The 55,832-nt window shown below is 64.3% G+C and carries 55 protein-coding genes (1 of these 55 only partly in view); 23 read left to right on the top strand and 32 right to left on the bottom strand.

The genetic code is table 11. From position 1 onward, the window contains the following. A protein-coding gene (locus DRF71_RS25810) for an ABC transporter ATP-binding protein (protein ID WP_112313319.1) crosses the window boundary here: on the top strand, positions 1-1,743 show its 3' portion. Its footprint begins 15 nt before the window's first position; 1,743 of the gene's 1,758 nt are visible here — the last part of the coding sequence; its start codon lies off the left edge, out of view; the stop codon is at positions 1,741-1,743. Here the strand turns inward: DRF71_RS25810 and DRF71_RS25805 are convergent. From DRF71_RS25805 to DRF71_RS25785, 5 genes are all read right to left on the bottom strand, one after another. Then, a complete protein-coding gene (locus DRF71_RS25805; RefSeq protein WP_112313318.1) occupies positions 1,740-3,347 on the bottom strand; it encodes an FGGY-family carbohydrate kinase in 1,608 nt (535 codons plus the stop codon). The genes DRF71_RS25810 and DRF71_RS25805 overlap by 4 nt on opposite strands. A 9-nt stretch (positions 3,348-3,356) precedes the next feature. After that, positions 3,357-4,085: an SDR family oxidoreductase gene (locus tag DRF71_RS25800; protein WP_112313317.1), complete on the bottom strand. Its 729-nt coding sequence runs from the start codon at positions 4,083-4,085 to the stop codon at positions 3,357-3,359. A gap of 30 nt (positions 4,086-4,115) precedes the next feature. Next, positions 4,116-5,366: a sugar ABC transporter permease gene (locus tag DRF71_RS25795; RefSeq protein ID WP_198672390.1), complete on the bottom strand. Its 1,251-nt coding sequence runs from the start codon at positions 5,364-5,366 to the stop codon at positions 4,116-4,118. Further along, entirely contained in the window at positions 5,356-6,156 is an 801-nt protein-coding gene (locus DRF71_RS25790) for an ATP-binding cassette domain-containing protein (protein ID WP_112313315.1), read from the bottom strand. Before DRF71_RS25790 ends, DRF71_RS25795 begins: the two co-directional genes overlap by 11 nt. Before the next feature lie 68 nt (positions 6,157-6,224). Further along, complete coding sequence (locus DRF71_RS25785; RefSeq protein WP_112313314.1) at positions 6,225-7,271, bottom strand: ABC transporter substrate-binding protein; 1,047 nt, start codon at positions 7,269-7,271, stop codon at positions 6,225-6,227. Positions 7,272-7,547: 276 nt separating this feature from the next. On the opposite strand from DRF71_RS25785, the gene DRF71_RS25780 reads away from it, so the two are divergent. From DRF71_RS25780 to DRF71_RS25760, 5 genes are all read left to right on the top strand, one after another. Then, positions 7,548-8,609 (top strand): LacI family DNA-binding transcriptional regulator, encoded by a 1,062-nt coding sequence (locus DRF71_RS25780; RefSeq protein ID WP_112313313.1) that lies wholly within the window; start codon positions 7,548-7,550, stop codon positions 8,607-8,609. Positions 8,610-8,645: 36 nt separating this feature from the next. Continuing rightward, positions 8,646-8,861 (top strand): hypothetical protein, encoded by a 216-nt coding sequence (locus DRF71_RS25775; RefSeq protein WP_112313312.1) that lies wholly within the window; start codon positions 8,646-8,648, stop codon positions 8,859-8,861. A gap of 134 nt (positions 8,862-8,995) precedes the next feature. After that, positions 8,996-9,391 (top strand): VOC family protein, encoded by a 396-nt coding sequence (locus DRF71_RS25770; RefSeq protein WP_112313311.1) that lies wholly within the window; start codon positions 8,996-8,998, stop codon positions 9,389-9,391. A 79-nt stretch (positions 9,392-9,470) separates the two neighbouring features. Further along, positions 9,471-10,010 carry a Twin-arginine translocation pathway signal gene (locus tag DRF71_RS25765; RefSeq protein ID WP_112313310.1) on the top strand — a complete coding sequence of 180 codons (540 nt, stop codon included), beginning with the start codon at positions 9,471-9,473 and terminating at the stop codon, positions 10,008-10,010. A 13-nt stretch (positions 10,011-10,023) separates the two neighbouring features. Beyond that, positions 10,024-11,595, top strand: coding sequence for a GMC family oxidoreductase (locus DRF71_RS25760; RefSeq protein ID WP_112313309.1), 1,572 nt, complete (start codon positions 10,024-10,026; stop codon positions 11,593-11,595). Between the two features lie 37 nt (positions 11,596-11,632). On the opposite strand, the gene DRF71_RS25755 is transcribed toward DRF71_RS25760, so the two are convergent. From DRF71_RS25755 to DRF71_RS25720, 8 genes are all read right to left on the bottom strand, one after another. Beyond that, positions 11,633-12,013 carry a c-type cytochrome gene (locus tag DRF71_RS25755; RefSeq protein ID WP_232831690.1) on the bottom strand — a complete coding sequence of 127 codons (381 nt, stop codon included), beginning with the start codon at positions 12,011-12,013 and terminating at the stop codon, positions 11,633-11,635. Positions 12,014-12,048: 35 nt separating this feature from the next. Next, positions 12,049-13,758, bottom strand: coding sequence for a D-lactate dehydrogenase (dld, locus tag DRF71_RS25750; RefSeq protein ID WP_112313308.1), 1,710 nt, complete (start codon positions 13,756-13,758; stop codon positions 12,049-12,051). 85 nt (positions 13,759-13,843) lie between these two features. Beyond that, entirely contained in the window at positions 13,844-14,140 is a 297-nt protein-coding gene (locus DRF71_RS25745; RefSeq protein WP_112313307.1) for a ribbon-helix-helix domain-containing protein, read from the bottom strand. A 60-nt stretch (positions 14,141-14,200) separates the two neighbouring features. Further along, a complete protein-coding gene (locus DRF71_RS25740; protein ID WP_112313306.1) occupies positions 14,201-15,313 on the bottom strand; it encodes an ABC transporter permease in 1,113 nt (370 codons plus the stop codon). Positions 15,314-15,317: 4 nt separating this feature from the next. Beyond that, positions 15,318-18,050, bottom strand: coding sequence for a ribosome-associated ATPase/putative transporter RbbA (gene rbbA / locus DRF71_RS25735; protein WP_112313305.1), 2,733 nt, complete (start codon positions 18,048-18,050; stop codon positions 15,318-15,320). After that, positions 18,047-19,114 (bottom strand): HlyD family secretion protein, encoded by a 1,068-nt coding sequence (locus DRF71_RS25730; RefSeq protein ID WP_198672389.1) that lies wholly within the window; start codon positions 19,112-19,114, stop codon positions 18,047-18,049. Before DRF71_RS25730 ends, rbbA begins: the two co-directional genes overlap by 4 nt. 201 nt (positions 19,115-19,315) lie before the next feature. After that, on the bottom strand, positions 19,316-20,005 hold the full coding sequence (locus DRF71_RS25725; protein ID WP_112313304.1) for a response regulator transcription factor: 690 nt from the start codon (positions 20,003-20,005) through the stop codon (positions 19,316-19,318). Continuing rightward, the gene (locus tag DRF71_RS25720; protein WP_198672388.1) at positions 20,002-21,465 is read right to left on the bottom strand and encodes a sensor histidine kinase; all 1,464 of its coding nucleotides are present in this window, start codon (positions 21,463-21,465) and stop codon (positions 20,002-20,004) included. Before DRF71_RS25720 ends, DRF71_RS25725 begins: the two co-directional genes overlap by 4 nt. Before the next feature lie 217 nt (positions 21,466-21,682). Here DRF71_RS25720 and DRF71_RS25715 point away from each other — a divergent pair, with 217 nt between their 5' ends. The 3 genes from DRF71_RS25715 (at position 21,683) to DRF71_RS25705 (ending at position 25,747) form a co-directional block, all read left to right on the top strand. Next, the gene (locus tag DRF71_RS25715) at positions 21,683-23,617 is read left to right on the top strand and encodes a potassium transporter Kup (RefSeq protein WP_198672387.1); all 1,935 of its coding nucleotides are present in this window, start codon (positions 21,683-21,685) and stop codon (positions 23,615-23,617) included. 79 nt (positions 23,618-23,696) lie between these two features. Next, positions 23,697-24,377, top strand: coding sequence for a response regulator (locus tag DRF71_RS25710; RefSeq protein WP_112313301.1), 681 nt, complete (start codon positions 23,697-23,699; stop codon positions 24,375-24,377). After that, positions 24,377-25,747, top strand: a complete 1,371-nt coding sequence (locus DRF71_RS25705; RefSeq protein WP_112313300.1) for an ATP-binding protein — start codon at positions 24,377-24,379, stop codon at positions 25,745-25,747. The genes DRF71_RS25710 and DRF71_RS25705 overlap by 1 nt, the downstream gene beginning before the upstream one ends. Positions 25,748-25,752: 5 nt before the next feature. On the opposite strand, the gene DRF71_RS25700 is transcribed toward DRF71_RS25705, so the two are convergent. The 5 genes from DRF71_RS25700 to DRF71_RS25680 all read right to left on the bottom strand — a co-directional run bounded on the left by DRF71_RS25700 (position 25,753) and on the right by DRF71_RS25680 (position 28,751). After that, entirely contained in the window at positions 25,753-26,328 is a 576-nt protein-coding gene (locus tag DRF71_RS25700; protein ID WP_112313299.1) for a L,D-transpeptidase, read from the bottom strand. Between the two features lie 87 nt (positions 26,329-26,415). Beyond that, a complete protein-coding gene (locus DRF71_RS25695) occupies positions 26,416-27,135 on the bottom strand; it encodes a L,D-transpeptidase (protein WP_198672386.1) in 720 nt (239 codons plus the stop codon). 63 nt (positions 27,136-27,198) lie between these two features. Then, positions 27,199-28,089, bottom strand: coding sequence for a DMT family transporter (locus DRF71_RS25690; RefSeq protein WP_112313298.1), 891 nt, complete (start codon positions 28,087-28,089; stop codon positions 27,199-27,201). 81 nt (positions 28,090-28,170) lie between these two features. Then, the gene (locus DRF71_RS25685; protein WP_112313297.1) at positions 28,171-28,572 is read right to left on the bottom strand and encodes an SDR family oxidoreductase; all 402 of its coding nucleotides are present in this window, start codon (positions 28,570-28,572) and stop codon (positions 28,171-28,173) included. Beyond that, a complete protein-coding gene (locus DRF71_RS25680; RefSeq protein ID WP_157971288.1) occupies positions 28,569-28,751 on the bottom strand; it encodes a hypothetical protein in 183 nt (60 codons plus the stop codon). The genes DRF71_RS25685 and DRF71_RS25680 overlap by 4 nt, the downstream gene beginning before the upstream one ends. 976 nt (positions 28,752-29,727) lie before the next feature. Here DRF71_RS25680 and DRF71_RS25675 point away from each other — a divergent pair. The 5 genes from DRF71_RS25675 (at position 29,728) to DRF71_RS25655 (ending at position 34,964) form a co-directional block, all read left to right on the top strand. Beyond that, complete coding sequence (locus DRF71_RS25675; protein ID WP_112313367.1) at positions 29,728-31,023, top strand: extracellular solute-binding protein; 1,296 nt, start codon at positions 29,728-29,730, stop codon at positions 31,021-31,023. Positions 31,024-31,131: 108 nt separating this feature from the next. Beyond that, positions 31,132-32,055, top strand: a complete 924-nt coding sequence (locus tag DRF71_RS25670; RefSeq protein WP_198672384.1) for a carbohydrate ABC transporter permease — start codon at positions 31,132-31,134, stop codon at positions 32,053-32,055. A 4-nt stretch (positions 32,056-32,059) separates the two neighbouring features. Further along, positions 32,060-32,902, top strand: a complete 843-nt coding sequence (locus DRF71_RS25665) for an ABC transporter permease subunit (protein ID WP_112313294.1) — start codon at positions 32,060-32,062, stop codon at positions 32,900-32,902. Then, entirely contained in the window at positions 32,902-33,987 is a 1,086-nt protein-coding gene (locus DRF71_RS25660) for a sn-glycerol-3-phosphate import ATP-binding protein UgpC (RefSeq protein ID WP_112313293.1), read from the top strand. The genes DRF71_RS25665 and DRF71_RS25660 overlap by 1 nt, the downstream gene beginning before the upstream one ends. Next, positions 33,984-34,964: an endonuclease/exonuclease/phosphatase family protein gene (locus tag DRF71_RS25655; protein ID WP_198672383.1), complete on the top strand. Its 981-nt coding sequence runs from the start codon at positions 33,984-33,986 to the stop codon at positions 34,962-34,964. Before DRF71_RS25660 ends, DRF71_RS25655 begins: the two co-directional genes overlap by 4 nt. Before the next feature lie 26 nt (positions 34,965-34,990). Here DRF71_RS25655 and DRF71_RS25650 read toward each other — a convergent pair whose 3' ends face one another. Further along, positions 34,991-35,581, bottom strand: coding sequence for a TetR family transcriptional regulator (locus DRF71_RS25650; protein ID WP_232831696.1), 591 nt, complete (start codon positions 35,579-35,581; stop codon positions 34,991-34,993). Between the two features lie 141 nt (positions 35,582-35,722). Between DRF71_RS25650 and DRF71_RS25645 the strand changes: the two genes are divergently transcribed. The 4 genes from DRF71_RS25645 (at position 35,723) to DRF71_RS25630 (ending at position 42,756) form a co-directional block, all read left to right on the top strand. Beyond that, entirely contained in the window at positions 35,723-36,919 is a 1,197-nt protein-coding gene (locus tag DRF71_RS25645; RefSeq protein ID WP_112313291.1) for an efflux RND transporter periplasmic adaptor subunit, read from the top strand. Between the two features lie 10 nt (positions 36,920-36,929). Further along, on the top strand, positions 36,930-40,088 hold the full coding sequence (locus DRF71_RS25640; RefSeq protein WP_112313290.1) for a multidrug efflux RND transporter permease subunit: 3,159 nt from the start codon (positions 36,930-36,932) through the stop codon (positions 40,086-40,088). Positions 40,089-40,166: 78 nt separating this feature from the next. Then, positions 40,167-41,585, top strand: coding sequence for an efflux transporter outer membrane subunit (locus DRF71_RS25635; protein WP_112313289.1), 1,419 nt, complete (start codon positions 40,167-40,169; stop codon positions 41,583-41,585). A 109-nt stretch (positions 41,586-41,694) separates the two neighbouring features. Continuing rightward, complete coding sequence (locus DRF71_RS25630; protein ID WP_112313288.1) at positions 41,695-42,756, top strand: alpha/beta hydrolase; 1,062 nt, start codon at positions 41,695-41,697, stop codon at positions 42,754-42,756. On the opposite strand, the gene DRF71_RS25625 is transcribed toward DRF71_RS25630, so the two are convergent. Both DRF71_RS25625 and DRF71_RS25620 read right to left on the bottom strand, forming a co-directional pair. After that, the gene (locus DRF71_RS25625) at positions 42,741-44,006 is read right to left on the bottom strand and encodes a sensor histidine kinase (protein WP_112313287.1); all 1,266 of its coding nucleotides are present in this window, start codon (positions 44,004-44,006) and stop codon (positions 42,741-42,743) included. The genes DRF71_RS25630 and DRF71_RS25625 overlap by 16 nt on opposite strands. Continuing rightward, complete coding sequence (locus tag DRF71_RS25620; protein ID WP_112313365.1) at positions 44,003-44,656, bottom strand: response regulator; 654 nt, start codon at positions 44,654-44,656, stop codon at positions 44,003-44,005. The genes DRF71_RS25625 and DRF71_RS25620 overlap by 4 nt, the downstream gene beginning before the upstream one ends. A gap of 198 nt (positions 44,657-44,854) precedes the next feature. On the opposite strand from DRF71_RS25620, the gene DRF71_RS25615 reads away from it, so the two are divergent. After that, positions 44,855-46,492 (top strand): phosphoethanolamine transferase, encoded by a 1,638-nt coding sequence (locus DRF71_RS25615; RefSeq protein ID WP_198672382.1) that lies wholly within the window; start codon positions 44,855-44,857, stop codon positions 46,490-46,492. Here DRF71_RS25615 and DRF71_RS25610 read toward each other — a convergent pair. The 5 genes from DRF71_RS25610 to DRF71_RS25585 all read right to left on the bottom strand — a co-directional run bounded on the left by DRF71_RS25610 (position 46,485) and on the right by DRF71_RS25585 (position 49,429). Further along, complete coding sequence (locus DRF71_RS25610) at positions 46,485-47,276, bottom strand: P-loop NTPase family protein (RefSeq protein ID WP_112313285.1); 792 nt, start codon at positions 47,274-47,276, stop codon at positions 46,485-46,487. The genes DRF71_RS25615 and DRF71_RS25610 overlap by 8 nt on opposite strands. Before the next feature lie 80 nt (positions 47,277-47,356). After that, positions 47,357-47,596, bottom strand: coding sequence for a hypothetical protein (locus DRF71_RS27785; protein WP_157971286.1), 240 nt, complete (start codon positions 47,594-47,596; stop codon positions 47,357-47,359). A 106-nt stretch (positions 47,597-47,702) separates the two neighbouring features. After that, entirely contained in the window at positions 47,703-48,005 is a 303-nt protein-coding gene (locus tag DRF71_RS25600) for an energy-coupling factor transporter transmembrane component T (protein ID WP_112313283.1), read from the bottom strand. 352 nt (positions 48,006-48,357) lie between these two features. Next, on the bottom strand, positions 48,358-48,900 hold the full coding sequence (locus tag DRF71_RS25590; RefSeq protein ID WP_332872085.1) for an ECF transporter S component: 543 nt from the start codon (positions 48,898-48,900) through the stop codon (positions 48,358-48,360). Beyond that, the gene (locus DRF71_RS25585; RefSeq protein ID WP_157971285.1) at positions 48,827-49,429 is read right to left on the bottom strand and encodes a PPC domain-containing DNA-binding protein; all 603 of its coding nucleotides are present in this window, start codon (positions 49,427-49,429) and stop codon (positions 48,827-48,829) included. The genes DRF71_RS25590 and DRF71_RS25585 overlap by 74 nt, the downstream gene beginning before the upstream one ends. 270 nt (positions 49,430-49,699) lie before the next feature. Here DRF71_RS25585 and DRF71_RS25580 point away from each other — a divergent pair, with 270 nt between their 5' ends. After that, positions 49,700-51,199, top strand: a complete 1,500-nt coding sequence (locus DRF71_RS25580; protein WP_112313279.1) for a leucyl aminopeptidase — start codon at positions 49,700-49,702, stop codon at positions 51,197-51,199. Positions 51,200-51,254: 55 nt separating this feature from the next. Here DRF71_RS25580 and DRF71_RS25575 read toward each other — a convergent pair whose 3' ends face one another. The 6 genes from DRF71_RS25575 to DRF71_RS25555 form a co-directional block, all read right to left on the bottom strand. Continuing rightward, positions 51,255-52,376, bottom strand: coding sequence for a tyrosine-type recombinase/integrase (locus DRF71_RS25575; protein ID WP_112313278.1), 1,122 nt, complete (start codon positions 52,374-52,376; stop codon positions 51,255-51,257). Next, positions 52,352-52,600, bottom strand: a complete 249-nt coding sequence (locus DRF71_RS25570) for a helix-turn-helix transcriptional regulator (RefSeq protein WP_198672381.1) — start codon at positions 52,598-52,600, stop codon at positions 52,352-52,354. The genes DRF71_RS25575 and DRF71_RS25570 overlap by 25 nt, the downstream gene beginning before the upstream one ends. Before the next feature lie 145 nt (positions 52,601-52,745). Beyond that, positions 52,746-52,970: a hypothetical protein gene (locus DRF71_RS27780; protein ID WP_157971284.1), complete on the bottom strand. Its 225-nt coding sequence runs from the start codon at positions 52,968-52,970 to the stop codon at positions 52,746-52,748. 3 nt (positions 52,971-52,973) lie between these two features. Then, complete coding sequence (locus DRF71_RS25565) at positions 52,974-53,504, bottom strand: hypothetical protein (protein WP_112313276.1); 531 nt, start codon at positions 53,502-53,504, stop codon at positions 52,974-52,976. Positions 53,505-53,560: 56 nt separating this feature from the next. Further along, a complete protein-coding gene (locus DRF71_RS25560) occupies positions 53,561-54,313 on the bottom strand; it encodes a hypothetical protein (protein WP_112313275.1) in 753 nt (250 codons plus the stop codon). After that, complete coding sequence (locus DRF71_RS25555; protein ID WP_112313274.1) at positions 54,310-54,498, bottom strand: hypothetical protein; 189 nt, start codon at positions 54,496-54,498, stop codon at positions 54,310-54,312. The genes DRF71_RS25560 and DRF71_RS25555 overlap by 4 nt, the downstream gene beginning before the upstream one ends. 283 nt (positions 54,499-54,781) lie before the next feature. Here DRF71_RS25555 and DRF71_RS25545 point away from each other — a divergent pair, with 283 nt between their 5' ends. From DRF71_RS25545 to DRF71_RS28300, 3 genes are all read left to right on the top strand, one after another. Continuing rightward, a complete protein-coding gene (locus DRF71_RS25545) occupies positions 54,782-55,108 on the top strand; it encodes a hypothetical protein (protein WP_112313272.1) in 327 nt (108 codons plus the stop codon). Continuing rightward, complete coding sequence (locus DRF71_RS25540; protein WP_112313271.1) at positions 55,105-55,332, top strand: hypothetical protein; 228 nt, start codon at positions 55,105-55,107, stop codon at positions 55,330-55,332. The genes DRF71_RS25545 and DRF71_RS25540 overlap by 4 nt, the downstream gene beginning before the upstream one ends. A 38-nt stretch (positions 55,333-55,370) precedes the next feature. Beyond that, on the top strand, positions 55,371-55,832 hold a 462-nt coding region (locus DRF71_RS28300; protein WP_198672380.1), incomplete at its 3' end, for a hypothetical protein.

The raw sequence follows: 55,832 nt of genomic DNA, 5'->3' as shown, positions 1-55,832 counted from the left end.
CTTTCTTCGGCCCCGGAAGGGGTGCTTTCGGTCCGGGACCTGACGGTCTCGGCACGCTCTGACCAGGGGCTGGTTCCCCTGGTCGAAGGGCTGAGCTTTGATCTTGCCCGCGGCGAGACCCTGGCGATTGCGGGAGAGAGCGGTTCGGGGAAATCCATCACCTCGCTTGCGATCATGGGGCTGCTGCCGGTTCCGGCGGTACGGGTCACCGGCGGCACCATCCATCTGGGCCAGACCGAGCTGACCAGCCTGCCCGAGGCCAGGATGCAGGGCCTGCGCGGCGCCCGTATCGCGATGATCTTTCAGGAGCCGATGACCGCGCTGAACCCGGTCATGTCGATCGGCCGCCAGCTGACCGAGGCGATCCGGGCGCATGATCCCGTGCCGATGCGCGAGGCCCGCGCCCGCGCGCTGGAGGCGCTGAAGGCGGTGCGGTTGTCGCAGCCCGAGCGCCGGCTGGAACAATACCCGCATGAGCTTTCGGGCGGTATGCGGCAGCGGGTGATGATCGCGATGGCGATTGCGCTGAAACCCGATGTGCTGATCGCCGATGAGCCGACCACGGCGCTGGATGTGACCGTGCAGCGCGAGGTGCTGGATCTGATCCGCGATCTGCAACGGGATCTGGGGACGGCGGTGATCCTGATAACGCATGATATGGGCGTGGTTGCGGAAATGGCCGACCGGGTGATCGTGATGCAGCGGGGCCGTGTGGTGGAAAGCGCCGCGACGGTCGATCTGTTTGAGGCGCCGCGCGAGGCCTATACACGCGAATTGCTGGCCGCCGTGCCCCGGATCGGTGGCGGCCCCGTACGGCCCCCGCTTGCCGCACAAGAGGTGCTGATGCGTTACCAGGATGTCTCGGTCCGCTTTCCGATCCGCCAGGGGTTCATGGGGCGCGTCTCGGCCCAGGTTCATGCGGTCGAACATGTCTCGCTGGAGATCTTCCGGGGCGAGACCCTGTCGCTGGTCGGGGAATCCGGTTGCGGCAAATCCACCATGGCGCGGGCGCTGGTGGGGCTGGTGCCGCATGAGGGACGGATCGAGGTCGGGGGCCGGGCGCTGGCTGATCTCGACAGTGCCGGTCGCAAGGCGCTGCGCCGCGATTTGCAGATCGTCTTTCAGGATCCGATGGCGGCGCTTGATGCCCGGATGACAGTGGGCGAGCTGATCCGCGAGCCGCTGGTGATCCATGGCATAGGCTCGCCCGACGAGCAAAAGGCCCGGGTGCGCGATCTGCTGGAGCGCGTCGGGCTGCAGGTCGCGGCTTTCAACCGCTATCCGCATCAGTTCTCGGGCGGGCAGCGGCAGCGGATCTGCATCGCCCGCGCCCTGGCGCTGAAGCCAAAGCTGATCGTCTGCGATGAAAGCGTGGCGGCGCTGGATGTGTCTATTCAGGCGAAGGTGCTGGATCTCTTGCGCGATTTGCAGCGCGAGATGGGGGTGAGCTTTCTGTTCATCAGCCATGACATGGCAGTGGTCGAGAATATCTCAGACCGGGTGGCGGTGATGTATCTGGGGCAGATCGTCGAGATGGGCAGTCACGAACAATTGTTCGGAAACCCGCAGCATCCCTATACGCAGCGGCTGCTGGCTGCGGTGCCGGTGCCCGACCCAACGCGCCCGCGCCTGGCTGCGGCGCGGATGGCGGGCGATATTCCCAGCCCGGTCTGGCCCATTGGCCAGGGTCCGGAACCGGTGCGTCTGACGGATATCGGCGGCGGCCACCTCGTCGCGGGTTAGGCGTTGCGTGCCGCCCTTGCGGCCTCTTGCAACAGGGTAAAGGCGCGGAAGCGGCGTTCATGGCGCAAAGCCACCGCGCCGCCTGCGGGCTGATGCGCCTCGCCCGGTGCCGAGAGCCCGGCCATGGCGGCGCGCATCCCGGGGAAAAGGCCGCCCGCCACCGCGCCCAGCGTGGCCGCGCCCAGAAGCACCGGCTCATCCGAGGCCGAGCCCATCACCACCCGCCCCGTCGCATCGGCGAGGATCTGGCGGATCAGCCGCGATTCCCCTGCCCCGCCCGAGATCACGATCTTTTCCACCTTTGCGCCCGCCGCATGCTGCACATCAAGGATCTGTCGCAGCCCATAGGCCACGCCACAGATCCCGGCGAGGTAGAGCGCCTCGAGGCTTTCAATATCGCGCTCCATCCCCAGTCCGGCGATCACGGCGCGGGCATGCGGATCGGCATGGGGCGCGCGGTTGCCAAGGAATTCCGGCACCACAAGCACCTCTCCCGCCAGCGCGACAGTCTTTGAGAGGTCAGGTTCACGCGCCAGGATCCGCCCGGTCAGCCAGAGCGCCAGCGATTGCCCTGCACCGCGCGCCTGTACCATTGCGCCCGCGCTTGCCGGGTGGAAATCAAGCAGCTGATCAATCGCCGCACCCGCCGCAGACTGGCCGCCCTCATTCAGCCACATCCCCGGCACCATGGCCGAGAAATACGGCCCCCAGACCCCGGGCACGAAAACCGGAGCTTCGGTCGAGGTCATGGTGCAGGAGGACGTTCCGAAGACATAGGCCATATGCGTCGCGGGCGAGCCCTCGATACCCACCGTGCCGATGCCGCCGGCATGGGCGTCGATCATCCCGGCACCCACCGGGGTTCCGGGCGCAAGGCCCAGATCCGCCGCTGCCGCCGCGCTCAGCCCCTGGCCAAGCGCGGTTCCCGGTGGCACCACGCGGGTGCCGATGCGGGCGAACTGTTCATCCGCCAGCGCCTCCAGCCCGATCTGACGGAAGTAAGACGGATCCCAGCGGTTTTCATGCGCCAGATAGGTCCATTTGCAGGTGACGGTGCAGGTGGAGCGCGCCTCGTCCCCGGTTGCCTTCCAGGTCAGGAAATCGGCCAGATCAAAGAAATGCCGGGCTTCGGCAAAGACCAGCGGCCGGTTCTCTTTCAACCATAGCAGTTTCGGCGTCTCCATCTCGGGCGAGATGCGACCGCCGACATAATCCAGCACCTTATGGCCCTGTTTATTGATCCGTTCCGCCTGGTCGACCGCGCGGTGATCCATCCAGACGATCACATCGCGGCCCGGGTCTTCTGAGGGGCCCACCGGCAGCGAGACGCCGCCCTCTCCCAGCACCACCAGCGAGCAGGTGGCATCAAAACCGATCCCCGCCACCAAAGCAGGGTCGATCCCCGCCATCGCCTCGCGCACCGAGGCCGCCACCGCCTCCCAGATCTGCGCGGAGGATTGTTCGACCATGGCGCCCGGCCCGCGCCAGATGGTGATCTCGCGCTTTGCAGAGGCCAGCAGGCGACCGCTTTGATCGAATACCCCGGCGCGGGCGCTGCCGGTGCCGACATCGACGCCGATCAGATATTGGGGGGCAGGGGTCATGGCATGGCCTCAGAGATCGACGGAATTCGGCAGGATCACCAGGTCGCGGATCGTCACATTGCGGGGCCTTGTCAGCATGAAGAGCACCGCTTCTGCCACCTCGACCGGCTGCATCAGGCTGCCATTCGCGAGCGCCTCGTCCATCTTGGCCTTCGGCCAGTCGTCAAGCAGCGCGGTGACCACCGGGCCGGGCAGCACCGCGCCAACGCGGACGCCATGCGGCGCCACCTGGCGGCGGGTGGAATGGACGAAGGCCTGCACTGCGAATTTCGACGCGGTATAGATCGGCTCCCACACCACCGGGACCATGCCGGCGATCGAGGAGGTGAAGAGGATATCGCCGGATTTCTGCGCGATCAGATGCGGCAGCACCGCATGGACCGAGCGGAAGGCCGCGTTGATATTGAGGTTCAGCATCCGGTCCCAGGCGTCGGGGTCGCCCTCGGCCACCGGGCCACCGATATAGGCGCCCGCATTGGCGTGGAAGACATCAAGCCGCCCGGCCAGATCAAGGATCTTCGGCAGCATGGCCGAGACCTGCCTGCCATCCATCAGATCGACCACCAGCGGCAGCGCCTTCGGCCCGATCTCGGCGCAAAGTGCTTTCAGCCGGTCTTCGGCGCGGTCGATCAGCACCACTTTCGCGCCCGCTTCCACCAGGATGCGCGCGCAGGCCAGCCCGATCCCCGAGGCGGCGCCGGTGATCGCGACCACCTTGCCTTCCATTGATTCAGCCATATCTCACTCCTTCAGGTCAGCCCCGTATACTCAACCACGTCCATGCGTCGCGCGCGACTGGCGGGCAAGGGAATCGACGATCACCGCAATGGCGAGCACGCCGCCGGTGATCATGTAGCGCAGGCTCGACGACAGGTTCAGCAGCGTCAGCCCGTTGGAGATTGCCTGGATCACGATGATGCCCAAAAGCGCCGCCCAGGCCGAACCACGCCCGCCAAAGAGGCTGGTGCCGCCGATCACCGCCGCCGCGATGGCATTGAGGTTCACATCGCCCGTGCCCGCCTGCTGGCTTGAGGATGCCAGCCGCCCCGCCGCCAGAACCCCGCCCAGAGCGGCGAGCGTTGAGCAAAGCATAAAGGCCGAGTAATAGATCCGCCGCACATTGATGCCCGAACGCCGCGCCGCCTCGCGATTGCCGCCGACGGCAAAGAGGGAGCGTCCCCATTTGGTACGCGTCAGTGCGTATTGCATCGCGACTACAAGGCCGACGAACAGCCCGAACATCCAGGGAACGCCCCGGCCAAGGTTCAGATACCAGACCGCGAATTGCAGCGCGGCGGTCAGCACGCCGGCCTTGATCAGCAAGAGGCTCATCGGCAGCGCGGTCAATCCGGCCTCGCGGCGGCGCCTGGCGGTGTTCAGCCCGCCGATCAGCACCACCAGCCCCGGGATCAGCGCCAGCCCATGCGAGAGCCATGCCGGCATCACCAAAAGCTGGCCAAAGGCCACCAGCGGCGACGAGAATGGCAGGTTGATCGAGCCGGTCGGCCCGAGAATGTAAAGCTGCATCCCCAGGATCGCCAACAGCCCCGCCAGGGTTGCAACAAAGCTGGGCATGCCAAGCCGCGTGTAAAGCGTCGCATAGACAAAGCCGATCACCAGCCCGGCCAGCAGCGCCGCCCCGATGGCAATGGGCAAAGGCAGCCCCATATTCACCCAGACCACGCCCACCATTGCCGAGGCCAGCCCGCTCATCGAGCCCACGGAAAGGTCAATCTCGCCCAGCATCAGCACGCAGACGATCCCGAGCGAAATCACCCCCACCGTGGCGCAGTCAAACAGCAGGTTCACAAGGTTGTTCGGCAAGAGGAACACCGGGTTCAGGCTGGAGAAGACCACCGAGATCACCACCAGCCCCACTGCGACCGGCAGAATGCCCAGATCGCCCGAGCGCACCCGGTCAACGAATTGCCGCACAGCACCCGAGAGGCTGTCATCATTCCTGACCCGCTCATCCGCGCGATCCAGGGGTTGGGTTGCCGGTTTCACATCACTCATCATGCACCTCCGCCGCCTTGCGGCTTGCGCGGCGCGAGACCGCATTTTCCGACGCGCCGGTGATGGCGGCGACCAGCTCCTGGTTGCTGGAGTCCGGGGTGAAGACACCGCCGTTCTTGCCCAACCGCAGCACGACGATGCGGTCGGCGACCGCGCGGACATCTTCCATATTATGGCTGATGATGATCACGCCCAGACCCCGCGCGCGCACGCGGTCAATCAGGTTCAGCACCTCGGCCGTCTGCGCCACGCCAAGCGCGGCGGTCGGCTCATCCAGCATGATGATCTTCGGATCGGTCAGCAGCGAGCGCGCAATCGCCACCGTCTGCCGCTGCCCGCCCGAAAGCGAGGCGACGGGTTCGCGCACCGAAGGAATCCGTGCCGCCAGCTCGCGCAAAAGCGTCCAGGCCCGGACCTCCATCTGCACCTCGTCAAGGCGCCAGGGTGAAATCTCATGGCCCAGAAACAGGTTAGAAACCACATCGAGGTTTTCGCACAGCGCCAGGTCCTGGAAGACTGTCGCTATCCCCAGATCCAGCGCCTTTGCCGGGCTGTCGAGCGTCACGGGTTTCCCCATGAAGCGCACCACCCCGGCCGAGGGCTGATGCACCCCGGCCAGCACCTTCACCAGTGTCGATTTGCCGGCGCCATTGTCACCGACCAGGGCCACAACCTCGCCGGCGTGAACCTCCAGTTCGATATCGCTCAGGGCCGAGACGGCCCCGAAATTCTTTGAAACACCTTCCAGCTGCAAAAGCAGCTCCCCTTTCGGGGGCGTATTCGCATCCGTCATATCTGCACCTTGCGCTGAAAACAGGACCCGACCGACGGGGAGCGCACCGGTCGGGCCAGCCAGAAAGCTTACTGGGTGATCCCGAGCGCCTTGCAGCCCTCGGCATATTCGCCGGTGCAGATCTGCTCGGGCGTCTGGATCCCCTTGTCGAAGATCTCGGCCTTGATGTTTTCCTTGGTCACCACGGCCGGCACGAACAACTCTGAGGGGGTGTCATACAGGCTCGTCTTCGCCTCGGGCGTCTCGCCATTGAGGAAGGTGACCGCGATATTCGCTGCCGCTGCCGCCACGATCTCGGAGGGTTTCGAGATGGTGTTATACTGGTCGCCCGAAATGATCAGCTGCAGCGCCGCGATGGTCGCGTCATTGCCGGTGACCGGTGGAACCGGGTTCACGCCCGCCGCCTTGAAGGCCGCAACCGCGCCGCCGCCGGTGCCATCATTCGCCGCCACAACGCCGGTGATCTCGGCCCCGAAACGGGTGATCTGGCCTGCCGCCCATTCCTGGGCCTTCGGCGGCGCCCAGTCCGGCGTGTCGAACTCGGCCAGTGTCTTATAGGGCGATTCCTTCAGCGCGCGGTGGATGCCGTCACGGATCAGGCCGGCGGCTGCATCGGTGGGCGAGCCGTTGATCTGCAAGACCCCTGCCCCATCCGGCACGCCCGAGGCCTTCAGATGTTCGACCAGCGATTTCGCGATGGCATAGCCGATGCCCTCATTGTCGAAAGACACATAGTAATCGGCCGGGGTCGCCGGGATCGGGCGGTCATAGGCGATGACTTTGACGCCCTGGGCCTGGGCCAGCGTCACCAGACCCGCCGCCGCCGCCGAGTCCACCGGATCAAGCACGATGACCTTTGCGTCCTGGGTCAGCAGCGCGTTGAACTGCTGCTGTTGCAGCGCCACATCGGCATTGGCGTTCTGGTAGATCACCTCGCAGGACGGGCAGAGCTTGTCCATCTCGGCTTTAAAGCCCGGGAAGTCATGCTCTTCATAGCGGGTCGAAGCCTGGTCGGGCATCAGGAAGCCCACGACGCCCGAAGGCTCGGCGAGCGCCGCAGAGCCCAGAAGCACGGCCATCGCCGATGCCGCTGCGGGCAGGGTGAAAAATTTCATCTCGTCTCTCCTCCACAAAGCACGGGCGACCCTGGGTCCCCGCTGAACAGAACCGCGACCGACACGGTCAGAGAGACGAAGACCGCGCAGCAGGACGAAGCCGGAAAACCGGCGGGTCGAAGCTGTGCAGTGATCCTCCCTCAGGCCCGGCATCCGGTCCGGCGGCGTGAATTATCCGTGTTCCATCGGTGTAGCCCTCCTGCTCAACCGATGTAGCATGAGGTTGCGTCAGCCCGTTGAAACTGTCAAGCTGCATTTCCAGGGAATGAGGAAACCGTGACAGCACCCCGCCCCAACCCGGCGCCGACCCGTGCGCGGCGCACCACGATTTACGATCTGGCGGTGCTGGTCGGGGCCTCGCCAACGGCGGTCAGCGCGGTGCTGAACGGCACCTGGAAAAAGCGCCGCATAAGCGCCTCGCTGGCGGAACGCATCACCCGCACCGCCGAGGAACAGGGCTATGCGCTGAACCTCCAGGCCAGCGGGCTCAGGCGTGAGAAATCGCGGCTGATCGGGATGATCGTGCCGAAATACGACAACCGCTATTTCGGCTCGATCGTCGAGCGGTTCGAGGCAATGGCCCGGTCGCGCGACCTTTTTCCGATCATCACCTGCACGATGCGCGACCCCGCGCTTGAGATCCAGGCCGCGCGCGAGATGATCTCGCATCAGGTGGATTGCCTGATTGCGACCGGCGCCACCGATCCCGACCGCATCACCGCGATCTGCGAGGGCGCCGGGGTGCGCTCGCTCAACCTTGACCTGCCGGGCAGTCTGGCGCCCTCGGTGATCTCGGATAATTTCGGCGGCGCGCTGGCGCTGACGCGGCGGATTCTCGCGGCCTCGGCCAGCCAGCGCCACCGGGGCGAGCCGATCCCCTTCATTGGCGGCCGCGCCAGCGATCACAATACCTCCGAGCGGATCCGGGGCTTTCGCGCCGCCCATGACGAGGCGGGGATCGCGGTGGACGAGGCGATGATTCTTGCCACCGGCTATGCGCCGGAGCGCGCCATCACCGCGCTGGCCGATCTGGCGGCGCGGCGCGGCGCGCTGCCACGCGCGATCTTCGTCAACTCCACCATCGCGCTGGAGGGGGTGCTGCACTGGACCCGCTCGACCGGTCATTTTGGTGCCATGGCGCCCCATGTCGGCTGTTTCGACTGGGATCCGCTGGCGGCTATCCTCACCGAGAATATCGTTATGGTGCAGCAGGATGTTCCGGCGATGCTGGAGGCGTTGTTCGGGTTGATCGACGCCGGCACCCCACCGCCCGGCGTCAGCGAAATCCCCACCCATTTCGCCGCGCCGCCCTTTCCGCCGGTGGCGGAGGGGCCGTAAACCCGGCCCGCGCCTTCGGACACCGGCGGTCTCAAAGTGGTCAATACGAAAGACTATACCGTGACCCGCGATCTGGCGGTGAAGACCTTCCCCAGCAACCTTTCTCTGGACGAGTCGGGCCAGGTTCTGTTCGCCTCCGTCTCGGAACCTTCCAGCGATACGCATCCCGACTATGCCGCCGGCACCATGGGCTCGGTGATCCGGCTGGATCTGACGATCCTCGGCGCGTTGCCGCAGACAAAGGCGCCCTGACCGGAGCTATGGCCCGCGCGCCGGTGCGGGCCATTTCATTTCAGGGATTTACCGGAACAATTTCCCGGTCAGTAGCATAATACTACCCCTTCCGTGCCGATCTGCCGTTTCCTGCCAGAAAGCAAGGAGACACTATGGCCCGTATGATTCACACCATGATCCGCGTGCTGGACGAAGCCCGTTCGCTCGCATTCTATGACCAGGCTTTCGGCCTGAAAGTGGTGGACCGCCTCGATTTCGAGAGCTTCACGCTGATCTATCTCGCCAATGCCGAGACCGGGTTCGAGCTGGAACTGACCGTCAACAAAGGCCGCGTTGAGCCCTATAATCTTGGCGATGGTTACGGCCATCTGGCGTTTTCGGTCTCTGACGTGAATGCCGAGCATGCGCGGCTGGAAGCCGCCGGCCTTACCCCCCGCAAACTGGTCGATTTCGCCCCTGGCGGCGAAGTCATCGCGCGGTTTTTCTTCATAGCCGATCCCGACGGTTACCAGATCGAAGTGCTGCAGCGCGCGGGGCGCTACCAATAATCTGAAACGGCCTTTCCTGCGCGGAAGAGGAGCCGCACCGGGAACTCCCAGCCGAACTACGATAAGCAAGGAGGAGACTATGACGACCCTGACCGCAAGCCGCGGGCTGAGGGGGCAAACCCTCACCCGTCGCCAGCTGATCTCGCGAAGCTTTGCCGCAAGCGCGGGAATGATCATCGGCGCGGGCTTTATCGCCGCCCCCGACGCCGCCTGGGCTTACGCGCCCACCACGCTGAAGCCAGAGACCATGGCCACGCTGGTTCGCATGGCGCGCGATATCTACCCCCATGACCGTATCGCCGATGAGTTCTATGTCATCGCCGTCAAAGGCTATGACACGGCCGATGCCGCGCCCGGGATCGAAGCCGGGATTGCGTCGCTGAACGCTGCGGCCCAGGGCGCAGGACACGCCGATTACCTCTCCATCGGGTGGGAGGATGACCGGGTGGCTTTGCTGCGCGCGATGGAGACTTCCGCCTTCTTCCAGCAGATCCGTGGCGGTCTCGTGACGGGACTTTATAACCAGAAGGCCGTCTGGCCGATCTTTGGCTATGAGGGAGAATCCTTCAGCCAGGGCGGTTATCTGCATCGCGGTTTCGACGATATCAACTGGCTCTGAGGGGGGCGGATCAATGGTTGCGAAATTTGAACTGGACGACGATTCCGTCGTTCTGATCATCGGCACGGGCTCGGGTGGCGGCGTGCTGGCGAATGAACTGGCGCAAAAGGGTGTCAAGGTCGTCTCGCTTGAGGCCGGCGGGCGCTATATGCCCGAGGATTACATCAATGACGAATGGGACAGCTTTGCCCAGCTGGCCTGGCTGGATAACCGCACCACCTCGGGTGACTGGCGGGTGGCGAAGGACTTTTCGGGTCTTCCGGCCTGGATCGTGAAGGCGGTTGGCGGCACTTCGATCCATTGGGCGGGGGCGTCGTTGCGCTTCCAGGACCATGAATGGAAGGCGCGCACCAATTATGGCCATGTCACCGGGGCGAACCTCCTTGACTGGCCCATTGACGGGGCGGAAATGGCGCCCTGGTATGAAAAGGCCGAGACCAAGCTGGGCGTGACCCGCACCGGTGACCGCCCCGGCCTGCCCGGCAACAACAATTACAAGGTGCTGGAAAAGGGCGCTTTGGCAGTTGGCTATAAAGAGGTCCATACTGGTCGCATGGCGATCAATTCGGTCGATTACGATGACCGTCTCGCCTGCCAGCAGACCGGCTTTTGCTTTCAGGGCTGTAAATGGGGCGCCAAATGGTCCTCGGCCTATACCGATATCCCGAAAGGAGAGGCGACCGGCAATCTGGAAGTCCGCGACCGCTGCCATGCGCTGAAGATCGAGCATGACGACAAGGGTAAGGTGACCGGCGTGCTTTATGCCGACAAGGATGGCAACCAGCATTTCCAGAAGGCGCGCGTGGTCTGCGTTGCCGGGAACTCGATCGAAAGCCCCCGGATCCTGCTGAACTCGGCCTCTTCGATGTTCCCGGACGGGCTGGCGAATTCGTCGGGCCAGGTCGGGCGCAACTATCTCCGCCATGTCACCGGCTCGGTTTACGGCGTGTTTGAAAAGCCGGTGAAGATGTGGCGCGGCACCACCATGGCCGGGATCGTGCAGGACGAGGCGAGGCTTGACCCGTCGCGCGGTTTCGTCGGCGGCTATGAGCTGGAAACGCTGGCGCTTGGCGTTCCCTTCATGGCGGCCTTCCTTGATCCGGGCGGATGGGGGCGCAGCTTCACCTCGGCAATGGATGGCTATGAGAACATGGCCGGCATGTGGATCGTCGGCGAGGATATGCCGCAGGAGACCAACCGCATCACCCTTCATGCCACGGTGGTCGACCAGTTCGGCCTGCCGGCGCCGAATGTGCATTTCGACGATCACCCCAATGATATTGCGATGCGCAACCATGCCTATGCAGCGGGCGAGGCGATCTACCGCGCCGCAGGGGCCACCCGCACCTTCCCGACGCCGCCCTATCCGTCGACGCATAACCTCGGCACCAACCGGATGTCAGAAAACCCGCGTGACGGTGTGGTGAACAAACACGGGCAAAGCCATGATATACCGAACCTTTTTGTCTCGGATGGCAGTCAGTTCACCACCGGCGCGGCCGAGAACCCGACTTTGACCATCGTGGCGCTCGCGATCCGTCAGGCCGAGTTCATCGCAGGTGAGCTGTCGAAACAGAACCTCTGAAACGGAGAGGGGCGGACCTTTCGGTTCCGCCCCTTTCTCATTCCGTCAGCGTTGCAAGATATGCAATCAGATCGGCACGTTCCTCGGGCTTTTTGATCCCGGCAAAGGGCATCTTGTTACCCGGCCGCACCGCTCTTGGCGCTTCGAGAAAGGCGTCGAGTTCCTCGGGCGTCCAGACATGCCCCTCTTCGCCCCAGGCCTTCATAACATTCGAATAGGCATAGCCCTCGACCGAACCGGTCTTGCGACCGATGATCCCGAACAGGGTCGGGCCGGTTTTATTGGGCGCATCGGTGGTGAAGGTATGGCAGGCCATGCATTTCTTCGCGGATTTTTCGCCCTTTTCCACATCGCCTTCGGCATGGGCGGCAGAGGCGAGGGCGAGCATAAGGGTCAGCGACAAAGCGGGGATCTTCACGGTGGTTACTCCTGGCGGGAAAGCTGGGATAGGGGTCAATGCGTCTTGCCGCAGCCGCAGCCGGTCTGCCAGTTGCGGGCGGTGGGGGTCTGGCCGATGCCGGGGTTCAGGCTGTTGGTCGGGTCGAGTGACTGGTAGAAGCCAGCCAGCTGCGGCGGCGCCTTGTAGAGATGGCCGACATTGTGTTCCGCCGGATATTGCGCGCCGCGCTGATCCAGCAGATGCCACATTGCATGTTCCAGACCGAGGCAATCCACCCCCTTTTTCGCCACATAATCCTGGTGGAAGACATGGCAGAAGAAATGCCCGTAATAAAGCTTATGGGCGATCTGGGCGTCGAGGTCCGGCGGCAGATGCTCGACCCAGGCGCGGTCATTGCGCCTGAGCGCGATGTCCAGCGCGACGATATCCTCGACCTCGCGCTTATGCACGGCGCGGTAACGGTTGGCCGCCCCCGCCACGGCGAAACGGTGCAGGAAGGCGGCGGCACCCTCCTCGGTCGTAGCCTCGAACATATCGCCGCTGGCGGTGGGGAACATGCGGGTCAGGTATGCGCGGGCCTCGCTGATCCCCGCGCCGCCCATGCGCAGAAAGAGGTGATGCTGATAACGCTCGCGGAACGCCCGCAGCCGGGGCGGCAGGTGGCGGGGAAACAGGCGAGACAGCGCCTGCGCGATGCGGTCGGTCAGCGTGGTCCCCAGCCCCAGCCGTTCGGTCCAGCCGTCGAGCTTTGATTTCAGCGCGAAAACGCCGGAAATCCGCTGCGTGCCAAGCTTGCGGATCAGGAGGTAAGTATCCTTGCCATAACGCTCGGCAATATCCCAGGCGGTGCCGTGGATATATTCGCCCGCAATCGGCAGGGTTGTGAACCCCGAGAGCATATCGCGGCGGATCTGCGTCAGCTCGGCCGGGTCATTGGTGCCGATGCAGAACACCGCCGTCTCTTTCTCGGCCTCGAATGTATCCAGCCTGACCGCGAAAACCGCCAGCTTGCCCGCAGAGCCCGAGGCCTCGCGCAGCCGGCGCTGATCGGCGTTGAACCGCGCGGGCGTCGCCGCATCGACATCGCGGACATGGTCGCCGTATTCGCGGTCAGACCCCCAGGCATCGCCGGGCGCGGGTGGCGGCAGATCGCCGGCCTCGACGCGGGCAAGGATCGTCTCGGGGTCATCCCCCAGTTCAAAACTCAGATGGTTCACCAGCGCGACCGAGCCATCTTCCCGCACCTCGGCATAAAGCGCCATCTCGGTATAGGCGGGCCCGCGCCGGATCAGCGCGCCGCCGGAATTGTTGCAGATGCCGCCCAGCACCGAGGCGCCGATACAGCTGGACCCGATCACCGAATGCGGCTCGCGCCCCAGGGGTTTCAGTGCGCGCTCCAGCCCGTCCAGCGTCGATCCCGGCAGGCAGAGCACCTGTTTGCCGCCCCCGATCAGATGGATGCCCTTAAGCCGCATCACGCTGATCAGCATGACGGGGCGGTCATAAGCCTCGCCCCAGGGGGTGGAGCCACCGGTGAGCCCGGTATTCGCCGCCTGAAAGATCACCACCCGCCCGGCCTGGATCACCGCATTCAGCGCGCGCCACATTCCGACCAGTGAGCCGGGGCAGAGCACCGCCTCGACCGGGCCGCCGCCATAGCGGATGCCGCGCGTGAATCGCCGCGTGGCGCGCGCACCGGTCAGCACATGGCCGGCGCCGATCAGCCCGCGCAGCTCTGCCAGCAAGTCACCCTGGTCGCGCATATCCCTCTCCCTGCCGGTTCCCGGTCGCCATCATGGGCCGACCCGGCGCGCAACGGGTAGTATCATCTTGTCCTGCAAGCGTTTTTCAGGCGACGGCCCGCTTTTCCGGCATCTGCGCGGCGCGGCGGTGTTCCAGCCGTCTCAGGCAGGTGCAGCGCAAAAGCGAGGCGAAATTCACCGGCTCTCCATGGAATTCCAGCACCTCGCGATGCAGCGTCGAGAGAAAGGCGCCGGTCGATTCCCCCTGCTCGCGCGCGATCTCGTCAAGGATGGTCCAGAAAGCGGCCTCCAGCCGGACCGAGGTGCTTTGCCCGTTCAGGCGGATGCGGCGGGTGACGGGCACATAACGGGCCGGGTCCTGCCTCGCGAATAACTCACACATCTGATCCGGTCCTCCCCCGTTTGATGTTTCCCCAGTCTATGCATCCCTGGGGCGGGGCGTCTAGCGCAGGAATTTGCGAAACCGCGCGAGGGCGAGGCGGAAGAGCACCAGCCCGATCGCCGCAAGGGCCAGGAATTGCGGCCAGACGGTCTCGATTCCGGCGCCGCGAAACAGGATGCCTTGCGAGAGGATGATGAAATGGGTGTTGGGCGCGGCCAGCATGATGGTCTGGATCACCTCGGGCATCGACTCGCGCGGCGTCATCGCCCCGGAAAGCACCTGCAATGGCAAGAGAACCAGCATCATCAGCAGCGCGAATTGCGGCATGGTGCCTGCGATGGTGGCAAGGAAGATCCCCAGACAGGTCATCGCAAACAGCATCAGCACGGAACCGGCAAGGAACAAAAGCACCGAGCCCGCCACCGGCACCTGCATCAGCCCCTGCACCACCACCGCCAGCGAGAAGGCCGAACCCAGCAGCACCACCAGCCCCATCGACCAGATTTTCGAGAGCATGATCTCGGAGGCGGTGACCGGCATCACCAGCAGATGCTCGACCGTGCCATGTTCCTTCTCGCGGATCAGCGCCGCGCCGGTCAGCACGAGGGACAGCATGGTGATCGACTGGATCACACTGGTGATGGCCCCGAACCAGCTGGGATCCAGCGAGGGGTTGTACCGCGCGCGCAGCGACAGCCCCACCGGCATCGCGGTCTCGCCCCGGTAGCCCGCGACGAATTCCGCGACTTCGGAGGTCACGATCTGCTGGATATAGCCATTGCCGGTAAAGGCCTGGCTCATGCGGGTCGCGTCGACATTCAGCTGCATCGCCGGCGCCTTGCCCGCCAGCACGTCGCGCTCGAAATCCGGCGGGATATTCAGCGCGAAAGTATCCAGCCCGGCATCCATCCGCGCATCCATTTCCGATGTGGTGATCGTGGCGGGGCGAACGAACCAGGGCGGGTAGAAGGCCTGGATGATGCGGGTCGAGAGCTGCGAGCGGTCCTCGTCGACAACCGCGATGGCGGCATTGTTCAGTGCCTCGGGACTGGCATGGGACGAGGTCCAGACCGAAAGCGAAAAAGAATAGACGATCAGGATCAGCATGATCCAGTCGCGCCACAGGCCAAGCAGCTCTTTGACACCGAGATTGAGGATATTGCGGAAATTCATCCCCTCACCTCGCCTGTTTCTTCAGGAAATACGCGGCAAGGCCCAGGATCACCGGCACTGCCAGCGCCATGGCGAAGATCGGCTGGGCAAGCTCGGCAAAGCCGAAGGCCTTGGAAAAGGCCCCGCGCGCGGCGGTGATGAACCAGGTGGTCGGATAGACCTCGCCAATCACCCGGCCAAAACCTGAAAGCGAGGAGACCGGGTCGATCAGCCCGGAATAGGACACCGCCGGGATCAGCGTCAGCAGCGCGGTCGCAAACAGCGCCGCCACCTGGCTTGCAATGAAGACCGAAACCAGAAAGCCAAGCGCGGTGGTGGCCGAAACATAGATCAGCGCGGCCAGCGAAAAGCCTGCAAGATTGCCGCTGAACGGCACTCCGAACAACAGCCGCGCCATGCCGAGCATCAGGAAGAAGTTCAGCATCGCCAGCGCGATATAGGGCAGCTGCTTGCCGATCAGGAATTCCAGCCGCGTCACCGGAGTGACGTAGAAATTGATGATCGAGCCGAGTTCCTTTTCCCGCGCCACCGACAGGGTGGTCAGGATGGCGGGGATCATCAGCAAGAGAATCGGCAGCACCGCCGGCACGATGGCGATGATCGAGCGCACATCGGGGTTATAGCGATAGCGCGTCACCAGTTCGAAATTGCCGGCCACGGCCGCCTCGCCATAAGCCTCGCGCATATGGCGCAAAAGCCAGGTCGAATGCATGCCCTGGACATAGCCCTGCACCGTGCTGGCGCGCTGCGGATTGGCGCCGTCAAACCAGGCCCCAACCTCGACATCACGGCCGCGCGCGATATTGGCGGCGAAATCCGGCGGGATCTCGATGGCAAGCGCCAGCTCGCCCGAGCGCATGCGCGCATCCATATCGTCATAGCCGGTCAGCGGCGGCTTTTCGGTGAAATAGCGCGAGCCGGAAATATCCGCGATATAGTCGCGGCTGGTGGTGGTCTGGTCGCGGTCGAGAACGGCGAAACTCAGATCCTCGACATCCATATTGATGCCGAAGCCGATCACGATCATCAACAGAAGCGAGCCGATCAGCGCCATGGTCATCCGGATCGGGTCGCGCTGCAATTGCAGGCTTTCCAGCCTTGAATAGCTCAGCAAGCGGCGCAGGCTGAAGCCGGCGGGTGTTTGCAGGGCCTCACTGGCAGGCTGGGGTGCGGGCGCGGCGGGTTCCGCCGCCGGTGTGCTCTCGCCAATAGCCTCTTCCAGATATGCGATGAACGCGTCTTCCAGCGCCGCCGCGCCCTTTGACGCGGTGATCGCGGCGGCAGTGTCCGAGACCAGCACCTTCCCCGCATGCATCAGGCTGATGCGGTCGCACCATTCCGCCTCGTTCATAAAATGGGTCGACACGAAAATCGTCACCCCATCCTTGCGCGACAGTTCCGCCAGAATGCGCCAGAAGCCATTGCGGGCCACCGGATCGACGCCCGAAGTCGGCTCGTCCAGGATCAGGATCTCTGGCCCGTGGATCATAGCCACCGCGAGCGACAGCCGCTGCCTTATGCCCAGAGGCAGCGCCTCGGGCAGGGCATGGCGGATCTCTTCCAGATCGAAGCGCGCGATCATTTCCTCGATGCGGGCCGGGATCTTTGCCGGCTCCATCGCGAAGAGTTTCGCATGCAATTCAAGGTTCTGCAGCACCGTCAGCTCGGCGTAAAGCGAGAAGGCCTGGGACATGAACCCCACCCGCCGCCGCACCGAAAGATCGCTGGCATCGACCTCCTGGCCGAAGAGCTTTGCGCGGCCCTCGGTCGGCTCCAGCAGCCCGGTGAGCATTTTCATCGTGGTGGTCTTGCCGCAGCCATTTGACCCCAGAAAGCCGAAAATCTCGCCTCTGGGGATGCGGAAAGAAACGGTGTCGACGGCGGTAAAGCTGCCGAAACGCTGGGTCAGCCCCTCGGCCTCGATGGCGATTTCCGGGCTGGCCTCGCGTGGCGGGATCACCACGGCAGAGCTGTCGCCACGCCCGGTATCGGGCAAAAGCGCAATGAAGGCCTCGTCGAGATTGCCGGCACCTGTGCGGGCGAGCAATTCAGCCGGGCTGCCGGTTGCCAGAACCTCGCCCGCATTCATCGCGACCAGCCAGTCGAACCGCGCGGCCTCCTCCATATAGGCGGTGGCGGTGATCACGCTCATCTGCGGCCTCATGGCACGGATGCGGTCGATCAGATCCCAGAACTGGCGGCGCGACAACGGATCGACGCCGGTGGTCGGCTCGTCCAGGATCAGGAAATCCGGATCATGGATCAGCGCGCAGCACAGGCCCAGTTTCTGCTTCATCCCCCCCGAGAGTTTCGCCGCCGGCCGGTCGCGGAACGGCGACATGCCGGTCGCGGCCAGCAGATCGGTGATCCGGTGAGCGCGCGCCGCCCTGTCATGGCCGAAAAGCGAGCCGAAGAAATCCAGGTTCTCCTGAACCGAAAGCGTTGGATAGAGATTTTTCCCCAGGCCTTGCGGCATATAGGCGATGCGCGGGCAGACCGCACGGCGATGGCGGGTGTCGCGCATATCGCCGCCCAGCACCCGAACCTCGCCATCCTGGATTTGTCGCGCCCCGGCCAGCAGGGACAAAAGGCTCGACTTCCCCACCCCGTCCGGCCCGATCAGCCCGACCATCTGCCCCGCCGGGATATCAAGGGTAAGCGCCTTCAGCGCTGTCACCGCGCCATAGCGCAGCGACAGGCCCGAGACCCCGGCGACAGGGTCCGCGGCCCCGATCATTTCACGACAGTGTTCAGGAATGCGGGCCAGACGGCATCGGGATCAAGCCGCACATAAGCCATGCCCGGCAGGCCGGTTTTGACATATTCGGTGTAGCGGGCCAGCAATTCCGGCTCGATCCGGGCGCGGATACGGAACATCAGCTTTTCACGCTCATCGGCGGTTTCCACTGTTTTCGGCGTGAACTGCGCCACATCGGCGACATAGGAAACCGTGGCCGGGATGGTGAATTCCGGCGCCGCATCCAGCACGAGGCGCACTTCGGTGCCGATCCTGACCCGACCGGCCTGCGAGGTGGGCAGGAAGATCGTCATATAGACATCGCCCAGATCGACGAGGTTCAGGATCCGCCCACCCGAGGCGACGATCTCACCCTCTTGCGCGATCAGATACTGGATGCGCCCGCCGCGCGGCGCTTTCAGCGTGGCATCGTCCAGCGTGGCCTGAATGGCGTCGATCGAAGCCTTTGCGGCATCGACCGCCGCGCCGGCATCCACCACCTGGGCTTTCGCGCTGCTGACCCCGGCAACCGCCGCCGCATGCGAGGCCTCGGCCGAAGCAAGCCCCGCCTTGCCCTGGCGGTCTTTCGCCAGATCATCATCCAGCACCTGTTGCGAAACTGTGGAACTGGCCGCCAGCTGGACCGAACGGGCATAGCGCTGCGCCGCTGCATCGGCCACGGCCCGGGCCTGATCGACCGTTGCCGCCGCTGCCCGCTCCTGCGCTTGGGCCTGGGTGACGAGGGCGCCGGCGGTCTCGACCGCGATCCCGGCGCGGCGCAGCTGCGCCTCGGCCTGGCGTTTCTGCGCGGTCAGCTGCACCACATCCATCTGCACCAGCACATCGCCCGGCTGCACCAGATCGCCCTCGGTCACCAGAATATCGGCGATCCGCCCACCGGTCAGCGCGGCGATATCGGTCTCGGTCGCCTCGATCCGGCCATTTCCGGCGGCAAAGCCTGCCGGCAGGCCGGGATCCTGCATCCGCGTCCAGGCGTAATAGCCGATACCGGCGGCAATCAGCAGCACAGCAGGCATGATGAATTTGCGGGTGGAGTTTTTCATGGCATCTGTCCTCAGGTAAATCTGCCCCGGCTGTACTTGCCCGGTGTCAGATCGCAGCCGGCAATGGTGTCCGTCGGCGGGAAAGAATGCGCGGCCCGTGAGCCATGAATGCGCCTGTCAGATGTGCACTGGCAGCATTCTCTCTGTCAACATCCTGAGATTGCGATAAATCCCACATATACAATTCAGAATTGCGGTGGTTCAGTCCGGGCTGATCCAGCGATAGCCGATGCCGGCCTCGGTCCGGATCGCGCTGGCATCAAAGCCCGCCGCTTCCAGCTTTTGCCGCAGCTGCCCGATAAATACCCGAAGATAGACGATATCCTCGACATGGGCCGGTCCCCAGACATGCAGCAAAAGCTGGCGATGGGTCACGATCCGGTCGGGCTGTTCCAGCAAGGCCAGCAGCAGGTCGAATTCCTTGGGGGTCAGTTTCAGTGTCTCGCCGGCGATGGTGACCTCGCGCAGATCGCGTGAAAGCGTCAGATTGCCGCTGCGCAAAAGGCCCGGCGCTCCTGCCCCGCGCTTTGGCCGCAACGAGACCCTGAGCCGCGCCAGCAATTCGCCGATGGCGAAGGGCTTGGCCACGAAATCATTGGCGCCGAGATCCAGCGCCAGGATCTTCTCCATCTCCTGGTCATGGGCGGACAGCACGATCACCGGCAGGTCCGTATCCGCCCGCAGCTTTTCGATAACGGTTTTGCCGTTCATATCCGGCAGCCCCAGATCCAGCACCATCAGATCGGGCCTGTGCTGCGCGACGGCCTCCAGCGCCCCGGCGCCGGTCGAGGCCAGCACGGTATCATAGCCCGAGGCATTCAGCGCATGGACGAGGAAGCGCTGGATCTGCGGCTCATCATCGACGACGAGGATCAGCTGGCGCGCGCTCATATGGTCTGCACCCCGGCGGATTGCGCGGTGGGGAGGATCAGCGCCAGCCGCGCGCCGGGGCCGGCCACAGCCTCAAGCCGCCCGCCCAGAAGCTGCGCGATCCCCTTGCAGATCGGCAGGCCGAGACCGCTTTTCTCTTCGCCCCGGGTCAGGTCGGGGGTGGCAAGCCATTGGGTGACCGGCGCGGGCAGACCCTGCCCCTGATCCTGCACCTCAAGCCGGATCAGGTCGCCATCGGTGGCGCCGGTGACGAGGATCGGCCCGGGCGCATAGTGCCGCGCGTTTTCGATCAGGCTGAAGATCACCTGTTCGACCAGCCCCGCCTCGGCCATGACCAGTGGCAGTTCGGGCAGATCGGCGCTGATCTTGGCATCGGGAAAAGCCCGCAGCGCCCGGCTGACAGCGGCGCGGGCGCAATCGCCGGGCGCCACCGGGTGAAGCGTGACCGAGGACCCCGCCACCAGCCGCGTCATCTGCAACAGGTTTTCGACATAGCGCGCGAGGCGGCCTGCCTCTTCGGAAATGGCGCCCAGCAGGTCCTCCTGCGCCTCGGGGGGCAGGCCGTCCCGCAGATCGCGCAAGGTGGTGACCGAGCCCAGAATGGTTGCCAGCGGTGTGCGCAGATCATGCGACAGCGAGGAAAGCAGTGCCGCCCGCAGCGCCTGGCGGTCCGAAATCTCGCGTTCCGTGTTGGCCTTTCGGCCCAGCTCCAGCCGCTCCAGCGCCGCCTCTGCCTGGTGCAGCACGGTGTCGATGGCCTGCTCGCGGTAGACGCTGTCGCGGTCCACCGCCTCGGGCAGGCGATGGCCGATCGCATGGCTGGCCCCGGTGCCGAGGGGCAGCGGATGGAAGGTCAGATGCGAGCCGGTCCAGCCATCGGCGATGGCGATCTCGACCCGGCCGCGGGCCAGCGCCTGTTCCGCCGCCTGCAGATCGGCCGGGCGCGGCACCAGGCTGCCGGGGATCGGGCGCAACCCGTCGGAATTGCGGCTCAACGCTGCCACCGGCGCCTCCGACAGCGTGGCGATATGGCGGATCACGGCTTCCAGGATCTGCTCTTCACTGGTCGCGCGGGAAAGTGCGCCGCTGGCCGAGGACAGCACCTCAAGCACCAGTGCCCGGTCGCGCGCGCTGTCCACCTGTTCGCGCATCCGCCCGGCGAGAAACCCGGTCAGCCCCGCCGCTGCAAGGAAGGCCAGCAGCACGACCATATCCTGCGGCCGTGCCGCCACCAGGCTGAAATGCGGCTCGATGAAGAAGAAGTTGAACACCGCCAGCGCCACCAGCGCCGATCCAAACCCGGACCAGAAGCCAAAGGCCGCCGCATTGACCAGCACCGCCATGAGGAGAAGCAAAAGCGCGATGATCTCGCTCATCCAGCCGCGCGAGGGCACCACAATCGCCGTCACCAGGATCAGCACCAGCGCCGCCGCCAGGATCTGGCCCGGACGCTTTGACAAGGGGCCGGCCGGACGCGGGCCGGGAGGGGTAACGAACACAGGCTCCATGCGCTGATGAAACCCCGGAACCGGGATTTGTCCACAATCTTTATGCGATCCTTATACCGCCTGCCGCTTTCCCCATCGCTTCCTTACACGGCAAAGCACAGATCTGTGAGGCCGCAGGGCCGTGCGGGGTCTGCTCCTCGCCCGCGCCTTGTCGGCCAGGAGAATGACGATGCAAGAGATTGCGCTGGACCCGGCTGCCGCCGATCATGCAGCCGAGGCCACACATGTCGCGCGCAAGCCCGCGATGGCGGCGCTGACGCTGGGTGTGCTGGGGGTGGTTTACGGCGATATCGGCACCTCGCCGCTTTACGCGCTGCGCGAGGCGATGATGGCCAGCGGCGCAAGGCCCGGCCATGTGCCGGCGGAGAATATCTTCGGGGTGATTTCGCTGATCATCTGGACGCTGACGCTGATCGTCTCGGTCAAATATGTGGTGATCCTGTTGCGTGCCGATAATGACGGCGAGGGTGGGACGCTTTCCCTGCTGGCGCTGGCGCAGCGCGCGCTTGGGCAGATGCGGGGGCGCCGGGGGCTGGTGCTTGTCGTGCTGGGGATCCTTGGCGCGGCGCTTTTCTCTGGTGATGCGGTGATCACGCCGGCGGTCTCGGTCCTGTCGGCTGTCGAAGGGCTGAAGCTGATCGCGCCGGGCAGTGAACCCTTCGTGGAACCCGTCGCCATGGCGGTGATCATCGCGCTTTTCTGGGTGCAAAAACACGGGACTGACCTTGTGTCGCGCTTTTTCGGCCCGGTCATGCTTTTGTGGTTCCTGGTGCTGGCCACCGGCGGGCTATGGCGGCTCTGGGAGGCGCCCGAGGTGCTGGCGGCCCTGTCGCCGCATCACGCGCTGACCTTTCTGGTGACGCATCAGGGTGTGGCGCTGGCGGTGCTGGGTTCGGTCTTCCTTGCCGTCACCGGCGCCGAGGCGCTTTACGCCGATATGGGTCATTTCGGCGCCCGCCCGATCCGGATCGGCTGGTTTTACCTGACCTTCCCGGCCCTGATGCTGAATTACCTGGGCCAGGGGGCAGAGCTTCTGACCCGCCCCGAGGCGCTGGAGAGCCCGTTCTATCTGATGTTTCCGCCGCAGATGCTGGTGCCGATGGTGGTGCTGGCGATGATGGCCACCGTGATCGCGGCCCAGGCGGTGATCACCGGGGCGTTTTCGCTGGTGCAACAGGCGATCCAGCTGCGGCTCTTGCCCAGGATGAAGATCCGCCAGACATCCGAGGAACAGCAGGGCCAGATCTATATTCCGCTGGTCAACGGCCTTCTGATGTTCGGTGTGCTGGCGCTGGTGATCACCTTTGGCAGCTCTTCGGCGCTGGCGGCGGCCTATGGGATCTCGGTTTCGGGCGCGATGCTGGTGACCTCGCTGCTGGCCGTCGTCGTGGTGCGCTGGCACTGGCGCTGGCCAGCCTTCGCAATCCTTGCGGTGCTTGGCCCGCTGGTGGCGCTGGAACTGGTCTTCTTCGGGTCGAACCTGATGAAAGTGGCGGATGGCGGCTATGTGCCGCTGGCGCTGGCGGCGGTGATGCTGGTCGTGATGCTGATCTGGCGGCGCGGCTCGGCCATCGTGCTGGCCAAAGAGAGCGAGGGCCAGCTGCCGTTGAATGCGCTGGTCGGCAAGCTCGGTTCTGACCGCATCGCAAGGGTTCCCGGCACCGCCGTCTTCCTGACCGCCTCCCCCGACAAGGCGCCGGTCGCGCTTTTGCACAGTCTGAAGCATTTCCGCGCTTTGCATGAGCAGAATATCATCCTGTCAATCGTGACCCGCGACCTGCCGCGCCTCAGCGACGAGACCCGGATGCGGATGGAGGAGATCGCCCCCGGCTTTCGCCGCATCCTTCTGCATTACGGGTATGCCGAAGACCCCGACGTGCCGCGCGCCTTACTGCTGGCGCGGCAGAAGGGGCTGAAATTCGACATCATGTCCACCTCGTTCATCCTGTCGCGGCGCAGCCTGCGCCCCTCGGTCCGGCCCCGGATGCCGATGTGGCAGGCGCGGCTTTTCATCTGGATGTCGCGCAATTCCGCCAGCGCCCAGGATTACTTCCGCATTCCCGCCGGCCGGGTGGTCGAGATCGGCACCCAGGTAAGCCTGTGACTGGTGCCCTTCCCACGCCCGGCTTAAATATGGCTTAGTCCGGGCCGGGCATTGCCACCGGTGGAAATGCGGGGATGTGATGCGGATCCTGATTGTCGAGGATGACGACCTTTTGCGCGACGGGCTCAGCGTCGGGCTGCGGCTGGCCGGATTCTCGCCCGATGCGGTGGGCTCGGTTTCTGATGCCCGTGTGGCGCTGGCGGCGGGCAGTTTCGAGGCGATGGTACTGGACCTGATGCTGCCCGATGGCTCGGGGCTGGGGCTGTTGCGCGAGATGCGGGCAGAGGAAAGCGACCTGCCGGTCCTTTTGCTGACCGCCCGCGACCGGCTGGAAGACAAGGTCGCGGGGCTTGATGCCGGGGCGGATGATTATCTCGGCAAACCGTTCGAGCTGGACGAGCTGGCGGCACGGCTGCGCGCGATCCTCAGGCGCCGCCAGGGCCGGGCCGAAGGCGTGCTCAGCTGGAACGGGCTGACGCTCGACCCGGCGCGGATGCGCGGCACGATCGGCGGGCGCGAAGTGGTCTTTCCGAACCGCGAATTCACCCTGATCCAGGCCCTGATGGAGCGCCCCGGCGCGATCCTCGGCAAGGCTTTCCTTGAGGACCGGCTTTATGGCTGGCAGGAAGAGGTCGGCTCGAACACGGTCGAAGTGCATATCCACAAACTCCGCGCAAAGCTCGGCCCCGATTTCATCGAGACGGTGCGGGGCGCGGGCTACCGGCTGGCACCCGGGACATCGCCCGGGGGGCAGGCGTGATGTCCTCGATCCGGATGCGGCTTTTCCTGATCCTGATGGCGGCGACCGGGGTGGTCTGGCTCTCGGCCGTGATCTGGATCCAGTATTCGACCCGAATGGAGGTCAATCATGTGCTGGACCGCCGGCTGCAGGAATCCGCACATATGGTGGCCTCGCTGATTGCGCGGAATGGCGGTGTGGTCGGCGAGGCGGTGGAGAAACTGGCGCATCCCCGGCCGCATATCCTGCCCGAAGGCGGCCCCGAGGGCTATTCGCATGAGCTGATCTGTCAGGTCTGGGGCTTTGACGGCCGGCTGAAAAGCGAATCCGACGGGGCGCCCAGGGCGCGGCTGGCCGATGATGCGGCCGGGTTTTCCGAACGCGAGGTCGAGGGAGAGACCTGGCGGGTCTATTCCCATATCGACACCGAACTGGGGGTCCGCGTGATGGTCGGCGATGCGCTTTCGATGCGCGAGCGGCTGGTGCGTGGCGTGATTCTGGGTCTGCTGGCGCCGGCTCTGGCCATTTTGCCGGTGCTGGCGGCGCTGATCTGGTTCGCGGTGGGGCGCGGTCTCGCGCCGCTTGACCGGTTGGCGCGGGGGCTGGCGGCGCGACCGGCGACCGATCTTTCGGCCCTTGATCTGCCGCCCGGGCCGCGTGAGCTGCGCCCGATGGTTTCGGCGCTGAACGGGCTGTTTCGCCGGGTGAACTCCGCCCGCGAGCGGGAACGCAGCTTCACCGCCTTTGCCGCGCATGAGCTGAAGACGCCGCTGGCGGGGCTGAAGACCCAGGCGCAAATCGCGACGATTGCGCCGGATGAGGCGACCCGCAACCGCGCTTTGGCGCAGATCTCGACCGGGGTGGCCAGGACTGACCGCATGGTGCGCCAGCTGCTGGATATGACGGCGGCCGAGAATGCCGCCGAGACCAGCGGTGAAAGCGGGCCGGAACAGGATGGCGCCCGGCTGCTGGCCGATCTGGCCGAGGGGTTGCACGGACTGGCCGCGCAGCGCGGTGTGGGGCTTGAGACCAGGGCTGCGACCGGGCTCTGGCGCACCCGCCAGGCGATGCTGCTGGCTCCGGCTTTGCGCAATCTGATCGAAAATGCGATCCTCGCCTCGCCCCCCGGGGCTGTGGTCGAGGCCAGCATGGCCTGCGATACACAAGAGGTCCGCTTCACCGTGCTGGACCGTGGCCCCGGCATTTTGGCCTCCGACCGTGCCCATGTGACCGAGCGGTTCTGGCGCGGCGCCTCAAGCCCTTCGGGGCAGGGCAGCGGGCTGGGGCTTGCAATCGTTGCGGCGGTGATGGAACGGATGGGCGGCAGGCTCAGCCTCTCGCCGCGGGACGGCGGTGGCGAACGGGCAGAGCTGATCCTGCCCGCCGCCTGATCCGGTCAGATGATCCGCACGCGGGTGCCTATCGGCACCACGGCGAAAAGCTGCTGGATATGCTCATTGTAAAGCCCGATACAGCCAGAGGAGGACGGCCGCCCGATCTTCCTCGTGTCATGGGTGCCATGGATCAGATAGGCGGGCCAGCTGAGATACATCGCATGTGTCCCCAACGGATTGTCCTTGCCCGGCGGCAGGAAGGCCGGCAGCGACGGGTCGCGGCGGCGCATATCGGCGGTGGGGGTCCAGGACGGTCCGACTTTCTTGCGGACCACCTCGGTATAGCCGCGTTTGGTCAGCTCTTCGGTCAACGGCACCGACGTGGGGTACAGGCGGTAATCCGTCCCGTCCCCCGACCAGTAATGCAGCGCCCGTGAGGTGAAATCGGCGACGATCACCCCCGAGCCGAGGCTGTCGAAATGGTCGCGCCAGTCCTGCATCCGGAAACCCGAGGAATTGTGCCGCGGATAGGCCGGCAATGCCTGGCTCTCGGCGCGCAGCACCGCCGGCATCGCCAGGGTGGCAAACGCGGCGGCACCGGTCAGCAGTGCCCGGCGGCGCATTTGGGTATCGCTCATCTCTGCTCTCCTTACAGTCACGGGCGTTTGCCGCCCCTGATTGCCCCGATCACTCCCCGGCCTTAACCGGAGCTTAAGACATCAGCCTCAGCGCACCACGATTTTCGCGCCGATGCTCACTCTGGCGTGAAGATCAATCACATCCTGGTTCAGCATCCGGATACAGCCTGCCGAAACCGCACGGCCCACCGAGGAAGGGTCATTGGTGCCATGCACCCGGTAATAGGTGTCGCGCCCGTCTTTCTGCATATAAAGTGCGCGCGCGCCCAGCGGATTCGAGATACCGCCCGGCACTCCGTCCTTAAATTGCAGGTAGCGGCCCGGATTGCGTTTCACCATATCGGCGGTGGGGATCCAGCGCGGCCAGGCCTGTTTGCGGTCGATGATCGCATCGCCACCGTCAAAACGCATCGCATCCGGGCCGACGCCGATCGCATAGCGCAGCGCCTTGCCTTCGGGCATCACGAAGTAAAGCACGCGGGCACCCTGATCGACGATGATGGTGCCCGGAGCCTCTTCGGTCTGGAATGCGATCACACGGCGGACATGATCCGGGTTCATCTTTGCCGGGTCGATGCCGGCGATCATCTGGCCGCCATCCTCGCGCGCGGCATACATCTCGGCCACATCGCCGCTGACCGGGGCAAAGGCGATGCGCCTTTGCGCCTCGGCGCGCGCGGTTTCGGCCTTTGCCTCGGCGGCCGCAGCGGCGGCGGCCGGGTCGGTGGGCGTCGGCTCGACCGGCACACAGGCGGTCATGGCAAAGAGCGACAGCGCAAGAAAGGCGGCGCCGGACAGGTTGGGCATGGGACTACTCCGGAATATTTCGGGCGGATCTTGCCCGCATACCTTAACCAGAGCTTAAATGCCTCACAGCTGTCGCATCTGTGCCGCACGTGCGATCCATATGCCACAAAGCACGATCACGCCCCCAAGCGCCTGGGAAAGCGTCAGTGCTTCATCCAGCACCACCCAGGCCAGCAATGCGGCAATCACCGGCTGCAACAAAAGCGTCAGCGACGAGAAGGTCGCGGGCAGGAAGGCCAGCGCCCAGGCGATCAGGCTCTGGCCGCCGGCCTGGCTGATCCATGACAGGCCAAGCAGCACAGCCCAGCCGGCAAGGCTCAACGGAATCAGCATCGGCTCGGTGATCAGCGCGAAGGGGAAGACGGCGAGGGCCGCGGCGACGGTGCTCCACAGCATGATGGTGCCGGTCGCGAAACGCTGCCGCGCGCGGCCCAGCATCAGGATATAGGCGGCGTAAAGCATGGCGGCGAAGATCGCCACCGCGTCGCCCCTGAGATCACCCTCGCCCAGTGCGGTCGGCCCGCCCTTCAGCACGACGACACCGAAGATCGTCACCGCAAGGGCCAGCGCAAACAGCGCTCCGGGGGGTTTTCGCAGCGCGATCCAGGCGAATAGCGCGACAAATACCGGCGCCATATTCACCAGCAGCGTCGAATTCGCCACCGAAGTCAGATTCAGCGAGATATGCCAGGCCACCAGCTCGGCGCCAAGAATCACTCCGGGCAGGCTGATGGTGATTATATCGGCAAGTCCTTTGGGCCGGGTCGCACCGCCTGCCCGTTCCCGCCCGGCCAGCAGCAGCAGCGGGATCAGTGCCAGCGCCAGCCGCCAGAAGGCGGTCGAGACCGAACCGACCTCGGACAGCCGCACCCAGATCGGCGAACAGCCGATCAGCACGCCGCCAAGCAGCAGCCCCGGCAGGGCGAGACGATTGCGGGCGTCGGGGCTTTGCATATTGGTGATCCGGGTCCGGCCTGGTCATTCAGCGCCGTTGCCGCGATTTCTGTCTTACCCGCCCGGCAAAGACAAGCCCGCTTACCAGCAGCAGAAACCGTGACCGACCAGCAGATTGACGCCGGTGACATAGCGCGCCGGCTCTCGGAGCAGGAAGACCGCCGGCCCGACCATTTCATCGACCGAAGCCATGCGCCCGATCAGCGGACCAGCCCCGAACAATCTGGTCTGATGCACGCTGTCGGGGTGGGTGTTCGTCGGCGTGGCGGTATAGCCTGGCGAGACGGTGTTGACCCGCAGGCCGCGCATCACCCGGTCCATCGCCATGGATTTCGACAGCGGGATCCCGGCTTTCGAGACGTTGTAATGGCATTGCGACAGGCTGCGATTGACGATCATCCCTGACATAGAGACGATGTTGATGACCGACCCGCGCCCATCAGCCCGGCAATGCCAAAGGATCGCGCCGCACCTGGAATTCACGTCGCGGAAGGTGTTGCCGGCACCACATCCTCACCGGGTTCCGGCATGCCGGGGAACATACGCTCCAGCGGGCGGGCGGCCAGCGCTTCAATGATCTGGTGGATCTCATCCAGCCGGTGCGGGATATAGAGAATGCCGCCGCCATCGGCCTTCAGCCGTTTGACGAGGTGAAACGGCAATTGCATCTCTTCGCAGCCAGACGCAGCCAGACGCAGCCAGACGCAGCCAGACGCAGCCAGACGCAGCCAGACGCAGCCAGACGCAGCCAGACGCTGCGGTGGGCGCGTCAGGGATCAACGGTCGCGCGTTCAGTCTTCGTGTCCTGGCGATCCCGATCATCCGGTATCCCTCGACACAGACCAGACGTTGTCGGGCGCGTCGCGATTGAATGCGGTGCCAGTATCCCTATGAATATGCTGGCATTCGCCATAGCGGATCCCGATCACACCCTGCCGCTTTGCCTGAGAGATCGCCATGCCCCGGATGTCGTTCTGCAAGCGGTTCAGGGTGCAGGGGCACTAAGCGGATCGGGCGCGGATGTCGCCACCTGTTTCGCCCCGGAAAGGCGCCAGCGGCGCCGTCACCGTGATCGAGACCTATACGCCCGACATCGCGGCGGGAACCAGGGCGAAGCCCCCCGGAAACAGGCTTGAGAGGCTTACGCCTGTGTTGAGGCGAAGACTGGGTGCTGTCTGCCCCGGCGTGGAATGCGGGGGTCTTCACCATCGAAAAAGTCGAGGATCCGGGCGGCCGCGAATGGGATCTGCATCGCGATCTGAACACCTGAGGTATTTTTCTCTGCTGCGAGGAGGCGGTGAAGCGCTTCCGCGCCAGCGGCACAAAGGGTGGCCGATCAACACCGCATCCGGCCAGGCGCGGCAGAGTTTCCTCTATACGCGGCATCATGCCGCGACCGGAGCCGGATCCGGGGGGAAGTGGGTCCAGGCGCACTGATGGCGATTCTGGTACCAGGTGACGCGGCCTGGATCACCGGCCAGACCCTTAATGTGGATGCCGGGGTGATCAGTTCTGAACCACTTGCCAGGCCTCAAACCGGGGTGCGGCCGGATTGTCGCGAAACTGCTGCGCCATTGCAGTGCAGGCGTTACAAAGCCCCGCCAGGGTCCGCCCATCTTCCCGATGAGGAACCTTGCGATGAAAAAAGTCCTTCCCGCGCTGGCACTGCTGGCAACCGCAGCCCCGGCCTTTGCCAACCCGGTCCAGATTACCTGGTGGCACGGCATGGGCGGCGCCAATGAGCAAGTGATCAACCAGGTCGCCGAGAAATTCAACGCAGCGCAATCGGCCTGCGCCATCACTCCGGTTTCCAAAGGCACTTATGAAGAGGCGCTGGCCTCCGGCATCGCCGCGTTCCGCTCGGGCGGGCAGCCGAATATCCTGCAGGTGTTTGACGCCGGTGCCGCGACGATCATCAATGCCAAAGGTGCCACCATCCCGGCCGAGGATCTGCTGACCCAGAACGGTTATACCTTTGACCGCGAAGCCTTTATCGACGGCATCCGCTATTTCTACGCCGATGCCGAAGGCAAGTTCATCGGCATGCCGTTCAACTCTTCGGCGCCGATCATGTATCTCAACACCGAGGCTTTCGCGAAAGCCGGGGTTGAGGCCCCGAAAACCTGGGCCGAGTTCGAAGCCGTGGCGCCGAAGCTGAAAGAGGCGGGCTATATCCCGCTGACCGCCAGCCAGCTGACCTGGATGTTCTTTGAAAACTACTACTCGCGCAACAATGTGCAGATGGCCAGCAATGTGAATGGCTATGACGGCTTTGACGGCACCGAATTGCGCGCCACCGCGCCCGAGATGATCGCTTTCTGGAACCGGGTGAAGACCTGGCATTCCGAAGAGCTGTTCGGGTTCTACGGCGCCGGCTGGGCCGATAACCAGAAGCCGTTCGAGGAGGGCAAGGTTGCGATGTGGATCGGCTCTTCGGGCTCGTTCGGCGGGCTGTCGAAGACGGCAACCATGCCCTTCTCGGCAACCCTCATGCCCTATGACGAGACCGTGGCCGACGGCAATAAATCGACCTTTATTGGCGGTGCGGCACTGTTTGCGATGGCCGGCAAGCCCGATGATCAGAACAAATGCTCGGCCGATTTCTTCAGCTTCCTGACCTCGACCGAGATCCAGGCCTTCTATCACCAGGCCACCGGCTATGTCGCGATCACCAAGGCCGCCTATGAGAAATCGAAGGCGGATGGCTGGTATGAAAAGAATCCGGTCGCCGAAGTGGGCATCCAGCAGCTGATGCTGCCGCAAGGCGAATGGTCGAAAGGCTACCGCCTCGGCTTTTACCCGCAGATCCGCGTGATCGAAGAGCGTGAATTCAACAAGATCTTCTCGGGCGAGACCACGGTGGAAGACGCGTTCAAGGCGATCGAAACCGAGGGCAACGCGCTGTTGGCGCGCTTCGCCAAAACCTCTGGCTGACCCCTTTTTGTAGACAGCCGGGCCTGCGCGAAGCGGGCCCGGTCTCGCTGTTTCCGCCCGTAAAGGCCACTGATGAGTGACGCCGCCCAACCCATGAAATCTGCCGGAATGATCCGGCGCTGGCTGTCCCGCCCCGCCAGGGCCGCGCCCGCGAAACCTGTTCAGTTCGATCAGCCCTTGCTGCCCTGGCTGTTTCTGGCGCCGCAGCTGGCGGTGATTTTCGTATTTTTCTACTGGCCCTCGGTCCAGGCGATCACCTCATCCTTCTATATCGAAGACCCGTTCGGCTTTGGCGCCACCTTTGTCGGGCTCGACAATTACAAGGACGCGCTCGGATCGGCGGAGTATCAGCGGATCGCGGGATTTACCGCGCTGTTCACGGTTCTGGTAACCGGGTTTTCGCTGGGGCTGGGGCTCTTGTTCGCCGTCAAGGCCGATAAAGTGATCCGGGGCCGCACCGCTTATCGCACCGCGCTGATCGCGGTCTATGCCATCGCGCCGCCGGTTGCCGGGCTGATGGGGATGATGCTGTTTGACCAGCATATCGGACCCTTCGTCCAGCTTGCCGCCTGGTTCGGCTATGACATGAAGGTCGGCATCAATTACTGGGATACCGCCTTTGCGATGATCCTGGTCTCTGTCTGGAAGCAGGTGCCCTACAACTTCATCTTCTTCCTTTCGGGCCTGCAGGGGATCCCGGCAAGCGTCCGCGAAGCGTCGGTGATCGACTGCCGCAACGGGTTCACAAGGTTCCGCACCGCGATCCTGCCCTTGCTGGCGCCGACCGCGTTTTTCCTGCTGATCATCAACATCACTTACGCGCTGTTCGACACTTTCGCAGTGATCGACGTGATGGTGAAGGACAAGCCCGCGAACAACCCGCTGACCCTTGTGTACAAGGTCTATAATGACGGCTTCCGCGGCAATGATATTGGCGGATCGGCGGCGCAATCGGTGATCCTGATGGTGATCGTGCTGGTCCTGACGCTGATCCAGTTCCGCTGGCTGGAACGCCGCGTGCATTACGGGTGAGGCGATGAACCGGATCCGACCCTTTGACCACCTCATCCTGATCCTTGGCACGCTGTTCATGTGCGTGCCGGTCCTGGTCGCCGTGATGACCTCGACCCATTCGGCGGTCGATATCCATATGAATGGCCTTTACCTCACCCCGGGTGACAACGCGGTCGAGACCTATCAGACCGTGCTGACCCGTCAGGGCGGATTCACCGGCCAGGTCACCGGCATGACCATGCTGATGAACTCGCTGATTCTTGGCGTCGGCTTTGCGGTGGGCAAGATCGTGCTTTCGATGGCCGCCGCTTATGCGCTGGTCTATTTCCGGTTCCGTTTCGCGACATTCCTGTTCTGGATCATCTTCACGACGCTATTGTTGCCATTGGAAGTCCGCATCATGCCCTCTTACCAGGTCATGTCCTCGCTGGGGCTGCTGAACAGTTATACCGGGCTGATCGTGCCGCTGCTGGCCTCGGCCACCGGAACGTTCTATTTTCGCCAGTTCTTCAAATCCGTCCCGGATGAGTTGCTGGAGGCCGCCCGCATCGACGGTGCCGGCCCGTGGAAATTTCTGTGGGACGTCCTGATCCCGCTCTCGAAAACCATGATGGCGGCGATCTTCATCATCATGTTCGTCTATGGCTGGAATCAGTATCTCTGGCCGATGCTGATGACGACCGAGGAACGCTTCTTCACCCTGATGCGCGGCATCAAGCAGATCCTCCAGGTCTGGATCGGCAGCCAGATCCCCGATTACAACGAAGCCTTCGCCCTTGCCGTTCTGGCGCTGCTGCCGCCCGTGATCGTGGTGGTGGTGTTCCAGCGCTGGTTCATCAAGGGCCTGACGGAAAGCGATAAATAATGGCCTCGATCACGATTACCGATGTGTCGAAAACCTATCCGGGGGCGCCCGCGCCTTCGGTCACGGGGATCAATCTTTCGATCCGCGATGGCGAGTTTATCGTGCTGGTTGGCCCCTCGGGCTGCGGCAAGTCGACGCTTTTGCGCATGGTGGCGGGGCTGGAAGACATCTCGGGCGGCGAGGTGAGGATCGGGGATCGGGTGGTGAACCGCCTCGATCCCGCCGACCGTGACATTGCGATGGTGTTCCAGAATTACGCGCTCTATCCGCATATGACGGTGCGGGAAAACATGGCTTACGGGCTGAAGAACCGCCGCACACCGAAGGCAGAGATCGAGACGCGGGTGGCCGAAGCGGCCAGGATGCTGGAGCTTGGCCCCTATCTCGACCGCAAGCCCCGCGCGCTTTCGGGTGGCCAGCGCCAGCGGGTTGCGATGGGCCGCGCGGTGGTGCGCCAGCCCTCCGCGTTCCTCTTCGACGAGCCGCTCTCCAATCTGGATGCGAAACTGCGCGTCACCATGCGGGGCGAGATCCGTCGGCTGCAAAAGCGCCTCGGCACCACTGCGCTTTACGTCACCCATGACCAGCTTGAGGCGATGACGCTGGCCGACCGGCTGGTCGTGCTGAACGGTGGCCGGATCGAGCAGGTGGGGGCGCCGCTTGACATCTATCACCGGCCGGCCTCGACCTTTGTGGCCTCTTTCATCGGCTCGCCGGCGATGAATTTGTTGGATGCCGGGCTTGAGGGCGCGCGGCTGCGGCTTGGCACTTCGGTGATCGAGCTGGGCCATCTGCCGGCAGCAAGGGGAGCGGTGACACTGGGGATCCGCGCCGAAGACCTGACCCCTGCCGCCACCGGCCTGCCCTTCCGTCCTGATTTCATCGAGGAGCTGGGGGCGCAGCGCCTGGTCCATGGCCATATCGAGGGCCAGCCCGTGGTTCTGGCCCTTGATCCCGCCGTACCGGTCGGCAGCGAGATGCGCCTCTCGGTGGCGGCGGCCAGGCTGCATCTGTTCGACACCACCTCGGGCAGGCGCATCGCCACTGCCGCGCGCCCGGGCCTCGCCGTGACGGAGACCGCATGATCCTGCCACGCCTGCCTCTGCCACCGGAAGGCACCGGCGACGAGATCCGCGCCCTGCCCCGCAGTGTCGCGATGCATGACGCGTATCTCGCCCGTCTGCCCGCTATGACCGGGATCGAGGCCGGCGGCACCGGCACCGGGGTCGCGCCGGGCTTTCCGCTGACCGTCGCGGCCTGGAATCTCGAACGCTGTCTGTTTTCCGCTGCCAGCGCTGCAAAGATCGCGACCAGCGGTGCGGCTGTGGTGTTGCTCTCCGAGATGGATGACGGCATGGCCCGCACCGGCCAGCGCCACACCACCGCAGATCTCGCCGAAGCGCTTGGCATGGATTACCTTTACGGCGTTGAGTTTCTGGAACTCGGCCTCGGCTCGGAAACCGAACGCGATTTCTGCCGTGATGACCACAATGCACGCGGATTTCACGGCAATGCCGCGCTGAGCCTTGCCGGTTTTGAACACCCTTTCCTCTTGCGCCTGCCGGGTGAGCGGCACTGGTTTCTCGATGGCGGCGACCAGCCGCGCCTTGGGGAACGCATCGCGATTGGTGGCCTGATCACGACGGTTGACGGCCCGGTGGTCATGGTCTCGACCCATCTTGAAAGCGTCAGCACCGCATCGGGCCGCGCAGCGCAGATGAGCGCGATCATCGACCTGATCGACCAGCGCTTTCCCGGCCTGCCGGCGCTGATCGGCGGCGATCTGAACACCGGCAACCATATCGCGGGCGGCTGGCAGGCCGAGACACTGTTCGGCCTTGCCGGGTCACGCGGCTTTACCAGCCATGGCGGGCCGGAGGGTCAGATGACCACCCGCCCCAGCCTGATCACCCGCTGGCCGGACCGTGCGATGAAGCTTGATTGGTTCCTGACGCGCGGATTGCAGGTCGCGCGGTCCTGGATCGTGGAATCGACCGATCCCGACGGGAGGCCGCTCTCGGATCACGACATGATCCTGATCGAGATCAGCGGCCTCGGCTGAGGCCTTCGGGCTCACAGCCCCGGGCCTCAGAGCCCCTCGCGGCGCAGCACTTCCTCGATATAGCTGCGTTTGTCGATGCCAAGTTCGTTCTCGATCCCGACTTCTTCCAGAAAATCAAAGCCCTGCGAGGCGGCGATCAGCAGAAGTGACATCCGCGGCACATCCATGCCGGCCGGGAAATCCCCTGCCGCCACGCCCTCGGACAGGCTGGCGCAAATCTCGTTGCGCATCTTGCCGACGCCTTCGACAATCGCCACTCGCACTGCGGAATCGCGCCGCGTCTCCCAGGCCTCGCTCCAGAGCCGCTCGGCAACCATCAGCAGCGGATTGTCCTCGCCAAGGATCTGCGCCTTGCAGCCCGACAGCACCGTGACCAGCCTTTCGCGCGGCGGCAATTTGCGCAAAGCGGTCACCAGCTGCGGCTCCAGCCGGCTCCAGACCTCACGCACGGCCTCGGCGCGCAGCGCTTCGGCCGAATCGAAATGGTGGTGGATCTGGCCGGGCGAACACTGCAACTGGCAGGCAATGCGCCGCACCGTGGCCGCCGCAAGTCCCTCCTGCGCCACAAGTTCAACCACAGCATTCATAATCTGCTCGCGCCGTGCCTCGCGCGACATATAGGCCAAATCACTGCCTCCGATTTCAGCATTTCATTCATTTTATCAGGTCATGGCGCAAAAACAAGCTGGACATGCGTTCAACTTGGACATACGACCAGAACAAACCTGACTTCTCCTCCCTGCTTTTCAGGACATCCTATGCCCGTATCGCTTTTCCGTGCCCTGGCCGTTGTCGCCGGCATGTCCCTGTTGTCGACCACTTCGATTTTGGCGCAGGAGGGGGCGATGCCGCCCGCCCCGGTCGGTGTGGTGGTTGTCACACCCGAGAATATCGCCGTGACCTCGGAACTGCCGGGCCGGGTTTCCGCAACCCAGGTCGCCGATGTGCGTCCTCGGGTCGGCGGCATCATCGAGAGCCGGGTCTTTGAACAGGGCAGCCTCGTGAAAGAGGGCGATGTGCTGTTCCGGCTGGACCGCGCCAGTTACGAGATCGCGGTCGATGCGGCGAAGGCCTCTGTCGCGCGCGCCGAGGCCGTGCTGGCCGAGGCTGAAGCGACCGAGCGGCGCTATGCCTCGCTCAATGAGCGCAACATCACCAGCCAGGCCGAGTTCGAGACCGCCACCGCGACACGCCTCCAGGCTGCCGCCGCCCTGGCAGAGGCCAAAGCGCAGCTGCGCGCCGCCGAGATCAACCTGGGCTATACCGAGGTGAAGGCGCCGATTTCCGGCCGCATTGGCCGCGCGCAGACCACCGAAGGCGCGCTGGTTTCCGCCCAGGGCGAGGTGCTGACCACGATCCAGCAGCTTGATCCGGTCTATGCCGATATGCAGCAACCGGTCTCTGAATTGTTGCGTCTGCGCCAGGCGCTGGATTCCGGCGCGCTGATGCAGGTTGAGCCCGGCGCCGCCAAAGTCGTGCTGCTGCTGGATGACGGCTCGCAATATACCCATCCCGGCAAGCTTCTTTTCGCCGAGGCCTCGGTTGAGCGGTCCTCCGGCCAGGTGACGCTGCGCGCCGAATTCCCCAATCCGGACGGCATCCTGCTGCCCGGCATGTATGTCCGCGTTTCCGTGGAACAGGCGACCGAGACGGCGGCTTTCGCGATCCCCGGCCAGGCGGTGCAGCGCGATGCGTCCGGCGCGGCGATGGTCTATGTGGTGGCGAATGGCGTGGCAGAGCTGCGCCAGGTCACCCTAGGCCGTTCGGTCGGCAACCGCGTCACCGTGCATGAGGGCCTTGCCACCGGTGATATGCTGATCGTCGACGGGTTCCAGAAAATGGGCCCCGGCGCGCCGGTGTCCCCTGTCTGCTGGGCTGACCCTTCGACCGGCGACACGCCGCCTGATGTCTGCGCCAAAGCGCTTGCTGCCCCGGCAGAAGCCGGCACGAACTGAGACCTGATCCATGGCAAAGTTTTTTATCGACAACCCGGTTCTTGCCTGGGTCATCGCGATCTTCATAACGCTGGCGGGGGCGCTGTCGCTGCCGATGCTGCCGGTCTCGCAATATCCCGATGTTGCGCCGCCGCAGGTCTCGATCTCGACCCGTTTCGCCGGCGCCTCGCCGGAGGATCTGTATCAGCAGGTCACCCAGCCCATCGAGGAAGAGCTGAACGGCATTCCCGGCATGCTCTATTTCCAGAGCACCTCGGAATCGACCGGTGCGGTCACCATTGATGTGACCTTCGAGGCCGGGACCGAAGTGGCCCAGGCCGTGGTCGACACGCAAAACCGTCTGCGCCGGGTGGAATCCGCCCTGCCGCAACAGGTGCAGCAACAGGGTGTCCTGGTCGAAGAGGCCGGCGCGGGCTTTCTGATGATTGTGGCGCTGACCGCAACCGAAGAAAGCGGTCTCGATGCGGTGGCCCTTGGCGATTACATTTCGCGCAATATCGTCAATGAACTGCGCCGTGTCGACGGTGTCGGCCGCGCCCAGGTCTTTGCGACCGAACGCGCGCTCAGGGTCTGGATCGACCCGGCAAAGCTGGTGGGTCTTGACCTCTCGGTGACCGATATCACCGCGGCGATTGCCGAACAAAACGCCCAGGTTGCTGCCGGGTCGGTAGGCGCAGACCCCGCCCCCGCCGGCACCCAGCTGCAGGCAACCCTGCTGGTCACCGGTCAGCTCTCTACACCTGAGCAATTCGGCAATATCGTGCTGCGCTCGGCAGAGGGCGGCGGTCTGGTGCAGCTCAAGGACGTCGCGCGGATCGAAATCGACGCCGAGATGTACGCTTTCAAGACCTTCCTCAATGGCCAGGATACCGCCGCCATCGGCATCCAGCTGTCGCCCACCGGCAATGCGCTGGACACGGCAGCGGGCGTGCGCGCGGTGATGGAACGGCTTGAGCCGCTCTTCCCCGAGGGGATCGGCTATGAGATCCCCTATGACACCACGCCCTTCGTCTCGGCCTCGATCCAGAAGGTGGTGATGACGCTGCTGGAGGCCGTGGGTCTGGTCTTTGTCGTGATGTTCGTCTTCCTGCAGAATTTCCGCTATACCGTGATCCCGACCCTTGTGGTGCCGATCGCGCTGGCGGGAACGCTGGCGGTGATGCTGGCGGCGGGGTTCTCGATCAACGTACTCACCATGTTTGCGATGATCCTCGCCATCGGTATCCTCGTCGATGACGCCATCGTGGTGGTGGAAAACGTCGAGCGGATCATGTCCGAAGAGGGGCTCTCACCGAAAGAGGCCTCGAAAAAGGCGATGGGGCAGATTTCCGGCGCGATTGTCGGGATCACGCTGGCGCTGATGGCGGTGTTCATTCCGCTGGCCTTCTTCCCGGGATCGGTCGGCATCATCTATCAGCAATTCTCGCTGACGATGGTTGTGTCGATTGCGTTCTCGGCTTTCCTTGCGCTCTCGCTGACGCCTGCGCTTTGCGCGACCTTCCTCAAGCCGGTCGCCAAGGGTCACGGTCACGCGAAACGTGGCCCCTTCGGCTGGTTCAACCGCAATTTCGACCGCGCCACCAAAGGCTATACCGGCCTTGTCGGCGGGCTGACTCGGCGGGCGGGCCGGATGATGATCATCTATCTGGCGCTGGTTGCCGGGCTTGGCTGGTTCTATGTCAAAATCCCCTCGGCCTTCCTGCCCGATGAAGACCAGGGCTTCCTGATCGCCAACCTCCAGGCTCCGCCCGGCGCCACCACCTTCCGCCTGCGCGAAGTCACCAAACAGGCAGAGGGCTTTGCCCTTGGCATGGATGGCGTCGATTCCATCGTGGTGATCCAGGGCTATTCCTTCTTCGGCCAGGGGCCGAATTCGGGCCTTGCCTTTGTGACGCTTAAAGACTGGGCCGAACGCACCACGCCCGAGTTGTCTGCCGGTGGTCTTGCCGGTCAGCTTTCGGGAATGCTGTTCTCGATCCGCGATTCCATCGCCTTCGCGCTGTCGCCGCCGCCGATCCAGGGGCTGGGGACCAGCTCGGGCTTTGCCTTCCGTCTGCAAGACCGCGCAAATATGGGCAATGCCGCCTTGCAGGCCGCCGCCGGGCAGATCATGGCGGGGGCCGCGGACAGCCCGATCCTTGGCCAGATGTATATCGAAGGCCTCCCCGCCGGCCCGCAGCTGAGCCTCAAAGTCGATCGCGAGAAGGCCAATGCCTTCGGCGTCACCTTTGGCGAGATCAACCGCACCATCTCGGTCGCGCTTGGCTCGGGCTATGTGAACGACTTCCCCAATGCGGGGAAAATGCAGCGTGTCATGGTCCAGGCCGAAGCGTCGAGCCGGATGAATATTGAAGACGTGATGAAGATCAACGTCCGCAATGTGCAGGGGGGCATGGTGCCGCTCTCGTCCTTTGCCACGGCGGAATGGGGCTATGGCCCGACGCAGATCGTGGGCTATAACGGCTATCCCGCGCTCAGGATCAACGGCGAGGCCGCACCCGGCTTTTCCTCGGGCGAGGCCATCGCCGAGATGGAGCGCCTTGCCGCTGAACTGCCGGCCGGCTTCGCCTATGAATGGACCGGCCAGTCGAGGCAGGAGATCGAAAGCGGCTCGCAGGCGCCGATGCTGATCGGGCTGTCGATCCTCTTCGTCTTCCTCTGCCTTGCCGGCCTTTACGGCAGCTGGTCGATCCCGTTTTCTGTCATGCTGATCGTGCCGATGGGCGCAATCGGTTCGGTCGCGGCGGTGATGTGGGCGGGGCTTTCGAATGACGTCTTCTTCACCGTCGGCCTGATCACCATCGTCGGGCTCTCGGCAAAGAACGCCATTCTGATCGTCGAGGTTGCCAAAGACCTGATCGCCGAAGGCCAGGAGCTGATGGCCGCCACGGTCGAGGCCTGCCGGCTCAGGTTCCGCCCGATCCTGATGACGTCGCTTGCCTTCACCATGGGCGTGGTGCCGATGGCCATTGCAACCGGCCCCTCGGCCGCCAGCCAGAATGCCATCGGGATCAATGTGGTGGGCGGTATGGTCGCGGCCACCGTGCTCGGCGTTCTCTTCGCGCCGGTATTCTTTGTCTTCGTGATGAAACTCTTCGGGACGCATAAGCGCCTCAGCAAGACGGGTTCCGCCAGCAATACCCAAGGGACTGTCCTACCGGCGGAATAACCCTGACGGGGGCATGGCAGAGCATGCCCCCGTCTCTTGTCTATACGTCTCTTACCCCATAACAAAAAGACCAGAGCCATGAGCAGCACCCCATCCAGCCGCCCCCAATTCCGGCCCCGCCCGGACTTCGGGCATAGTCCGGGCTCCAGGCTCGGGCGGTTTCTCACGATCCTGCCGCTGACGCTGGCGCTTTCGGCCTGTGTCACGACGGAATATACCGCGCCGACCCCCGATACCGCTGCGGCCTTCGCCACCGCCGCCCCCGCCCGCAGCGCCAGCGGCGCCTGGTGGCTCAGCTTCCGCGACACCACACTGGACGGGCTGGTGACGACGGCGCTTTCGCGCAACCTCTCGATCCATGAGGCGGTGGCGGTGATCGACGAGGCCGGGGCCGGCATCGCCGCCGCCCGCGCCGCCGATCTGCCCCAGGCCAGCGCCAGCGCCGGCGCGACACGCGGCGACAGCCAGGGCTCCGGCGTGATTTCGGAAAGCACCTCTGCGACGCTTTCCACCTCCTGGATGTTCGATATCTTTGGCGGCAACCGCGCCGCCCGCGCCGCTGCGATTGCCGGGCTGGAAGCCGCGAAACTCTCGGAAGAGGCCGCGCGCCGGGCAGTGACCGCCGCCGTCGCCACCGCCTATATCGACCTGCGCTATTACCAGCAAAGCATCGCCCTGACCCGGCAAAGCATCTCCAGCCGGCGAGAGACGCTCAGGCTGACGCAGGGGATGGAAGAGGTGGGCCAGGCCAGTCGTCTCGATGTTCTCCAGGCCGAACAGGCTGTGGCCCAGGCCGAAGCCGGGCTGCCCTCGCTGGAGATCGGTTTTGACCAGGCGGTGAACCGGCTGGCGACGCTGACCGCATCGCGCAGCGCCGATCTTCGCCCAAGGCTGCAAAAGGGCGGCTCGCAGCCGGCTGCCAGGGCGAAGCCTTCGGTCGGCTTCCCCGCCGAAGTGATCCGCGCGCGCCCCGATGTGCAGATCGCCGAGCGCAATCTTGCCGCCTCCGTCGCGCAGATCGGCGTGGCCGAGGCGGATTTCTGGCCCTCGGTCAGCCTCTCGGGCTCGATCCGGCCGATGAATGTGCAAGGTGGCGGCAACCCGACCTCCTGGTCCTTCGGACCGCAGATCAACCTGCCGATCTTCACCGGCGGCGCCAATAAGGCAAAGCTGAAAGCGGCTGAATCCAGGGCGGTGCAGGCCCATATCCGCTGGCAGGCCGGGATCCTCGACGCGGTCGAAGAGGTCGAGAACGGTCTTTCCGCCTGGCGGCGCGGCGGCACCAATGTGGCGGCGCAGCGCAAGCTCGTCTCGACCGCGCAGGAAACGGTGACCCTTGCCCGCGATGCCTGGGGTGCGGGCCAGACCGATTTCTTCACCGTGCTTGATGCCGAGCGCACCGCGCTTTCCGCCCGCACCGCCCTGGCCGGCGCGCTGCGCGATCAGGCGGCGGCCTATGTCGCGGTCTCGATCGCGGCGGCGGCTCCGATGAGGTGAGTGGCTGCAGCCGGGGTTTCAACCGCAGGTTACCCCGGCTATGGTTTTGCTACGCCGTCGTGACTCTGGTGCCGGACCCTCCGGCGCCACCGCATAACCGGAGCGGGCCATGCGCCATATCGCCCTTCTTGCGCTGATGCTGATCCTGCCGCTTGTGGCCTGCGCGCCGCGTCCCGGCCCTGATGTCTTGCTGCCGGTCACCGCGCCCGTACTCCAGGACCCAGCACTCCAGGGCAGCAAGAAAACCCGCATCTGGATGGTCACCACCCGCGCCCGCGACAAAACCGCCCCCTGGAGTTTCGGCCAGGACCGCGCGCCGGCACCGAGCTATGGCTATTTCGATATCTCGATCCCGCCCGGCCATAAAAGCGGCGCCATCGACTGGCCGAAAGGGCGCCCCGATCCGGCAAAGGATTTCGTCACCCTGGATCAGGTGGCCCTTCCCGCGCGGCGCTTTCTGCAAGATGTCGGCAATGACCAGATCGGCGTCTATGTCCATGGCTACAACACCTCGTTTCAGGAAGCATTGTACCGGCTGGCGCAGCTTTCGGCGGATGCGCATGTCGACGGCAAGCCGATCCTGTTCTCCTGGCCCTCCCAGGCGCATATCGCGGGCTATATCGCCGACCGTGACGGGGCGGATTATTCCCGCTCGGCGCTGGCCGGGCTGATGTCGGACCTGACGCGCGGGCGCAGCACGAAAAAGCCGGTGTTGATCCTCGGACACTCCATGGGCGGGCGTCTGACGATGGAGGCTTTGCGTCAGCTGAAGCTGAGCGGCCGCAGCGATGTGCTGGACCGGCTGGAAGTGGTGCTGGCCGCGCCCGATATAGATATCGACATGTTCCGCGAGCAGATGGCGGTGATCGGCCCGCTGAAACATCCATTGACGGTGCTGGTCTCGTCGGATGACAAGGCGCTGGCCTTCTCGGCCCGGCTGGCGGCGCGGCATGGCCGGCTTGGCACTGCGGATGTCCATGACCCCGGGATCCGCAAAATGGCGCAAAATCTTGGGATCCGCATCATCGACATCACCGACCTGCCCAGCGAGGACCCCGCCCATAGCCGCTATGTCAGCCTGCTGTCCGGGGCCGAAGAAAATGCGGTGACCAGCATTTTCGAAGGGCTGCGCCAGGCCGGGGCCTATGCGCTGGATCAGATCGGGCTTTGAACGGCCGCCAGCGGGAAGGAGACTTCCACCCGCGCCCGCCCGTCGAGGATCTGGCGGCTGATCCTTGTGCCCATGGCGGTGGCCAGCTGGTCGCTGATGGTCAGCCCGAGCCCGGTCCCCGTCGATCCTGGCCGTTTGGCAAAGGCCTGATCGTGGAATTCGGTGCCGCTGGTCGGGTTCTCGATCAGCACCTGCGCCGCAGCCCCGCTGCCGATCCGGATCAGCACCGGGCCGGTGCCATGCCCGACCGCGTTCTCGATCAGATTGCGCAACAGGATCGCCAGCGCATCCGGGTCTACGGCCACCGGCAAAGTCTCAAGATCGCCATCGTCGAACCGGATCTGACCCGATCCGGCCTCCCGCAACCCGATCTCGCGCAGCAGGAGCCGGGTGATCCGGATCAGATCCGCCGGCCCGCGCCCGAGGCCCAGACCCGCCTCGGAGCGTGAAAGCTGCAAGAGCCGCTCGACCCGCCGCGTCAGTGCATCAAGCATCGGCAGCGCACCCCGCGCTTCGGGGTCATCCGACAGGTCAAGCCGCGCCCGGATCGCCGCGACCGGCGTGCGCAGCTCATGCGAGGCATTGGCGACAAAGGCGCGTTCGGCATCGCGCATGGTGCCGATCCGCGCGATATACTGGTTCAGCCCGCTGGCCAGCGGATGCAGCTCATCCGGCAGGCCGGCCTCGGGAACCGGTGAGAGATCGGCGGGCGAACGCGCGGCGATGCCCGCGCTCAGCGCTTCGAGCGGCGCGAACCCCCGGGCGAGGCTCTGGCGCAGCCCCCAGACCAGCAGCGCCACCATCGGCAGGATCAGCACAAGGAAGGCCGAGGCCGCCTCGAGCATCTCGTCGCGCCGCCAGGCGTCGTTATGGGCGACCTCGATCACCGCGTTTTCCGCCGTCACCCGCAACACGCGCCAGTCGTTGAGATCGTGAAAACCATCGGTGGTCAGCGTGGGCCAGGGCGCGGCCGGCACCGGATCGCCGGCGCGCAGGATGCGCAGCACCCGTTCGCCATTCCCCGGATCTGTGCCGATATTCCGGGGGATCACCTGGCCGGGGCTCGCCTCGATGTAAAGCACCGTGGTCTCAGCCATGGCCTGGAGCTCTTCATCCAGCATCTCATTGATTTCATTGTCAAGAAACACGGTCGCCAGCGCCATGGCCCCCAGCCAGGCCAAAAGCACCAGCCACAGAACCCGCCGTGTCAGCCGGCGGCGGATCGACCAGGGTTTCCGGGCGGCGCTCATGTCAGCACATAGCCGAGGCCGCGCCGGGTCTCGATCATACCGGCGCCGATTTTCTGGCGCAGGCGGGAGATATAGACCTCGACCGCATTGCCCTCGATCGCGGCATCGAAATTATAAAGCGCCTCTTCCAGCGCGGGTTTGCCCAGCACCCGCCCCCGCGCGCCAAGAAGCGCGTCGAACAAAGCCCATTCGCGTGAGGTCAGCCGGATCTCCTCGGCCCCGCGCCACAGCCGCGCCGCCGCGCGGTCCACCTCGATATCGCCGACCTGCAGCCGGGTTTCCGGCAGGAACTGGCCTCTCCTTGCATGGGCGCGGATGCGGGCCGACAGCTCGGCAAGGTCAAAGGGCTTTACCACATAATCATCTGCGCCCGCATCAAGCCCCGCGATACGGTCGCTGATCTGGTCAAGCGCGGTCGCGATGATCACCGGCGTGCGGTCGCCGGCACGGCGGCGCTCGACCAGGACCGCGAGCCCCGATCCGTCGGGCAGGCCAAGGTCCAGGATCACACAGGCATACTCCCCCACCGCCATCGCGGCCAGCGCGCCAGCCGCGTCACAGACATGATCGACCGCATGCCCCGCCACCGCCAGATGGCGCAGCACGGAGCCGGCGAGTTCAGCGGAATCCTCGACAAGAAGCAGGCGCATAGCCCCTGCATAGCGCCGGGCCGCAGGTCAGGCGAGGAAAATGCACATTCCGGCAGTGGCCCGCGCGGAAAACCAGGGTGCGGGCGGCTTCTGCAAGCCAGGCGCAAGGTTCGGGGCAGAAAAGCGGCGGATCAGCGGCCTGTAACCGGCCAGATCGCAACCCTCGCCAGGCCCTGCCGGCGCAAGAAAGACAGGCAAATGCCCCTTCCCGCTTTTCTCCGGCGCATCCCGCGTCCGGTCCTCCCGCATAGCGCCCTGAACCTCCTCATCTCCAGCTGGGTGATGCTGGCGCTCAATCACGGATTCTGGTCGCGGCTCATGGCGCAGTTTCCCGGCTCCCCCGGCCGGGTGGTGATCTTCGGGATCGGGGTCTGGGCGCTGACACTGATGACGCTGGAGCTGTTTGGCCCCGGGCGGCTGCAAAAACCGGTGGCGGCGATCCTGATCATGGTCGCGGCCGCCGCCAGCTATTACGAGCGCAATTTCGGCGTGCTGATCGACCGTGAGATGGTGCGCAACATCTTTGAGACCACCTACACGGAATCGCGCCACCTGGTAACGCTGCGGATGGGGGTGGCGATCTTCCTGACCGGCGTGGTGCCGGCGGCGCTGGTCTTCTGGCCGAAGGTGCGCCGCGTCGGGCTGGTGCATCAGCTCTGGCGCTGGCCGACCGGCGTGGCGCTGAGTTTCGCGCTGATGGTCGGGGCATTGTTCAGCCATTACAAGGATTACTCGGCCATGCTGCGCGAGCGCCATGATCTGATGGGCGCCTATCAGCCGGGCGCCAGTCTCACCGCCGGTATCCGCTTTGCCCGCGAGCAGTGGAAGACCGCCGACCCTGTTGCCGCGCCCTGGGGGCGGGATGCGAAACCCGGAACCGCGCTGGCCAGTGCCGACAAGCCGGTTCTCCTGGTGGTTTTCGTGGGCGAAACCGTCCGGGCGCAGAATTTCGGGCTGAACGGCTATGCGCGTGACACCACGCCGGAGCTGGCAAAGCGCGATGTGATCGCTTTTACCGATGCCACCTCCTGCGGCACCTCGACCGCCGTATCGGTGCCTTGCATGTTCTCGGGGCTCGGTCAGGCGGGCTATAGCCGTGAGGCCGCTTTGGGGCGCGAGAATCTGATGGATATCCTCGGCCAGGCCGGGATCCGGCCGCTCTGGGCCGACAACAATACCGGCGATCAGAATGTGGCAAAGCGCACTGGCTGGTCCAGGATCGACGCGACGCTGGCGCCGGAGGCCTGCAAGGTCGAATGCACCGACGAGGCGCTTTTGCCGGTAATCCGCGATACCCTGGCCGGGATCGACCGCGATACGGTGCTGGTCCTGCATATGATCGGCAGCCATGGCCCCGCCTATTTCCTGCGCTCTGCGCCGGAGCGGGCCGGTTTCTCCCCCGCCTGCGAGACCGCGCAATTCGCCGATTGCAGCACCGAAGAGATCGTCAATGCCTATGACAATTCGATCCGCGAGACCGATCATGTCCTTGCCAGCACCATCGACATGCTGGCGGATGCGCAGAATGTGATCCCGGCCATGGTCTATATGTCGGATCACGGCGAGTCTCTGGGCGAGAACGGTCTTTACCTGCATGCCGCGCCCTCGTTCATGGCGCCGGCAGAGCAGGTGAAAGTCCCCTTCATCCTCTGGCTCGACCCGCGGTTCACGGCGGTGATGGGGCTTGACCGCAGCTGTCTGGCGTATGAGGCCGCAAAGCCCGTCAGTCACGACAATTTCTTCCATACCGTGCTGGGGCTGATGGATGTCAGTACCTCGGTGCGCAACCCGGGCCTCGATCTGACCGCGCCCTGCCGTAAAGATGTCATCATGTAAGACGAATGCCGTCCTCGCCATAAACCAGCCACGCATTGGCGATGGCGGCGGAGAAATCGGGATCATGGGTTACGGCGAGAATGGTGGTGCTGGTCAAAGCCTCCACGCCGATCAGCCGGCGCTGGATCTCATCGAGCAGCAAGACGCGCGGGCCATACGCTATGCCGGCGGCCAGCGCCACCAGCCGCTTTTGCCCGGCATCAAGATCAAGCGGATGCTGATCCGCCGGATCCGCGATCGCCAGCTGCTGCAAGACCGCGAGCGCCAAAGCCGGCGGGCCCGCAAGGCCCGGATTGCGCGCAGCCAGCGCCACCTCATCAAGCACTTTGACCGACAGGAGATGCCGGTCCGAGGATTGCGCGACCATTCCCGCCACCCGGGCAGGATCTGTCGCCCCCCGGGCCGGAAGGGTCGATCCCGGCCACCGGTATCCGGCCGGAAAGCGGCTGTTCCAGCCCGTCAAACAACCGCACCTGGCCCGGATAGCCAAAGGCAAGCGCCTCGATGGTGACGGTGTTGCCCTGATCCTGCCCGCCGCACATGCCGCAATCCCGACCGGGCAGATGCGCTCGGGCAAGGCGGTCGAGGCCAGCGTGCTGCTGGTGAATGGCCGGGGCACCCGGCCCTGATTCAGGATCAGATGCCGGTCGAGAAGCCCCTCCATCCAGCCCTGCCAGCCGATATCCAGAAAGATCACCGCCATCCCCCAGGGCGGTCTGCGCAGATGCCCGGCCCGCAGATCTCGGCTTGCCGCATCAAGATCGGCCATCGGCTCTTCAAGCATCAACAGGCGCTGGCGTCTCGCCCCCCGGAAAGGCGGCGGCAATCGCGATGGATCAGATGAAGTTCAGATCGTCCAGCGCCTCAACGGTCTGCGCCCGGATTTCCCCGACCGGCAGGCCAGGGTTTTCCGGCCGCAAGCCACCTCTTCGCGCAAAGCACAGGGCGACCGCTGAGTTGCAGATGCGGGCGCTGCCCGACCGCCTGAACCAGCCGCGCATGATCGGCCCGGGGCATGGCGCGCAGGGCGGTGCCGGTCCAGATCAGCATGCGATCAGCCGCAAGAAGGCCGGAAAGACAGCGCGCCAGAATGGTCTTGCCCATGCCATTTCCGGCGAGAACCGACAGTTGCGCGCCGGGCTTCCAGCGTGATGGACAACCCGTTGAACAAAGGCGCCTTCCCCGGCGCGCAGAAAAAGATCTTTTACACTCAGCGCCATAGCAGCAAGAACACCGGTTGCAGTACAGCCAGAGCCAGGACACCCCGTCGCAGCCAGATCTCGGCCGGACTGTCTTCGACCGGGTCAATCAGCCCGCGCCGGGGGCGGGCGCGAAAGCCACGCATCTCCAGCGCCCCGGCACGGATCGGCGCCTCGGTAATCAGCCCGCGCACCAGCGGATTGACCATGCCGGCAAGCATCCGGAACCGCTCGCGCAGCAGGTTGCGCGCCGAGAACCCGCGCATCTGCAGGCTGTCGCGGATCTGCCGCGCCTCCTGGACAACGCTTTCCACCAGCGGCAGCGGCGCGGTCAGCAGATAGGAAACCGAGGGCCTGCCCCTGCCCCGTCCAGTGCGCGGGCAAGATCCGATGGCCGCGTGGTCATCACGAAAATGAGGCTCACCGACAAGAGCAGCGCAAGGCGCGAAAAGACGAGGAGCGCATAGCGCAGCCCCTCGGAACAGCAAGAGAACGGGCCGCAGTGCCGGGCCGCCCGCTCGATCAGGAAACCATGGACAAGGCCGGCGCGAGCCCGACCGGCAGCATCAGCATCCTCAGGCAGAGCATCCGGCCACAGGCAGGCGCGCTGCCAGAGCGCTTCGGACCAGGCCGATACATGGTTCTTACCTTGGGTTTTTGCGGTGCTCAGGCCCGGCTATGGGCGAGAAACGGCCAGTCCGAGGTCGCTCGCCCGGGCAGCCCGCGCAGGATGCCCCAGACCAGCACGCAGGTCAGCACCTGATCGGCGATGTTCCAGCCCGGCACGGTGATCAGCACCGAGGGGAACAGGTCCTGGCCGAGTTTCAGCGGATAGGCGGTCAGGAAATCGGCGCCCGATCCGGTGACGCCTCCGAACAGGTAAATCCGGATCGGAACCGGGATAAGGGCCAGCGCGATGGTGACGATTACGCCGGAGATCGCCGCCTGCCAGACCTCGCGGAAAAAGCCCACCCGGGCAAGAAGGCCGGCCACGACCCCTGTCACCAGCGCAACCGGCGCGAAGAAGGCGGCGGTCAGCCCCTGGATCAGACCCCGGATCAGGTTGGTCAACAGCCCCATGAGCCCGCCTGCCACCGGCCCGGCCAATACCGTCGCCAGCACTGTCCTGATCGAATCAAAAACGATCGGCAGTTTCAGAAACGACGCGGCCTGGCCAAGCGCGATGTTCCGCGCGATCGCGATGGCCACAAGCACCAGGTTGCGGGGAGAGGAAAGTCAGGATGTCATGGATGGGCTCCTCTGGATTCAATTTAAGCGGGATGGATGACCAGCTCGTCATAGCCGGGCAAAGCGCAGGGCTCGCGGGTGAAGATGAGGTCAACCGGCAGCGAACCGTGATCCCGGCTGTGGTACAGACGGCGCTGTCTGGCAGCAGATGGCGGCCAAAGGCGCACCCCTCGCCATCGGTGATGGTGGGATGCACATGCTCGCCACCCGGATCGACGGTGCCGGTCAGCGAGGTGATCTCGAAATGCCCCTGGCAGAGCGTGCCTTCGGGCCGGTTCGCATGGCGGATCAGCGCCCGGGTCAGGCGGCAGGCACAGGGAACAACCGAAATCGCCGCGACCCCGCTCTGGCGCTGAAAGGCGCGCAGCGCATCGGTCAGATCGGCGGCAGGCGGCAGGCGGCAGGCGAAGGCACCGAAACCTCCTTGCGACAGGCCAAATGTAGAGGGGAGATCGGCGGCAGAGGCCTGCCCCTGGGAAGGATTGGTCAAGATCGCTCCTGCTGCTGGCGGTCCGGTGCCGGCCGGATGGCGTTTTATCCCGGATCGCAGCCCCGCCCGGGCATGGGTCGGACAAGGCACATCCCCAGCCTTCCAGTGCCGATGCTGACCAGATATGACCAGGCTCTCAATTCTGGTAACATGCTGCGTTGCAACAGGAATATTCTCCGATCACAGGTCCGGGCAGCCCTTTTGACCCATTGCATTGCCGCGCCCGGGGTCTAGTATTGCGGCAATATGATCAAATGACAGGATCGGCCCATGTCCATCACCCTCCACCTGGCGCAGCCCGGCAGCACTGAACTGTCGCATTATGAGGGCGCGATTGTGATTTTGCGCAATGGCGGCGGGGGGTTCGGTTCAGGAGCCGCTGCGCTGGATGCGCTCAGCGGTGGGGCGATCAGCCGCGCGGCGGAGGCGCCGCGGTTCACCGGGAAAGCCGGGGAGTGCATCGACCTGCTGGCGCCGCAAGGGCTGAAAGCGCGGCGCGTGGTGGTGCTGGATCTGGGGCCGGCTGAGGTGCTGACGCCGCTGATCGCCAGCCGGGCCGGATCGGCGCTCGCGAGGCATCTGGAGACCGAGGCCGAGCCGGCGGCGCTCATGCTGTTCGAATGCGGCGCGGGCCCGCTGGCAACCGATGCGGTTCTGGCACAGCTGGTGCTGGGAATGCGGCTCGGGAATTACCGCTTCGAGATGATGGCAAAGGCGGACAGGCCCTTTGATCTTGCCCTGACGCTGGAAACCACCGAAACCGCCTCGCTTCCTCGCAGCGAGGCGCTGGCCGAAGGGGTCAGCCTTGCGCGCAGCCTGGTGAATTACCCGGCCAGCCATCTGAACCCCGACACTTTCGCCGATTATCTGAACCCGCTGCGCGAGGCCGGGATCGGCATCGAAGTGCTGGAGTGCGCCGATCTGGAGCGTCTGGGCATGGGCGCGGTGCTGGCGGTCGGCAATGGCTCGGCCCGCGCGCCCCGGGTGATCGTGCTGAGCTATAAAGGGGCCGAGGGGCAACCGCTGGCGCTGGTCGGCAAGGGCATGTGTTTCGATGCCGGGGGCCTCGCGATCAAGACCGGGCCGCAGATGTTCACCATGAAGGGCGATATGGGCGGCGCGGCGGCGGTGATCGGCGCGATGCTGGCGCTGGCGCGGCAGAAGGCAGCGGTGCATGTGGTCGGCGTGCTGGGCGTGGCGGAGAATATGCTCTCGGGCAGCTCATATAAGCCAGGCGATGTGGTCTCCACGATGTCGGGCCGCACGGTCGAGGTGTTCGACACCGATTGTGAGGGCCGCATGGTGCTGGCCGATGTGCTGCATTACACCGCGACTCGGTTTGAGCCGAAAGCCATCATCGATCTGGCAACGCTGACCTATTCGGTGATGCGTGGACTGGGTCATGTCTTTGCCGGGCTGTTCGCCACGCATGACGCGCTGGCCGATGCGCTGCTGGCCGCCGGGGAGGCCACGGGCGAGCGGTTCTGGCGGCTGCCGCTGGACCCGGCCTATGACGAGAACCTGAAATCTCCGATCGCCGATCTGCGCCAGCATGGCCGCGATCTGGAGGATGGTGACGCGCCGGTCGCGGCCGCTTTCCTGAAGAATTTCGCGGAAGGCGTGCCCTATGTACATCTCGACATCGCCGGCAAGGAGCTGATCGACGAAGACCGCCCTCATGCACGGGCCGGCGGCGCCGGGTTCGGGGTGCAATTGCTGGAGGAATGGATTTCCTCGGGAGCGGCGGCGGCGTTCAGGGCCGGCGCCTGAGCCGCTGGCTGGCACCCGGAGGGGTTTTGCACCCCTCCGGATTGCCACCCGTTTTTCAACTAGCCGTTTTTGTTTCATTTTTTTGCTTCTTTTGGAACTTTTCCGGAATAGTTGGAACTTTCTGTTCTTTTTTCGTTTTGGAGAGAGCCCTGCGGCGCCCGTATTTCTTTCCGTAGTTTTCGATTTCTTTGAGAGATTCATGACCCGTCCAGGCACCAATCTGGTGTGTGGTCGCCTCGGCCTCGATCAGGTCTATGGTGCGGGATTTCCGGAGGCCGTGCGCGGTGCGCCCCTCGATCCCAGCCTCCCGCACCTTTCTGGCGAACCACTGTGAAACCGACTTGGCAGACCGACTGGCCCCCTGCCTGGTCGTCATGAAGGTCACATGCCGGTCATTCCGGGCGTTGATCGCGCGGTGCAACTGGGCGAGATCCTCGGCAAAGTCTTCGGCGAAGGTTGGCAACTCACGGTCATACGGAATTGAAACCTCACCGCCGGTCTTCACCTGGCGGAAATTCAACCACCCGTCATGGTCGATGTTACCCTCACCCAGGCACACCGCATCTGAGATGCGGGCACCCGTCCAGTAGAGCAGTTCGAAAGCCAGACGCTCGACAGAACCAATCGGCCAGAAAGCGCGGAATTGCGAGATCTGCTCACCGTCCCACGGGATATGACCATCGGACTTCGGCACCTTGACCCGGGACAGCGTCGCGGCGGCACTGGCAGGCAATTTGTATTCTGTGGCCATCCAGGCGCAAAACGCCCTCCAGATCTTAAGACGGCCATTCCGGGCATGCGTTTGGAACCGCTCAAGATCCTTCCGAATATGACGATCCTCAAGATCAGCAACCTTGCCGGACCCATACAGGGTGAGAATATCATCCAGCGCCGTGCGCCGCCGCGCCCTGGTCGAGGCGGCCAGCCCCCGAAACACCTCCGACCCCTTATAGGCCACCACAGCCGCCGCAAGCGTCCCCGACCGCACCACTACCGGCGCAGGCGCTCCATGGGCCTCGGCATAGGCTTTGAGGAAAGCAGGATGGTCTATCGGCAGATCGGGCATCGGAATGCCCTTCTTGCCCTTGGGGCGATAGTAAAATCGGGGATTTCCGCTGGGCCAGATGCCAGACGGATTCAGGTGTTTGAGCTTTACAGACCGAAGGCCGCGTCGCATGAATTGCCGCCTCCTGCATCACCGGGAGCTCTGCCGAAGACCGGCAAGGCATACATTGCCTGTTCGAGTTCCTCACGCAGCCAGACCTTAACGCCGCCCAAATTGCGCGCCTCCGGCATGATGCCCTCCCTCACCAGCTTGTCGAAATGGGCGGGCGAGCAACCGCAATACCGGGCCGCATCTTCGCGGCGCAGGCTCCCCGGCGGGGTGATATGCGGTTGCACTCGGGTCATCAGTCTATCCGGCAGCTCATTTTAGTGTCAGGTCACCACATCGAAAATACGGATTTTCGTGCGATCACGCGTGTTTACCTATTGTCTTTCAGCTCAGAGAAAATCCAAAGCACCTGATTTTAGTTTTCCACATGAATCAGACAGCGACCTCGGATTCGACTTTATAGAACTTCGGATAGGTAATGCGGGGACCGCGTTTCAACAGGACTTTTCCACCCTCGGCATCCGCATCAATCATATAGAGATGCTTACGGTAATAACGGTTGTCATCATCTTCGCCATCCGGCTCACGCAGGATAAGCATATGGAGAGCGTGGAAGGGCTCTGGGATGTTCCATGCCGTGATAGTTTTGGCATCCATAGATTAGGCCTCCGGCTCAAAAGTCATGCCGGAAACGATCTTGCACACAGCACTCGACGCGAAGCTCGCAAGGGCCTTGGTGTTCACCACATCCATTGCGTAGAGGTCGAGCCACTCGATCTGCTCATAGGTATTGGCCTTGAAGCGGATCGGGTGGTTCAGCGAGAGCGTCTCACCGTGATCGGACACCCCCTTTTCGCGCCGCACATCACCGTGCCCCCAGAACACCGGAGCGTCGATGCCCGCAATATGCTTTGCAACGAATTCCGCGATGATCCACGAATGCTCGAAGAGGCGCTTCAAATCCATGGGCCGCTCGCCTTTCACAGGCAGATCGAGCTGCTTACCCCGCCCGTGAAGAGCTTCGGCGACCCAGAATGCGACGAGGTCGCGGCTCGAGTAGAGCCAGTGGCCATTTGCGCCCTTCTCGCCATAGGCTTCGAGGTAGCCCTTCAAACGATAGTCGCGGAGGAGCTCCGGCGACCAGAACGAAACGACACGAACATCCGCAGGCGTATGGGTATAGGTTTTCATAATTCAACTCCGTAGCTGTCAGCAACGGTCATACCATCGCCAACAGCTACGGTCAATCACGTCAACACCTCCAGCAACGCTTTCCCGAGCATCGCCCCCATGTGACCTTTCGGACCAGTCATGTCCCTCAGGTTGCCCAATGTCGCATCATAGGTCCGCAGATTGCCAAGAGCGGCAACCGCGCGCGCCTTGATCTGCACCCCCTCAATCGTGCTGGATGCCTCCTGCAAAACCTGCCGGGCAAAATCGAACATCCGATCACGGGCATCGATACGTGCTGCATCGACTGCATCGAAGTTCGACGCCTTCTTGATGCGCTCGCATTCCGCCAGATACCCCGGCAGCAGCGCAACCCCGAGTTCAGCCCGATCCGCTTCGCTCTGCCAGTAGAGCAATGTCTTCTTAGACGTTGGCCTTTTCCGCCTCGCCGCCCGAGCCAGCGCCCCGAGCATAGTGTTTCGCCGGCCTTCCATATTGAGCAGCTCAAGGCGGCGCATTGGCCTTTCCTGCCCAGGGCGGACAAGGCCAAAGCCATCAAGGTTCCGCTCGAGCTCGCCGAGCCACCCACCGCCCTGCACAACGCAAGGATCCGGGGCCAGCGGCCATTTCGGGCGCCACTCGCGCCACATCGCGTCCCAGGCCGCGCAGGCCGCATGATAGGCCGCTTCGACGCGCGGCAGCTCTTCGCCGAGCGCCAGCAGAGCCGGGTTTTCCGCGACCTCGGGCGCCGCAACTGCGGAAGCTGCGCAAACCGTAAGAGGGGCGAGGGCCGCCACGGGGGCGGCGGTGATGAACTGGCGACGCTTCATTGCAGGCCCCCCATCAGACGTTCGGTCTGGCGCAGGGCGCGGCGGCAGTAGCTGCGGGCTTCGCGGATGTGCTGGGGATAGCCCGAGGCGCTTTCGGTCGCGTCGAGCGCGAGGGTGAGCATGTCGGCGATTTCGTGCAGGCTTGCGACAGGCATGACCTGTCCGTTATGGCAATGAGTAGCCATTCGCGTTCTCCCTAAAGAACGAGTTTCGGTTAGGGCCGGGCGAGAACTCTCACCTTCTTGCTCGGTCCGATTATTCTGATATCATAAACCACATGAGCGCTCAACAAGAAAATGATACCAAAAACCGTGGTGGGCGGCCAGCTACTGGCCAGGGCACACCCGTGATGGTCCGCCTCAACCCCGAGCTTCTGGCATGGGTAGACACCGAGCGCGCCAAACTCGACCCCGAACCCACCCGCCCGGAATTCATCCGCCAGGTGCTGGAAGAGCGGAAGGGCTGAGGATGGAACTGAGCAAGTTTCACAGAGACACGCTGGACGGCTTGCGCAGAGAGTGCAGCTATGACGATACAAGACCAAACGGGTATCCGGGTTCCTTCATCGCCCGAGGCCGCTTCCCCAGCGGGATGAAGACTATTTCTCAGCTTCTTGAATATGGGATGATCGTCGAGGGAGAGATCGTGCCGGGTGGAGGCAAGGGCTATCGGATCACCGAAGCAGGGTTAGCCGCACTGGCCGAACCGATACCACCGAAGCCTCCCCGCAAAGCGCCGAATTTGATGCCCGCGCCTTCGCGGCTGGGCGTTGCCAAAACACGGTGGGACAAATGACCATAAGCGCCCTGACCGTTGAGCAGTTGGTTGTATGGCTTGATGGCGCCTATCCATCCGGCGAATCTCCCGCGCTGATCAAGGCGCACCTTGAAAAAACCTTCCGGCAAGTATCGACAAAAGACGACTGGCGGGAATTTGAGCGAAATCTTGATCAAGCCATTATGCAACACGCAATGAAGTGCCATGTCCGGGAGATTGCGCTGAGAGGACGGGAGACGTGAGATATTGGACCACGGGTGATCCTGTAACGGATTGTGTAATGAACCAGCTTGAATCGATAGATGAGTGGGGTTCTGAGCCAAATGCCCAGTCGGTTCAACAACTGCTGACCATCGTGATCAATGCTGAAACGATGCTTCCCGCTGCTGTGAAAAAACATTTCCGCTTCCCCAACCCCTATGTCAGGGATGACCACGAGCGGAGAAACCAGGACTACCGGAACGACCTGACCAACAGGATCATCGCAGCGAACAGGGCTGGTTTGGACAGTGCCGATGCAGATCCTTCGCTCAGGCGAGGCGGTGGCGCCGATCTGTCTGATAGGCCCCGCAGCCAGGGCGAGTTGATCCTCGAAATGCTGACTGCGTTTGAGGAGACCAGATCCAGCGCCGCCTTTCACCGCCTTTATGCCGCTGTCAGCCCCACAACGCTTCAGGGCAGGATCCGCACCATCGAGATGCTGATGAAGCGCAAGAAGCCCTATGGCAACCAGTCCCCTGAG

The organism is Pseudogemmobacter bohemicus (assembly GCF_003290025.1).
Taxonomy (GTDB): domain Bacteria; phylum Pseudomonadota; class Alphaproteobacteria; order Rhodobacterales; family Rhodobacteraceae; genus Pseudogemmobacter; species Pseudogemmobacter bohemicus.
This window is presented reverse-complemented; position numbering and strand designations above follow the sequence as displayed.

What these genes read in the sequence shown, in the direction of transcription:
- DRF71_RS25670 (WP_198672384.1), top strand. Translation starts at nt 31,132, where the DNA reads ATGATCCGGCGCTGGCTGTCCCGCCCCGCCAGGGCCGCGCCCGCGAAA.
- DRF71_RS25650 (WP_232831696.1), bottom strand. Translation starts at nt 35,581, where the DNA reads ATGTCGCGCGAGGCACGGCGCGAGCAGATTATGAATGCTGTGGTTGAA.
- DRF71_RS25555 (WP_112313274.1), bottom strand. Translation starts at nt 54,498, where the DNA reads ATGGCTACTCATTGCCATAACGGACAGGTCATGCCTGTCGCAAGCCTG.
- DRF71_RS25560 (WP_112313275.1), bottom strand. Translation starts at nt 54,313, where the DNA reads ATGAAGCGTCGCCAGTTCATCACCGCCGCCCCCGTGGCGGCCCTCGCC.
- DRF71_RS25540 (WP_112313271.1), top strand. Translation starts at nt 55,105, where the DNA reads ATGACCATAAGCGCCCTGACCGTTGAGCAGTTGGTTGTATGGCTTGAT.
- dld (WP_112313308.1), bottom strand. Translation starts at nt 13,758, where the DNA reads ATGCGCGACCAGGGTGACTTGCTGGCAGAGCTGCGCGGGCTGATCGGC.
- DRF71_RS25765 (WP_112313310.1), top strand. Translation starts at nt 9,471, where the DNA reads ATGACGACCCTGACCGCAAGCCGCGGGCTGAGGGGGCAAACCCTCACC.
- DRF71_RS25800 (WP_112313317.1), bottom strand. Translation starts at nt 4,085, where the DNA reads ATGGCTGAATCAATGGAAGGCAAGGTGGTCGCGATCACCGGCGCCGCC.
- DRF71_RS25660 (WP_112313293.1), top strand. Translation starts at nt 32,902, where the DNA reads ATGGCCTCGATCACGATTACCGATGTGTCGAAAACCTATCCGGGGGCG.
- DRF71_RS25640 (WP_112313290.1), top strand. Translation starts at nt 36,930, where the DNA reads ATGGCAAAGTTTTTTATCGACAACCCGGTTCTTGCCTGGGTCATCGCG.
- DRF71_RS25785 (WP_112313314.1), bottom strand. Translation starts at nt 7,271, where the DNA reads ATGAAATTTTTCACCCTGCCCGCAGCGGCATCGGCGATGGCCGTGCTT.
- DRF71_RS25805 (WP_112313318.1), bottom strand. Translation starts at nt 3,347, where the DNA reads ATGACCCCTGCCCCCCAATATCTGATCGGCGTCGATGTCGGCACCGGC.
- DRF71_RS25615 (WP_198672382.1), top strand. Translation starts at nt 44,855, where the DNA reads ATGCCCCTTCCCGCTTTTCTCCGGCGCATCCCGCGTCCGGTCCTCCCG.
- DRF71_RS25620 (WP_112313365.1), bottom strand. Translation starts at nt 44,656, where the DNA reads ATGCGCCTGCTTCTTGTCGAGGATTCCGCTGAACTCGCCGGCTCCGTG.
- DRF71_RS25730 (WP_198672389.1), bottom strand. Translation starts at nt 19,114, where the DNA reads ATGAAAAACTCCACCCGCAAATTCATCATGCCTGCTGTGCTGCTGATT.
- DRF71_RS25740 (WP_112313306.1), bottom strand. Translation starts at nt 15,313, where the DNA reads ATGAATTTCCGCAATATCCTCAATCTCGGTGTCAAAGAGCTGCTTGGC.
- DRF71_RS27785 (WP_157971286.1), bottom strand. Translation starts at nt 47,596, where the DNA reads ATGGGCAAGACCATTCTGGCGCGCTGTCTTTCCGGCCTTCTTGCGGCT.
- DRF71_RS25725 (WP_112313304.1), bottom strand. Translation starts at nt 20,005, where the DNA reads ATGAGCGCGCGCCAGCTGATCCTCGTCGTCGATGATGAGCCGCAGATC.
- DRF71_RS25625 (WP_112313287.1), bottom strand. Translation starts at nt 44,006, where the DNA reads ATGAGCGCCGCCCGGAAACCCTGGTCGATCCGCCGCCGGCTGACACGG.
- DRF71_RS25705 (WP_112313300.1), top strand. Translation starts at nt 24,377, where the DNA reads ATGTCCTCGATCCGGATGCGGCTTTTCCTGATCCTGATGGCGGCGACC.
- DRF71_RS25675 (WP_112313367.1), top strand. Translation starts at nt 29,728, where the DNA reads ATGAAAAAAGTCCTTCCCGCGCTGGCACTGCTGGCAACCGCAGCCCCG.
- DRF71_RS25700 (WP_112313299.1), bottom strand. Translation starts at nt 26,328, where the DNA reads ATGAGCGATACCCAAATGCGCCGCCGGGCACTGCTGACCGGTGCCGCC.
- rbbA (WP_112313305.1), bottom strand. Translation starts at nt 18,050, where the DNA reads ATGATCGGGGCCGCGGACCCTGTCGCCGGGGTCTCGGGCCTGTCGCTG.
- DRF71_RS25760 (WP_112313309.1), top strand. Translation starts at nt 10,024, where the DNA reads ATGGTTGCGAAATTTGAACTGGACGACGATTCCGTCGTTCTGATCATC.
- DRF71_RS25690 (WP_112313298.1), bottom strand. Translation starts at nt 28,089, where the DNA reads ATGCAAAGCCCCGACGCCCGCAATCGTCTCGCCCTGCCGGGGCTGCTG.
- DRF71_RS25745 (WP_112313307.1), bottom strand. Translation starts at nt 14,140, where the DNA reads ATGTGTGAGTTATTCGCGAGGCAGGACCCGGCCCGTTATGTGCCCGTC.
- DRF71_RS25635 (WP_112313289.1), top strand. Translation starts at nt 40,167, where the DNA reads ATGAGCAGCACCCCATCCAGCCGCCCCCAATTCCGGCCCCGCCCGGAC.
- DRF71_RS25790 (WP_112313315.1), bottom strand. Translation starts at nt 6,156, where the DNA reads ATGACGGATGCGAATACGCCCCCGAAAGGGGAGCTGCTTTTGCAGCTG.
- DRF71_RS27780 (WP_157971284.1), bottom strand. Translation starts at nt 52,970, where the DNA reads ATGGATGCCAAAACTATCACGGCATGGAACATCCCAGAGCCCTTCCAC.
- DRF71_RS25610 (WP_112313285.1), bottom strand. Translation starts at nt 47,276, where the DNA reads ATGCTTGAAGAGCCGATGGCCGATCTTGATGCGGCAAGCCGAGATCTG.
- DRF71_RS25665 (WP_112313294.1), top strand. Translation starts at nt 32,060, where the DNA reads ATGAACCGGATCCGACCCTTTGACCACCTCATCCTGATCCTTGGCACG.
- DRF71_RS25655 (WP_198672383.1), top strand. Translation starts at nt 33,984, where the DNA reads ATGATCCTGCCACGCCTGCCTCTGCCACCGGAAGGCACCGGCGACGAG.
- DRF71_RS25580 (WP_112313279.1), top strand. Translation starts at nt 49,700, where the DNA reads ATGTCCATCACCCTCCACCTGGCGCAGCCCGGCAGCACTGAACTGTCG.
- DRF71_RS25545 (WP_112313272.1), top strand. Translation starts at nt 54,782, where the DNA reads ATGGAACTGAGCAAGTTTCACAGAGACACGCTGGACGGCTTGCGCAGA.
- DRF71_RS25715 (WP_198672387.1), top strand. Translation starts at nt 21,683, where the DNA reads ATGCAAGAGATTGCGCTGGACCCGGCTGCCGCCGATCATGCAGCCGAG.
- DRF71_RS25695 (WP_198672386.1), bottom strand. Translation starts at nt 27,135, where the DNA reads ATGCCCAACCTGTCCGGCGCCGCCTTTCTTGCGCTGTCGCTCTTTGCC.
- DRF71_RS25575 (WP_112313278.1), bottom strand. Translation starts at nt 52,376, where the DNA reads ATGCGACGCGGCCTTCGGTCTGTAAAGCTCAAACACCTGAATCCGTCT.
- DRF71_RS25770 (WP_112313311.1), top strand. Translation starts at nt 8,996, where the DNA reads ATGGCCCGTATGATTCACACCATGATCCGCGTGCTGGACGAAGCCCGT.
- DRF71_RS25710 (WP_112313301.1), top strand. Translation starts at nt 23,697, where the DNA reads ATGCGGATCCTGATTGTCGAGGATGACGACCTTTTGCGCGACGGGCTC.
- DRF71_RS25565 (WP_112313276.1), bottom strand. Translation starts at nt 53,504, where the DNA reads ATGAAAACCTATACCCATACGCCTGCGGATGTTCGTGTCGTTTCGTTC.
- DRF71_RS25645 (WP_112313291.1), top strand. Translation starts at nt 35,723, where the DNA reads ATGCCCGTATCGCTTTTCCGTGCCCTGGCCGTTGTCGCCGGCATGTCC.
- DRF71_RS25795 (WP_198672390.1), bottom strand. Translation starts at nt 5,366, where the DNA reads ATGATGAGTGATGTGAAACCGGCAACCCAACCCCTGGATCGCGCGGAT.
- DRF71_RS25630 (WP_112313288.1), top strand. Translation starts at nt 41,695, where the DNA reads ATGCGCCATATCGCCCTTCTTGCGCTGATGCTGATCCTGCCGCTTGTG.